This window comes from Streptomyces sp. NPDC029292, from assembly GCF_055569295.1.
The window spans coordinates 1-55758 of sequence record NZ_JBVHXR010000030.1; the positions used below are offsets into that span (position 1 = coordinate 1).

At 68.1% G+C, this 55758-nt stretch carries 50 protein-coding genes and 8 pseudogenes (1 of these 58 only partly in view); 25 read left to right on the forward strand and 33 right to left on the reverse strand.

Going from position 1 to position 55758, the window contains the following annotated elements; all coding sequences use genetic code 11:
* Positions 1-334 precede the first annotated feature (334 nt).
* Entirely contained in the window at positions 335-973 is a 639-nt protein-coding gene (locus ACZ4WS_RS42350; RefSeq protein ID WP_467988697.1) for a hypothetical protein, read from the forward strand.
* Between the two features lie 131 nt (positions 974-1104).
* Here ACZ4WS_RS42350 and ACZ4WS_RS42355 read toward each other — a convergent pair whose 3' ends face one another.
* Positions 1105-2211: an FAD-dependent oxidoreductase gene (locus ACZ4WS_RS42355; protein ID WP_467988699.1), complete on the reverse strand. Its 1107-nt coding sequence runs from the start codon at positions 2209-2211 to the stop codon at positions 1105-1107.
* A 346-nt stretch (positions 2212-2557) separates the two neighbouring features.
* Complete coding sequence (locus tag ACZ4WS_RS42360) at positions 2558-3529, reverse strand: Clp protease N-terminal domain-containing protein (protein ID WP_467988701.1); 972 nt, start codon at positions 3527-3529, stop codon at positions 2558-2560.
* Between the two features lie 68 nt (positions 3530-3597).
* Between ACZ4WS_RS42360 and ACZ4WS_RS42365 the strand changes: the two genes are divergently transcribed.
* Positions 3598-3957, forward strand: a complete 360-nt coding sequence (locus ACZ4WS_RS42365; RefSeq protein WP_261559483.1) for an excisionase — start codon at positions 3598-3600, stop codon at positions 3955-3957.
* A 183-nt stretch (positions 3958-4140) separates the two neighbouring features.
* On the opposite strand, the gene ACZ4WS_RS42370 is transcribed toward ACZ4WS_RS42365, so the two are convergent.
* The gene (locus ACZ4WS_RS42370) at positions 4141-4464 is read right to left on the reverse strand and encodes a DeoR/GlpR family DNA-binding transcription regulator (RefSeq protein WP_467988703.1); all 324 of its coding nucleotides are present in this window, start codon (positions 4462-4464) and stop codon (positions 4141-4143) included.
* A 1034-nt stretch (positions 4465-5498) separates the two neighbouring features.
* Between ACZ4WS_RS42370 and ACZ4WS_RS42375 the strand changes: the two genes are divergently transcribed.
* The gene (locus ACZ4WS_RS42375) at positions 5499-5717 is read left to right on the forward strand and encodes a hypothetical protein (RefSeq protein ID WP_467988705.1); all 219 of its coding nucleotides are present in this window, start codon (positions 5499-5501) and stop codon (positions 5715-5717) included.
* Between the two features lie 10 nt (positions 5718-5727).
* Here ACZ4WS_RS42375 and ACZ4WS_RS42380 read toward each other — a convergent pair whose 3' ends face one another.
* The 3 genes from ACZ4WS_RS42380 to ACZ4WS_RS42390 all read right to left on the reverse strand — a co-directional run bounded on the left by ACZ4WS_RS42380 (position 5728) and on the right by ACZ4WS_RS42390 (position 8666).
* Positions 5728-6153 (reverse strand): hypothetical protein, encoded by a 426-nt coding sequence (locus tag ACZ4WS_RS42380; RefSeq protein ID WP_467988707.1) that lies wholly within the window; start codon positions 6151-6153, stop codon positions 5728-5730.
* 511 nt (positions 6154-6664) lie between these two features.
* Positions 6665-7711, reverse strand: coding sequence for an SgcJ/EcaC family oxidoreductase (locus ACZ4WS_RS42385; protein WP_467988709.1), 1047 nt, complete (start codon positions 7709-7711; stop codon positions 6665-6667).
* A gap of 154 nt (positions 7712-7865) precedes the next feature.
* The gene (locus ACZ4WS_RS42390; protein WP_467988711.1) at positions 7866-8666 is read right to left on the reverse strand and encodes an alpha/beta fold hydrolase; all 801 of its coding nucleotides are present in this window, start codon (positions 8664-8666) and stop codon (positions 7866-7868) included.
* Between the two features lie 288 nt (positions 8667-8954).
* On the opposite strand from ACZ4WS_RS42390, the gene ACZ4WS_RS42395 reads away from it, so the two are divergent.
* A complete protein-coding gene (locus ACZ4WS_RS42395) occupies positions 8955-9902 on the forward strand; it encodes a GlxA family transcriptional regulator (RefSeq protein WP_467988713.1) in 948 nt (315 codons plus the stop codon).
* A gap of 468 nt (positions 9903-10370) precedes the next feature.
* A pseudogene (locus tag ACZ4WS_RS42400) lies at positions 10371-11046 on the forward strand (tyrosine-type recombinase/integrase); the annotation flags it as partial.
* On the opposite strand, the gene ACZ4WS_RS42405 reads toward ACZ4WS_RS42400, so the two are convergent.
* Entirely contained in the window at positions 11009-12250 is a 1242-nt protein-coding gene (locus tag ACZ4WS_RS42405; protein WP_467988715.1) for an MFS transporter, read from the reverse strand. The pseudogene ACZ4WS_RS42400 and the gene ACZ4WS_RS42405 sit on opposite strands and share 38 nt — an antisense overlap.
* A gap of 100 nt (positions 12251-12350) precedes the next feature.
* Between ACZ4WS_RS42405 and ACZ4WS_RS42410 the strand changes: the two genes are divergently transcribed.
* Positions 12351-13436, forward strand: coding sequence for a DUF5937 family protein (locus ACZ4WS_RS42410; protein ID WP_467988717.1), 1086 nt, complete (start codon positions 12351-12353; stop codon positions 13434-13436).
* 210 nt (positions 13437-13646) lie between these two features.
* Here the strand turns inward: ACZ4WS_RS42410 and ACZ4WS_RS42415 are convergent, their stop codons facing one another.
* Positions 13647-14183 (reverse strand): hypothetical protein, encoded by a 537-nt coding sequence (locus ACZ4WS_RS42415; RefSeq protein WP_467988867.1) that lies wholly within the window; start codon positions 14181-14183, stop codon positions 13647-13649.
* 205 nt (positions 14184-14388) lie between these two features.
* On the opposite strand from ACZ4WS_RS42415, the gene ACZ4WS_RS42420 reads away from it, so the two are divergent.
* Positions 14389-14802 (forward strand): hypothetical protein, encoded by a 414-nt coding sequence (locus ACZ4WS_RS42420; protein ID WP_467988719.1) that lies wholly within the window; start codon positions 14389-14391, stop codon positions 14800-14802.
* Positions 14803-14836: 34 nt separating this feature from the next.
* Here the strand turns inward: ACZ4WS_RS42420 and ACZ4WS_RS42425 are convergent.
* Positions 14837-15256: pseudogene (locus tag ACZ4WS_RS42425) on the reverse strand (ATP-binding protein); the annotation flags it as partial.
* A gap of 444 nt (positions 15257-15700) precedes the next feature.
* Here ACZ4WS_RS42425 and ACZ4WS_RS42430 point away from each other — a divergent pair.
* The 8 genes from ACZ4WS_RS42430 (at position 15701) to ACZ4WS_RS42465 (ending at position 22351) form a co-directional block, all read left to right on the forward strand.
* The gene (locus tag ACZ4WS_RS42430) at positions 15701-16138 is read left to right on the forward strand and encodes a helix-turn-helix domain-containing protein (RefSeq protein ID WP_467988721.1); all 438 of its coding nucleotides are present in this window, start codon (positions 15701-15703) and stop codon (positions 16136-16138) included.
* Between the two features lie 69 nt (positions 16139-16207).
* On the forward strand, positions 16208-16585 hold the full coding sequence (locus tag ACZ4WS_RS42435; RefSeq protein WP_467988723.1) for a GatB/YqeY domain-containing protein: 378 nt from the start codon (positions 16208-16210) through the stop codon (positions 16583-16585).
* 153 nt (positions 16586-16738) lie between these two features.
* Positions 16739-16948 (forward strand): hypothetical protein, encoded by a 210-nt coding sequence (locus ACZ4WS_RS42440; protein ID WP_467988725.1) that lies wholly within the window; start codon positions 16739-16741, stop codon positions 16946-16948.
* Positions 16938-17342, forward strand: coding sequence for a nuclear transport factor 2 family protein (locus ACZ4WS_RS42445; RefSeq protein ID WP_467988726.1), 405 nt, complete (start codon positions 16938-16940; stop codon positions 17340-17342). Before ACZ4WS_RS42440 ends, ACZ4WS_RS42445 begins: the two co-directional genes overlap by 11 nt.
* Before the next feature lie 248 nt (positions 17343-17590).
* The gene (locus tag ACZ4WS_RS42450) at positions 17591-18526 is read left to right on the forward strand and encodes an SLAC1 family transporter (protein ID WP_467988729.1); all 936 of its coding nucleotides are present in this window, start codon (positions 17591-17593) and stop codon (positions 18524-18526) included.
* A gap of 392 nt (positions 18527-18918) precedes the next feature.
* Positions 18919-20370, forward strand: a complete 1452-nt coding sequence (locus ACZ4WS_RS42455; RefSeq protein WP_467988731.1) for an amidase — start codon at positions 18919-18921, stop codon at positions 20368-20370.
* 685 nt (positions 20371-21055) lie between these two features.
* Positions 21056-22183: a transposase gene (locus tag ACZ4WS_RS42460; protein WP_467988733.1), complete on the forward strand. Its 1128-nt coding sequence runs from the start codon at positions 21056-21058 to the stop codon at positions 22181-22183.
* A 6-nt stretch (positions 22184-22189) separates the two neighbouring features.
* Positions 22190-22351 (forward strand): transposase, encoded by a 162-nt coding sequence (locus ACZ4WS_RS42465; RefSeq protein WP_467988735.1) that lies wholly within the window; start codon positions 22190-22192, stop codon positions 22349-22351.
* Between the two features lie 151 nt (positions 22352-22502).
* Here ACZ4WS_RS42465 and ACZ4WS_RS42470 read toward each other — a convergent pair whose 3' ends face one another.
* Positions 22503-26630 (reverse strand): hypothetical protein, encoded by a 4128-nt coding sequence (locus ACZ4WS_RS42470; protein WP_467988737.1) that lies wholly within the window; start codon positions 26628-26630, stop codon positions 22503-22505.
* Positions 26631-26767: 137 nt separating this feature from the next.
* Positions 26768-26976, reverse strand: a pseudogene (locus tag ACZ4WS_RS42475) (transposase family protein); the annotation flags it as partial.
* Between ACZ4WS_RS42475 and ACZ4WS_RS42480 the strand changes: the two are divergent.
* Positions 26974-27422, forward strand: a pseudogene (locus tag ACZ4WS_RS42480) (transposase); the annotation flags it as partial. The pseudogenes ACZ4WS_RS42475 and ACZ4WS_RS42480 sit on opposite strands and share 3 nt — an antisense overlap.
* A 49-nt stretch (positions 27423-27471) precedes the next feature.
* Here ACZ4WS_RS42480 and ACZ4WS_RS42485 read toward each other — a convergent pair.
* Entirely contained in the window at positions 27472-28155 is a 684-nt protein-coding gene (locus tag ACZ4WS_RS42485; RefSeq protein WP_467988739.1) for a GNAT family N-acetyltransferase, read from the reverse strand.
* A gap of 62 nt (positions 28156-28217) precedes the next feature.
* Here ACZ4WS_RS42485 and ACZ4WS_RS42490 point away from each other — a divergent pair.
* Positions 28218-28553, forward strand: a pseudogene (locus ACZ4WS_RS42490) (ATP-binding protein); the annotation flags it as partial.
* A 51-nt stretch (positions 28554-28604) separates the two neighbouring features.
* Here the strand turns inward: ACZ4WS_RS42490 and ACZ4WS_RS42495 are convergent.
* Both ACZ4WS_RS42495 and ACZ4WS_RS42500 read right to left on the reverse strand, forming a co-directional pair.
* Positions 28605-29150 carry a P-loop nucleotide/nucleoside kinase family protein gene (locus tag ACZ4WS_RS42495; protein WP_467988741.1) on the reverse strand — a complete coding sequence of 182 codons (546 nt, stop codon included), beginning with the start codon at positions 29148-29150 and terminating at the stop codon, positions 28605-28607.
* 950 nt (positions 29151-30100) lie between these two features.
* Positions 30101-30568, reverse strand: coding sequence for an NUDIX hydrolase (locus ACZ4WS_RS42500; protein WP_467988743.1), 468 nt, complete (start codon positions 30566-30568; stop codon positions 30101-30103).
* Positions 30569-31103: 535 nt separating this feature from the next.
* Between ACZ4WS_RS42500 and ACZ4WS_RS42505 the strand changes: the two genes are divergently transcribed.
* Positions 31104-31274, forward strand: coding sequence for a hypothetical protein (locus ACZ4WS_RS42505; RefSeq protein WP_467988869.1), 171 nt, complete (start codon positions 31104-31106; stop codon positions 31272-31274).
* Here ACZ4WS_RS42505 and ACZ4WS_RS42510 read toward each other — a convergent pair.
* The 4 genes and pseudogenes from ACZ4WS_RS42510 to ACZ4WS_RS42525 form a co-directional block, all read right to left on the reverse strand.
* Positions 31228-31507, reverse strand: a pseudogene (locus ACZ4WS_RS42510) (NF041680 family putative transposase); the annotation flags it as partial. The gene ACZ4WS_RS42505 and the pseudogene ACZ4WS_RS42510 sit on opposite strands and share 47 nt — an antisense overlap.
* Positions 31480-32148, reverse strand: a complete 669-nt coding sequence (locus ACZ4WS_RS42515) for a hypothetical protein (protein ID WP_467988745.1) — start codon at positions 32146-32148, stop codon at positions 31480-31482. The pseudogene ACZ4WS_RS42510 and the gene ACZ4WS_RS42515, both read right to left, overlap by 28 nt.
* A 134-nt stretch (positions 32149-32282) precedes the next feature.
* A pseudogene (locus ACZ4WS_RS42520) lies at positions 32283-32597 on the reverse strand (transposase); the annotation flags it as partial.
* Positions 32594-32887: a hypothetical protein gene (locus ACZ4WS_RS42525; protein ID WP_467988871.1), complete on the reverse strand. Its 294-nt coding sequence runs from the start codon at positions 32885-32887 to the stop codon at positions 32594-32596. The gene ACZ4WS_RS42525 and the pseudogene ACZ4WS_RS42520, both read right to left, overlap by 4 nt.
* A gap of 71 nt (positions 32888-32958) precedes the next feature.
* On the opposite strand from ACZ4WS_RS42525, the gene ACZ4WS_RS42530 reads away from it, so the two are divergent.
* A complete protein-coding gene (locus ACZ4WS_RS42530) occupies positions 32959-33519 on the forward strand; it encodes a hypothetical protein (protein ID WP_467988748.1) in 561 nt (186 codons plus the stop codon).
* Positions 33516-34439: a hypothetical protein gene (locus tag ACZ4WS_RS42535; RefSeq protein ID WP_467988750.1), complete on the forward strand. Its 924-nt coding sequence runs from the start codon at positions 33516-33518 to the stop codon at positions 34437-34439. Before ACZ4WS_RS42530 ends, ACZ4WS_RS42535 begins: the two co-directional genes overlap by 4 nt.
* Positions 34440-34452: 13 nt before the next feature.
* Here ACZ4WS_RS42535 and ACZ4WS_RS42540 read toward each other — a convergent pair whose 3' ends face one another.
* The 8 genes and pseudogenes from ACZ4WS_RS42540 to ACZ4WS_RS42575 form a co-directional block, all read right to left on the reverse strand.
* Complete coding sequence (locus ACZ4WS_RS42540; RefSeq protein WP_467988752.1) at positions 34453-38193, reverse strand: CHAT domain-containing protein; 3741 nt, start codon at positions 38191-38193, stop codon at positions 34453-34455.
* A gap of 1111 nt (positions 38194-39304) precedes the next feature.
* On the reverse strand, positions 39305-39499 hold the full coding sequence (locus ACZ4WS_RS42545; protein ID WP_467988755.1) for a helix-turn-helix domain-containing protein: 195 nt from the start codon (positions 39497-39499) through the stop codon (positions 39305-39307).
* Positions 39500-39741: 242 nt separating this feature from the next.
* Positions 39742-40665, reverse strand: coding sequence for a hypothetical protein (locus tag ACZ4WS_RS42550; RefSeq protein ID WP_467988757.1), 924 nt, complete (start codon positions 40663-40665; stop codon positions 39742-39744).
* Positions 40662-42077, reverse strand: coding sequence for a phenylacetate--CoA ligase family protein (locus ACZ4WS_RS42555; protein WP_467988759.1), 1416 nt, complete (start codon positions 42075-42077; stop codon positions 40662-40664). Before ACZ4WS_RS42555 ends, ACZ4WS_RS42550 begins: the two co-directional genes overlap by 4 nt.
* 467 nt (positions 42078-42544) lie before the next feature.
* A complete protein-coding gene (locus ACZ4WS_RS42560) occupies positions 42545-43393 on the reverse strand; it encodes a hypothetical protein (RefSeq protein WP_467988761.1) in 849 nt (282 codons plus the stop codon).
* Positions 43394-43467: 74 nt separating this feature from the next.
* The gene (locus tag ACZ4WS_RS42565) at positions 43468-43938 is read right to left on the reverse strand and encodes an NUDIX hydrolase (protein ID WP_467988763.1); all 471 of its coding nucleotides are present in this window, start codon (positions 43936-43938) and stop codon (positions 43468-43470) included.
* An 18-nt stretch (positions 43939-43956) separates the two neighbouring features.
* Positions 43957-44559 carry an NAD-dependent epimerase/dehydratase family protein gene (locus ACZ4WS_RS42570; protein ID WP_467988765.1) on the reverse strand — a complete coding sequence of 201 codons (603 nt, stop codon included), beginning with the start codon at positions 44557-44559 and terminating at the stop codon, positions 43957-43959.
* Positions 44540-45933: pseudogene (locus tag ACZ4WS_RS42575) on the reverse strand (IS30 family transposase). The gene ACZ4WS_RS42570 and the pseudogene ACZ4WS_RS42575 overlap by 20 nt, the downstream one beginning before the upstream one ends.
* Positions 45934-46320: 387 nt before the next feature.
* On the opposite strand from ACZ4WS_RS42575, the gene ACZ4WS_RS42580 reads away from it, so the two are divergent.
* The 4 genes from ACZ4WS_RS42580 to ACZ4WS_RS42595 all read left to right on the forward strand — a co-directional run bounded on the left by ACZ4WS_RS42580 (position 46321) and on the right by ACZ4WS_RS42595 (position 49318).
* Positions 46321-47592, forward strand: coding sequence for a hypothetical protein (locus ACZ4WS_RS42580; protein WP_467988767.1), 1272 nt, complete (start codon positions 46321-46323; stop codon positions 47590-47592).
* A 39-nt stretch (positions 47593-47631) separates the two neighbouring features.
* A complete protein-coding gene (locus ACZ4WS_RS42585; RefSeq protein WP_362554797.1) occupies positions 47632-47865 on the forward strand; it encodes a ferredoxin in 234 nt (77 codons plus the stop codon).
* Between the two features lie 62 nt (positions 47866-47927).
* Complete coding sequence (locus ACZ4WS_RS42590; protein WP_467988769.1) at positions 47928-48686, forward strand: iron-containing redox enzyme family protein; 759 nt, start codon at positions 47928-47930, stop codon at positions 48684-48686.
* A 338-nt stretch (positions 48687-49024) separates the two neighbouring features.
* Positions 49025-49318, forward strand: a complete 294-nt coding sequence (locus ACZ4WS_RS42595) for a helix-turn-helix domain-containing protein (RefSeq protein ID WP_467988771.1) — start codon at positions 49025-49027, stop codon at positions 49316-49318.
* A gap of 61 nt (positions 49319-49379) precedes the next feature.
* On the opposite strand, the gene ACZ4WS_RS42600 is transcribed toward ACZ4WS_RS42595, so the two are convergent.
* Both ACZ4WS_RS42600 and ACZ4WS_RS42605 read right to left on the reverse strand, forming a co-directional pair.
* A complete protein-coding gene (locus ACZ4WS_RS42600) occupies positions 49380-49703 on the reverse strand; it encodes an AzlD domain-containing protein (protein ID WP_467988773.1) in 324 nt (107 codons plus the stop codon).
* A complete protein-coding gene (locus tag ACZ4WS_RS42605) occupies positions 49700-50407 on the reverse strand; it encodes an AzlC family ABC transporter permease (RefSeq protein WP_467988775.1) in 708 nt (235 codons plus the stop codon). Before ACZ4WS_RS42605 ends, ACZ4WS_RS42600 begins: the two co-directional genes overlap by 4 nt.
* Before the next feature lie 48 nt (positions 50408-50455).
* Between ACZ4WS_RS42605 and ACZ4WS_RS42610 the strand changes: the two genes are divergently transcribed.
* Complete coding sequence (locus ACZ4WS_RS42610) at positions 50456-51034, forward strand: helix-turn-helix domain-containing protein (protein ID WP_467988776.1); 579 nt, start codon at positions 50456-50458, stop codon at positions 51032-51034.
* Between the two features lie 13 nt (positions 51035-51047).
* On the opposite strand, the gene fabG is transcribed toward ACZ4WS_RS42610, so the two are convergent.
* The 5 genes in view from fabG to ACZ4WS_RS42635 are tightly spaced (at most 45 nt apart) and all read right to left on the reverse strand, a layout consistent with a single transcriptional unit that may run on beyond the window.
* Positions 51048-51767 carry a 3-oxoacyl-[acyl-carrier-protein] reductase gene (gene fabG, locus ACZ4WS_RS42615; RefSeq protein WP_467988778.1) on the reverse strand — a complete coding sequence of 240 codons (720 nt, stop codon included), beginning with the start codon at positions 51765-51767 and terminating at the stop codon, positions 51048-51050.
* Between the two features lie 45 nt (positions 51768-51812).
* Entirely contained in the window at positions 51813-52895 is a 1083-nt protein-coding gene (locus ACZ4WS_RS42620; protein WP_467988780.1) for a branched-chain amino acid aminotransferase, read from the reverse strand.
* 31 nt (positions 52896-52926) lie between these two features.
* On the reverse strand, positions 52927-54519 hold the full coding sequence (locus ACZ4WS_RS42625; protein WP_467988782.1) for an acyl-CoA carboxylase subunit beta: 1593 nt from the start codon (positions 54517-54519) through the stop codon (positions 52927-52929).
* Between the two features lie 2 nt (positions 54520-54521).
* Positions 54522-55190, reverse strand: a complete 669-nt coding sequence (locus ACZ4WS_RS42630) for a 4'-phosphopantetheinyl transferase family protein (RefSeq protein WP_467988784.1) — start codon at positions 55188-55190, stop codon at positions 54522-54524.
* A protein-coding gene (locus ACZ4WS_RS42635; protein ID WP_467988786.1) for a fumarylacetoacetate hydrolase family protein crosses the window boundary here: on the reverse strand, positions 55187-55758 show its 3' portion. 331 nt of this gene lie beyond the right edge of the window; only the last 572 of its 903 coding nucleotides appear in the window; its start codon lies beyond the right edge, outside the window; its stop codon occupies positions 55187-55189. The genes ACZ4WS_RS42630 and ACZ4WS_RS42635 overlap by 4 nt, the downstream gene beginning before the upstream one ends.

Consider the following 55758-nt stretch of genomic DNA (forward strand, 5'->3'; position numbering starts at 1 on the left):
ACCACAGCAATCTCGTCCGGAGTCACACACTCTCAACGCCACACCGGACCCCCAGGACACGCACCACCACAACCGACCTGACCAAGCCCTACTAGCCATGAGCCAGTCACACGATCCTCCGGACAGGACCTAGCCGCGTCCCGGCGCGTACCTCCTCCTGCGTAGTGAACGTCCGAACCGGCTTGGCTGAGTTGGGCCGGGCAGCGACGCGGGCGGCGGGATGCGGGGTCCCATGGAGGCCCTCCTCGGCACCGGGCCTGACGGTAGATCAACGGGCCGTCGGTGGCGCATGATGAAGGCGCCCGTCCCGTCAGAAGCGAGGTGCCGCGTCTCGATGAACCGCAAGACCAGAATCCTCCTGGCGGGCCTGGCCTCCGTGGGCGGCGCCGTCGCAGGCGCGGGCCTGCTGCACAACCGCCAACCTGATCGCAGGGAACGCCTCCACATCACGGTCTTCAGCGAGCCCGGCTACATGGGCCGCAACGAGAGGCTGACCTGGACCGGCGGCGAGCGCGAGGTCGTCCCGCTCACCCGGGTACAGCTGCCGCGCATCGGCTCGATCAGGCTGGAGCGGCTCGTGTACCGCTTCCAGCCCGAGGTGCGGCTACCGAACATGTACGTCCTGTGGCACGCCCTCACCGAGCGCCGGGACCACACGGACCCCGAGGACGGCGTGGCCAGCTTCATCGCCATGCACCAGCTCGCCGGCATGTTCTCGGTGGGCTTGTGGGAGCCGGTCCCCGAGTCCGAGGCGCGGTCGGGCGTGCGGCTCTGGGCCGGGCGCCCCGGCTATCCGCTGCCCGCGCACGACGAGGGGGACCCTTCCGGTAAGGCGGCTCCCGGCAAGGCGGCCGCTCCCGGCGCCCAGCCCTGGCACGACGTCCTGGCCAACACGCCCGACCTCGGCTCCTGGAGCACCCGCACCCGCTACCTCGAACTCGGCTACCACGACGGGAGCGACCCCCGCAGCTGACCGGCCGCCTGCCCTGCCTGCTCCCCCCGGCGCCGCGTCAGTGGTCGGCGACGTGGGCGGTCAGACGGGGTGATGTGGTCCGCACGCTGATCCAAAAGAGAAGCCCCAATTAGTGATCGCTAATGGATTTGTCAGAAGAACGCGAGCAATTTCCGACTGGCGTCCGGCGACGCCAGGATTTCCTGGACGTGCGCGGACTGCCGACCGGCGGCGCTGGTGCGTTCGAACATCTCGCGTTCGTATTCTTTGACGGCGGCGGGAAAGTCGTCCGGGTGCGCGGCCAGCGCGAGGCCGAGCAGGGAGCCGTCGAGCAGCGCCATGTTGGCGCCCTGCCCCACCGGCGGCATCAGGTGCGCGGCATCGCCGAGCAGCGTGACGTCTGGCGTCGACGGCCACGTCAGGCCGACTGGGAGAGTGGTGATCGACCGCGGCAGGACTGTGTCGTCGCAGGCTGCGATCAGTGCGGTGAACCGTGAGTCCCAGCCGGTGAACAGGTCGATCAGCCGCACCCGGGCGACGGCTGGGTCGCCGAACGGGATCCCACTGGTCGCGAACCAGTCCTCGGCGCTGTTGTAGAAGCTGAGGTAGATGCGTACGCGGCCGTCGCCGTTCCGCTGCGCCGACAGGGATTGTCCGTTGCCGAGCACCCAGTAGTTGCCGCGCCCAACCATCGCCGCGAGGTCGGGGTGGGTGCGGTCGATGTCGGGAATACCGAGCTCAACGACGTTATGGCCGCTGTGCGCTGGTCGGGCGTCGGTGAGCAGCGCGCGGACCCGGGAGTCCGCGCCGTCGGCGCCGACCAGCAGGTCGTACGTCGCACTGCTGCCGTCGGCGAAGTACAGCAGGCCATTGTCGGCGGATTCGAACGCGTGCCCCCAGCGCACCGCGTGTTCGGGGAGAGAGTCCAGCAGCAGGTTGCGCAGATCGGCACGGTCGACCTCAGGTCGCTCGAGCGGGGCGTCGTCGGGCGTATCCTCCTGCAGCAGCAGGGTGCCGTCCGGCTCGAGAAGTCGCAGGTCCTGGCCTTCACGACGGGCAATCGCGTGGAACTGGTCGATCAGGCCGGCCTCGCGCAACGCCCGCTGCCCGGTCCCGGAGTGCAGATCAAGCATGCCGCCCTGACCGCGCGCGCCGCGCGACGATTCCCGTTCGTACACGACGGCGTCGATGCCGTTCACGTGCAGCACACGGGCAAGGGCCAGGCCACCCAAGCCGGCTCCAACGATGGTGATGGTCATGTTTGCCTCCGATTCACCGTATTGCCTGCTCGCGGGAGATCGACCCGTGGTGCGCGCGGGCCACCACCGGCGGGGCGCCGAACGCGATCCCGGACTCGCCGATCACCTCGGCCGGGAACGTGGTCAGCTGGCCGGCCTCGGCCGGCTCGGCGAGGCGCGACTACCAGCGCGTGCTGGCCGGCGGCGACGGCCTGCCAGGCGCCGCGCTGCGCCTCGGTGGGCGCGGCGAACGCGCCTGTGAACGACGCCCTGGTCGCCGGCGAGAATGGCGCCAGCGCATCGGCGCTCACCACGCCCCCGTCCTCGCCTGTCCCAACGACAGGTTCCGGCCCGCTGATCAGCCGGTTCACCGGCGGAGCCGGGGCGCGAGGACCGTGCGCACGACCTTGGCCACGTTGCTCGCGGCGGATCCGTCCTCTTCTCCGGGTTCCGGTTCCAGCACACGCTGGATCTGCAGCAGCAGCTGGTTGGTCGACCGCCAGAGCGGGACGAACATGCCGGCCACCGGCCCGACGCCCTGGATCGGGCCGTTGGACAGCTCGGTGACCTTCTTGGCGATCGTGACCGTTGTCGGGTCCCGCAGGATCAGGTGCACCTCATCGTCGACCAGCCGGATTTCCATCTTGCGCGCGGCGGCCTCCTCCGGGTTCGCGTCCGTGGTCGTCTCCGGATCCAGTTCGTCGATCTTGGCGGCGACCGCGTCCGGGTCGACCCCGAGTTCGTGCAGCACCTTGGCCGCCATGCTGTTCTCCGCCCGCAGCATCGCCTCAAGCAGGTGATGGCTGCCGACCGGTGCGCCACCGGCCAGCGCGCTGGCGGCGGACACGGTGTCCTCGGTGGCAGATGTGCCGGCCGGCCATGGGCTGGCCGCGACGTCCTGCGATCCCTCCGATGACGCCAGCACCGCGGCACGGATCTTGCTGATCGGATTGATCCGCTCGGCAAGTACCTTCGCGCCGACACCCTCACCTTCCCTGACCAGGGCGAGCAGGATGTGTTCCGTACCGATGTAGGTGTGGTGCAGCTGCAGCGCCTCGCGCAGGGCGAGGTCCAGCGTCTTCTTCGCGCGCGGCGCGAACGGGATATGGCCGCTCAGCTCCTGCGTGCCGGGCTTGACCACCGCGGCAATGTCGACCTGCGCCGTCTCCTTGTTGTACCCGAGCTGGTGGAGAACTTTCGCCGCCATGCTGTCCGGCGCGTCGAGCAGCCCCAACAGGATGTGCTCCGTGCCGATGTAGTTGTGCTTGAGCAGCCTCGCCTCCTCCTGAGCCGTGACGACCACCTTGCGGGCTTCCACCGTGAACCTTTCAAATGGCATGGCTCCATGGTCGCAACCATGTCAATACACTGTTATTGATAGGGTCACCATGCTGAAGGGAGGGTGTGATGGAGACACCGTCGGACTGGGAGGACCGGCTCGCGCGCTGGCAGAATGAGCTGGAGCTGTTCGAGCAGCTGGACGAGACACCCTGGGTCACGCTGGCCAAGGCGGAAGCCGAGACCGGCGTTTCCCGCTCGGCCCTGCGGTCCTGGTACCGCAATGGCGAGATCCAGTCCCGGCTGGCGGACGGCCCGAACGGGCCGCAGCGCCTGGTCCAGCTGGACGCGGTGATCGAGCGCGCCGCCGCGTCACCGCGCATTCAGCGCAGGGCGGAACGGGAAGTCAGCCTGGAAGCCCAGGTCACCCTGCTACGGCACCGGGTTGACCAGCTTGAGCTGCGGCTGGCCGCGCTGGAACGGAAGTGACCGGCGCGAGCAGCACCATGCCATCGGCCCGGAACGGTGCCACCGTCGCCGGATCCGCCTGCTCATCCACGACCAGGATGTACGACCGGTTCAGCGGCGCCCAGCAGGGGAACGGGCCGGCACCGAGCTTGGAGTGCTCGGCCAGCACCACCGCGGTCCGTGCCGCGTACAGCATCACGTGTTTCAGCTGCGCCTGCTCCAGCAGACGGCCGCACGAAGGCCACGCCCGGCGACCAGCCCGTCCGCGCCGAGGAAAACCACACCCGGCGTGATGGACCGCAACTGCTCCTCGGCGGCGCTGCCCACGATCGCCTCGTTCGGGTACCGGGTACCGCAGCCCCCCCCGCCGAGCACGATCACCTCCACCTCCGGCGAATCGGCCAGCGCCACCAGTGCGGACAACCCGTTGGTCACCGCGGTCAGCACGGACCGGTTCGCCAGCCTCGCGACAAGGCGGCCGACCGTGGTACCAGAATCGAGCAACACCACGTCACTGTCCTGTCTCACTGAAGGTTGACCGTTCTCACCGAACTTTGACCGGCCTCGTCGCTGGTCAGCGGGCTCCGCCCACCCAGCGTGGTCAAACTTTGCTGAGACGCCGGTCAAGGTTCAGTGTGAACCGTTCCGGGTTTGATCGAGACTCTAGGTCGTGACTGTGACCTGGGGTTTCGTGGTTGCGCGGTAGTGATTGGTCTCGTATTCGACGGGTGGGATGTGCCCGATCTCACCGTGCAGTCGGCGGTGGCAGTACCAGTCGACGCACGGCCATTGTCGGCCACCGCGAAGCGCCGTGCGGAACGAGCAGAACCTGCGTGACCTTGCCGGCATGTACACCGAGGTAGGTCGGGGGCACGATGCCAATGGTGCTGCTGTACACGCGTCACTGGCCCGGGTTCCCGAGATGCGGGAAGCACTCGGCCTGGCCCGTCCGGTCCCGGAACCTTAGGTTCGTACAGGGCACAAGTGAGGACCCTCACGGGCACTGGCGACTGCTCGTGTAGGCCCTCGGGATGTGGCTGGACCGTCACCAGGCCCGGGCGCATCCGTCGAAGCTGGAGAGCACCTCGGGCCGTGCCGTCTGCGCCACGCAGGACGACTCCGCTGTCCTGTCTCACTGAACCTTGACCGGCGTCTCAGCAAAGTTTGACCACGCTGGGTGGGCGGAGCCCGCTGACCAGCGACGAGGCCGGTCAAAGTTCGGTGACGGTCAACCTTCAGTGAGACAGGACACCTCCTCCCCTGGCGTGACGGGAGGCAGCGTACAGCCGTAAAATCGAACATGTGAACGATAGCTCCGCCTCCCGCCTCGATCAGCTCCTCTTCCTCAAAAGGGTCCAAGAGCAAGACCTTGAGCGCACCCGGCGGTGGATCGCGGCAGAGGAGCGGCGACGGGGTATCGAGGCACGGCCGCCTGCCCCGGACTGGCTCATCGAGCGCGGCCTCGACGGGCACTCCCCTGCCGTGTACGGACAGCGAGCTCGGGTACCTGGAGTGACCAGCGCAGACGTGTATCCGGACTGCCCGAGTGAGAGACTGGAACCGTGCCCGAGAGTGTGCCTGTGGTGGTGCACCCGCCGCAGCCGGATGGCGGCAGGCGGGTGACGATCCGCGGCGAGCCAGTCGGCACGGCCTACCACCTGCTGGACCTGGTCGAGCTCCTACGCCTCGCAGACCTACCCGAGGCGGATACGACGATCGACGACCCCGAGCTGATCGAGTGGCGCGAAGGCGGGCCCGACGTGTGGATGGCGCCAGGGTGATCTGCCGCCCTTAGGCGCTGCACGGCTTCCGGGCCGCCTTCTTGGTCGACTTCTTCGCCGCGGTCTTCTTGGCGGTCGTCTTCTTCGTCGCCTTCTTGGCCGCGGTCTTCTTCTTCGGCATCTCGTGGACGGTGGCGTCCTCGCCGCGGCCAGCCCGCGCCTTCGCCACGGACTCCTTGAGCGCAACCATCAGGTCAACGACCTGGCCCGCCGGGGCCCCCTGCTCGGGCGTCTCCGCCAGCGCGTGACCTTCGCGCTTTGCCTTGATGACCGCGCCGACCAAGTCGGTGTAGTGGTCCTCGAACTCCGGCCCGTCGAGGTCGTCGCGGGACAGGCCGTCGATGAGCAGCTGCGCCTCGGCGACCTCGTCGTCGGTGAGCTCGACCGCCTTCGGTGCCAGCTCGGACGAGTCTCGGATCTCGTCCGGCCAGCGCATGGCGTGCAGCTTATGGAGAGGGTTCGGTCTCCGTTGTCCAGTTCGGAGCGCATGCTCGCTTCTGCGGTCGGTGGCACCCGCCAGACATGGCTCAAACTGAGGAGCGGACAGGCTTCGTTCCGCACGTGGTGACTATTGGTGACGGTGAGAAAACGACACGGCGGCCCGCGCGAGATCCCGGACATCGGCTTTGCTCCCGCGGTCGGCACACCGGCCAGCGTTGAGATCATGTCTCTGGCGGAGCTGCGGGAGCGGGCCGCAGTCCGCGTGGGCAGGGCAGGGCAGGGCTGAGGGCACCGCAACGGCCGGCGTTCCACCACCTGATCACCCTCTCCAATGGCTCTTGGACTCCTCAACAGGCATGGGGGGCTGGGCCGCCGGGCGATGAGGCGGGGACGCGGTCGGCCCGCAACGGACATCCCTCACAGCATCCTGAACATTGATCAGATGCCCGCCAAGCCCTGGGAGGGGCGGGCGGCCTGTGCGTCCGTGCCCAGGCCGCCCGACGCGGTCAGCTGAAGAACGGGTCGTCCACGACGTGAACCCAGCCGCCGTCCGGCTGGCGTCGGAGGATCTCGGTGGTGGTGGAGACCACCGGCTCCGGTCCGACCCCGGTGAGGGTGGCGTTGTTCGACACCAGGGCGACGTCGTCGACCTGTCGGATCTCGCGCGGTTCGAGCTTGAGGCGGGCACCGCTGTCGATCATCTGCTGCATGGCCTTGCGGATGGCGTCCGTGCCCACCAGGTGGGTTCCGGGAGTGGGGACGAAGTGGGCGTCCGGCTCGTACAGCGACACCAAACCCTCGATGTCACCGGCCTCCAGGTACTCCATGAACAAGGTCCCCACCTGCTGGGGCGTCTCGGCACGGCGCCGGGCGGTGACGCCGACCGGCTTGTCGCCCCAGCCGGCCGCGGCGATCAGGTCGTACCAGCTGGGATGGGCGCCGTAGGGCAGGTGGCGACGCAGCAGGTCGCCCGGGAAGGTCAGCGGGGACGCCTTGTGGGGCTTGGTCTTGGCCTGGGTGATGATGGCGTCGCTGAGCCCGTAGGCCAGGTCCTGACGCGGTAGCAGGGTGTGCACTTCGTCGGCGAGGCCGGGCGGAAGGGTCTCACGCTGGGCTCCGAGGATGTCAGTGGCGATGCCCGCCTGGGCCAGCGCCACCTCCGTGCCCTTCCGCGAGGCGATGCCGTCCGAGGTGTGCAGAGCGATGGCGTCCCAGGCGACGGCGATACGGCGTTCCTCGACACCGCGCTCGCGGAGGAATGCCGCTGCGATGTCGGCGCCGTCGACTTCGAAACGCTGGTCGCCGTTGCCCTCCTCGCTCAGTCCGATGTCGTGCAGGACGCAGCTGACGAACAGCAGCTCGTCGTCGTAGTCGGTACCGGCGCGCAGACCCTGGTTCTGGGCATGGGCGCGGGCGAAGACGTAGCTGCGGACGCTGTGATGGTGAACGAAGGCAGGCGTGGCCTGTGCCGCATAGGCGTATGTGTCCCGGGCGAGGCTCGTGTCGGGGAGGTCGAGCTGCTCGAAGGCGGACAGGTGTGCGTCGGTGGTCATGATGTGTCTCCTTCATTTGGGCCCCGGTCCGGGGCAGATTCGGCACGGTGGGCGGGCGGCGCGCTCACGCGTGCCGGGTATGGGGGGCGGCTGCACGGCACGTGGAGCGACAGCCGATCGCCCCACGGGGGGATGTGCGACTGGAGTGCTGTCCTTACAGCTGGGCGACGAACGCGCCGATGTGCGCGGCCACCTGGTCGGGCACCTCAAGGGGCGAGAGGTGGCCGGTGTCCTTCAGGACGGTCAGCGTGGCGGTCGGGATCAGCGGCAGCAGGTGGTCGGCGAGCACGGTCGGCGGGTCGACCTTGTCGTGGCTGCCCGCGAGAACCAGCACCGGCACCTCGATGGCTGAGACGCCGGCCGACACGTCCTGGACCAGGCCCTGGCGCGGCCACTCGAGACGGGCCTCGTCGCCGCCGCGCAGACTGTCCTCGACCACCTGCCGGCGCAGCTCGGGAGTCAGCCCGCCGTGGGTCAGCATCACGTCGATGCTCTGAAGAACCGCCTCCTCGTTGTCGTAGGCGTGGGAAACCGTCTCCTGCACCTGCTCGGTCACCCCGATCGGCGCGGGCGGCGCGGGCGCCACGAGGACGACTCCCCTCAGACCGGCGGGCTTGCGTGCGGCCAGCATCTGGGCCACCTTGCCGCCCATGGAATGCCCGACCAGCACATAGCGGGAGTACCCGAGCGTGTCGACGACCCGCTGCGCGTCGTCCGCGAGCTGCTCCAGGTCGTAAGGTCCCGGCACGCTCGTGGAGTTGCCCCATCCACGCTGGTCGTAGGCCACGAAGCCCTGCCCGGGATCCAGACGCTGCAGCACCGGGATCCAGGTACGCCGTGAGCCTCCCCAGTAGTGCAGGAAGATCAGCGCTGGGCCGTCACCCTCGCGGACGTGGGCGTACACCTGGCCGCCCTGCACGTCGAAGAAGCGGCCCACCACATTCTGCGAAGTCATTGCCAGCTCCTCGTCCACGGCCGGGGCTCTCGGACCGCTCCACCGGTGTGTGGAGTCGGCTGCCCTGCGCTCGCCGTTCGATCCTGCTCCGGAACCTCCCTTCCAGGCCACGGCTCATCTGCCAGCATGCGCATCTTTTGGGCCAGAACAATGCGGGTGGGTCATTGCCTTCCGATCACACGATCAGCGGCTTGATCAGGCGATTAATCCCGGGAACATCCCTGGGTCAGGGCATGGCGGCTCCCTGGCCCTCCCTGCGACATGAGTGTCGGACGTAATATTGCGGCCATGAACAAGCACCGGGTCATGGTCCTGGCGGTCGACGGCGTACTGCCCATGGATCTGGGGATCCCCACGCAGATCTTCAACGCCCGTCCGAACACCCCCTACGAGCTCACCGTGTGCGGCGACACCGAGGAGGCCGTGACCACGAGCGCCGGTTTCACCCTCGGGCTGACCGCGGGTCTCGAGGCGCTCGCCGAAGCGGACACGATCATCGTCCCGGGCTTCGAAGACTTCCGGCGCCCTCCGCACCCACGGGTGAGGGCCGCTCTCAAGCTCGCCGGCCGCGCCGGGATACGCATCGCTTCCATCTGCACCGGCGCCTTCGCCGTCGCCTCAGCCGGACTGCTCGACGGCCGCACCGTCACCACCCATTGGGCCAGCGCGGATGACCTCGAAGAGCTCTACCCCCGGCTGCGCGTCGACCGCAACGTCCTCTACATCGACAACGACACCATCCTGACCTCCGCGGGCGTCACGGCCGGCATCGACCTGTGTCTGCACCTGGTCCGCAAAGACCTCGGCGCAGCCGTCGCGAACGACATCGCCAGGGACATCGTCGCCGCCCCACACCGCGACGGCGGACAGGCCCAATACATCAACAGGAGCCTCCCCACCCCCCAGGCCACCACGCTCGCCGACACCCGTGAATGGGCCCTGCTCCACCTCGAAGAAGACCTCACCATCCCCCACCTCGCCGACCATGCCGGCGTCTCCCCACGCACCCTGACCCGCCTATGGCGCCAGGAAACCGGCGTCAGCCCCCACCAATGGCTCCTGACCGCCCGCATCAACCGCGCGCGAGAACTCCTGGAGACCACCGACCTCCAGGTGGAACAGACCGCCATCCGGTGCGGCCTCGGCAGCGGCGCCAACATGCGCGCCCGATTCCGTGACGCCATCGGCATCACGCCCACGGCCTATCGCCGCACCTTCCAGCGCCAGGCCGCCTGACGGCGCAGGCCAGACTGCGCGGTCACAGAGTCCGTCGGCCCAGGCGCGCGTCCGCCCCGGCAGTCCAGGGCAGAAAGATCGCCTCACGGTAGGGCGTCGAGGCCGTCCGGCCGATCCAGGACGCCATCGAACAACGGGAGCGCGGCCTGCTCGCCGAACTCGGCATCCGCGTGACCGCAGCGCGGGGCACGGTCAGGCCACGAGGCTCATGCCGTCCGGTGAATCGACGCCAAAAGTGACCATGGGCGTGCTGTTGCGCCGTCACGCCTCGGTGTGCTGTGCCGGGGGGTTGAGGAACATCCGGACGAAAACCGGCGCTAAGGATCAGTCGGCCCTGGTGGGCGGCTGACGGAGCGTCGGCGGGCGGACCCGTCTGAAGTCGTCCCACGGATAACACCCCAATATCTGCGGTAACTTGGTCCGTCACCTGCGGTGACGTTCTCCGGCCGCTACGTGAAACAGCCCTGCCCGGTCTGGGCGAAGCGACTGGCGGTTCCGGACTCCGAGACCCCGGCGCACTCCAAGATGGCGATCGACCGGCTCTTCGCCCGTCGGGAGGTGCACCTGCGGAAGAAGACCCTGTGGCGGATGCTCTACGAGACCGCCGGACGGGCGGAGGAGATCCTCGGCGTCAACATCGAGGACCTGGACTTCGCCAGCCGTCGCTGTCTGGTCAAGGCCAAGGGCGCCCGCACGAAGAACCGCCGCCGCGGTCAGGTGCGTGGGGACTACGTGCTGGAGACCGTGTACTGGCATGCCGGTACTGCCCGGCTGCTGCCGCGGCTGCTCAAGGGCCGCACCCGCGGCCCGGTGTTCGTCACCCACCGCCGCCCGGGGCCCGGCAAGGTCGTCAGCCCCCGCGACGTATGCCCGGACACCGGGCTGGCCCGGCTCTCCTACGGCCAGGCACGCGCCCTGCTCGACGAGCACACCGCCCTGCGCGGACCGGGCACAGGCGGGGACCTGCACGATTGCCGCCACTCCGCCCTGACCCATCTCGGCGAACAGGGCGCCTCGCTGTTGATGCTGATGGCGAAGTCCCGGCACAAGAAGCCGGAGAGCGTCCCCCGCTACTTCAAGCCGTCCCCCCGAGGCGATCGCCGAACTCACGAGCCTGCTCGCGCCCGGCGGCAGCAACCGCTGAGCCGCGTTCTTTGATCCTTCTCGGTGGAAACGGCGGAGGCGGAGAGAAGCGTCGCAGCGGCGACGCTGCCCCAGAGGGCGACCGAGCCGTGGGGTGCGAGAGCGGTGATGACCGCGGGGGAGACGGCGAGGCCGAAGCCCGTGGAGAGCTGGAAGCGCGCGAGGGCGCGTCCCAGGACATGGGCCGGGGCGAGGGCGGTGACGAGCGCGGTGGCGCTGCCGGCATAGATGATCTCGCCGATGGTGCAGACCACGGACACCGTGGCGACGGCCGGGGCACCCCAGCGGTGTCCCAGCGACGTGGCCACCAGGAAGCCGAGGTAGGACGCGGCGAGTACCACGCCGGCGAGAGCCAGCACGGTCCGCCGGGAGAAGTGGGACATCAGGACGGTGACCGGAACCTGCAGGGTGACCACCAGCACCGTGTTGGCCACGAAGATGGCTGCCGACCACACCGGGGATGCGTGCAACTGGGTCACCAGGACCAGAGGGAGCGCGATTTCGGGGACGTTGAGGCAGAAGGCGTAGACCACGTTGGCGGCCAGCAGCGCGCGCATGCGGGGTGCGGGCCCGTCGTCCCTGTCCTTGGCCGGGGTAGCGGCCGGATGGGCGTGCAGGTGGACCGACCACGCCAAGGTCGCCGCAGCGAGATAGGCGAGCCCGGTGACGGCTGCCAGCGCCTGCAATGCAGTGGTGCCGCCCGCCAGGCATGCGGTGGCGAGGAGCGCGCCCGCGCCCAGGCCGGCGTTGCGCAGAGCGCGGCCTGCCGCGAGAGCGGTGTCGCGTTCCCGGCCGTGGGCGACCGTGGCCACGAGAGCTGCGTGGGCGGCCGGCCATGCCTGGTTGCCGATGCCGAGGAAGAGCGCCGCCGTCGCGAACAGCCAGACGTGCCCCGCCGGGGTGGCCAGCAGCAGCGCCACGCCCAGCACCCGCACCAGCATCGACGCTGCCACGACCGTGCTGCGCGCGCCCCGGTCCAGCCATCGGCCGACCGCTGGCATGCACAGCAGACCCACGACGACGCCGACCGTCATGGCGATGCCGGTGACCGGCGCGGACAGCCTCAGCACCGTCACCCCGTAGAGCAGCAGAAAGGGCCGCAGCAGGCCGGTGCCGAGCGCGTCCACGGCCAGGGCGACGGCATAGCGGGGGCCTCCGGAGGCACGGACGAGTGCGCGAGGCTGGATCTTGGTGGTGGTTGCCATGGCGTCAACGGTGCGTTCGGCCGCCCGGGCTGGGTACGTCGGTTGACGGACACCGTCAACCGACGCCGTCGCCGGCCATCCGGTCAGTGATGATGAGGGGGTGACGTTGAGGATCGACATCAGCGGCCTGCCGTCCGAGCGACTGCGGTTCGCCGCCTCCCCGTTGGCCGAGCTGACCGCGATGCTGCACGTGCTGGCCGAACCCGGGCATCATCCGCGACTCGCCGGCTGGGCCGGGGATGTCTGGGCCGGGCTGCGGCCGGAGTTGGCCGAGCGGTTGCGGGAGGCTGAGTTCCTCTGGCGTTCCTCACGAGCCGACTTCCTGGTCCCCGCCCGGCCTCGGCCGACCCTCGCCGAGGAGTTGGACGACGTGGACCGGATCGATGACGAAACGTATGTGACCGCCGCGCTCGTCACGACGTGCGGCAGCAACCGGGTCCGCTTCGCCGCGCCGTCGCCGCTCACCGACGCGACTGCGCGCGAGCGGGCCCTGGACCTGGCCCAGGCCCGCGGCCCGCTGCAAGAGGCCTTCGCGGAACGGCTGCTCGCGGACCCGACCGCTGTGCGGGCGCGGGTGCGCCACACCCTCGAACAGTGCGCCGATGCCTTCTTCGACGCCGCCTGGACGAGCGTCGCCGTGCAGCTCGCCACCGACCTGCGCCTGAAGAACGACCTGCTGAAGCGCCAGGGCAGCGGGACGGCACTCGCATCGGTCTCCGACGCGGTCACCCTGGCACCGGACGGCGACAGCATCATCGTGGACAAGCTGCAGGACAAGGCGACTGCCGCCCACGGCACCGGGGTCACCTTCATCCCCAGTGTCTTCGGCAACCCGCACCTGGTGGTGGTCCACGCGCGCGGGTGGCAGCCGGTGGTGCAGTACCCCGTGGCCGAGCCGAGTCCAGCAGAGCTGGTATCGCTGGAAACGGTCACGCAACGGCTGGAGGCACTCGCACATCCGGTACGGCTGCGGCTGCTGCGCACCCTGGCCCGCGGCCCGCACACCACCGGTGAGCTGGCCCACGCCTGGGAACTTTCACCCCCGGAGGTTTCCCGCCACCTCGCTGTCCTGCGCCGCGCGGGCCTGCTCACCGCCCGGCGGCACGGTCGTTACGTCCATTACACCCTCAAGCTGCCCGATCTGACGGCGCTGGGTGCCGACCTGCTGGCGGCCGTACTGCGCTGAGTGGCTTCGGTGCTGAGTGGCTTCGGTCTACCGGAACGCGGGCGACCGCCGCCTTCGCAGCATCGTCCGACTCGACAGGCGCCGCCGAGCAGTACCGGCGCGAACGCCTGCTGCCCTCGGGCAGCAGGGCAGCGCGCTGGCTGCACCGCCGGACACTCCTCCTGGCCATACCCCGGGGTCATCCTGTCCGGCCGGGCGGGCCAATGCCTGTCACTCCTCGTCGGTCGCGTCCTTGTCGCGAAGCGGACGCAGGCTGCCGGGCAGATCGGGGAGCTGGAAGGAGTAGCGGCCGAGCATGAGGATGTCGGCGCGTGTCAACTGGGCTTCCAGTAAGACGAGTTGGTCGCGCCAAGCCGCCGTGTTCGCCTCGGTGAAGGCGGCGTTGTTGCAGGCCAGGGGTCTGCACTCGGGCAGGGACGGGGCATCTGTGGCGTCGGCCGGTGGCCGGCACAAGCGCCGGTCGGGGTTGTCGTTGCAGGTGACGAACATGCCGGGGTAGATCCGCGGGTCGTTGCGGGTCATGAGTTTGCGCATTTGGGCTTCGTCGGGGGTCTTGCCCATGAAGCGGATCCGGTCGCCGAACTGCTCCAGCCGTGTGGCCGCCTCGGCGGCGGCGGGGCCGTGCAGCCGGTGGTGTTCGTGGCCGTCGACCATGGCAGCGAGCCGTTCGCCGCGGGCGAGGGGCTGTTCCTTCTGGGCTTCGGCCCGGAACCCGGAGCGTGAGGTGCCGGCGTACCCCTCGAACATCTGGATGTGGCTTCGTTCACTTTCAGCGACAGCGTTTGTCGATGGGTTTCAGCAGCAGTTGACCATCCACCTGTCGGGGAATGTTCACGAGAAGTGACGGCAGTGCTGTGTCGCCCAGACGGACGGGGCGATCGACGTCCGTGACGGGACTCTGCCGCCCGAGTCCAGAGACTCGCGATCCGGACGAAGGTGCGAAGATGCGCTCGTGGTGACAGATGCCGAATGGGCTCGGATTCGGAGGGGGCTGCGCTTCGGGCAGGTTTTCGAGGGCACCGTCGTGAAGGTTCCTCGGCCCGGTGCGATCGGGATCTTCGTGGACATCGGCTTGAGCGTCGGAGGCTTCGTCGACGTCCTGTTGCTGCCGGAACAGAGTGAGGACTGGCCGGCGGAAGGCACGGTTGCCGATTTCGAGATCTGGTGGGCCGACAGCCGTCAGCAGATCCGGCTGAAGCCTTCCGATTCTCAATATCTGCGGCACGACTTCACAGACTTCGTTGGACGTTTCCGTCCCAATTGGTCATCCGACGTCGGCCAGCCCGTTCGTGATCCCGGGCCAGCGACCCTCGATGAGGTGCGGGCCGCGCTTCGATCTGATGGGCCGCCGGCCAACTCCCCGTGAGGTCTGGTGAGGTGGCCGACCGTCGTGGCGGGAGCTAGCTGGCCTCGGCTGTGGCTCGGGCTCGTGTGCTGGCGAGTCGGTAGGAGTCGGTGCCGGTCTCGATGATGGTGCCGTTGAAGGTGAGACGGTCGACGATGGCCGCGCAGAGGCGGGGGTCGGTGAAGGTCTTGGTCCAGCCGCCGAAGGATTCGTTGGAGGCGATGGCGACGCTGTTCTTCTCCTCGCGTTCGGTCAGGACCTGGAAGAGGAGTTCGGCGCCGTGGCGGTCGAGTTCCATGTAGCCGAGTTCATCGATGCAGAGCAGGTCGACGCGTCCGTAGCGGGCGATGGACTTGTTCAGTTGCTTCTCGTCGGCGGCCTCGACCAGTTCGTTGACCAGCTTCGTGGCGAGGGTGTAGCGGACGCGGTAGCCCTTCATCGCGGCCTCGGTGCCCAGGGCGATGAGCATGTGGGACGTGTCGCGAAAGACCTGGCCACGGCACCTCGTTCAGGGTCGTGGCCATCGTCAACAGTTCCTCCACGCGTTGCTACTTGATCATGTGGAGCCAATACCTCTATGCCGCCCAGCGTGGTGGCCGGGAGGGCACCCTCACCATTGTTCTTCGACCACCAGCGGATCGCGTGACCTGACGGTCAACGCCACTCATGCCGGTGCGGCGCCCCCGGATGGCGGCCAGCCGTCTGGAGTGGCGGGCCGTCGTACCTCTACCCGGCAGTGACCAGGAGCGAGAGCGGATTCTGCCCCTGCTCGACCGCCAGGAGAAGGGTGTCCATGCAGCGTCCGCCGCCTCCTTGTGTCGGCACCGCTCCCCCACACTCAGCCGCCACGCTCCTTATCCTTCCGTATAGTGTTGTATCCTTCCAAGACACAAGGATGTTTAAGGAATATTGAGGAGTCATGTCCGCGCCAGCGCTGTACTCAACCGAGGAGGTCGCCGAGATGCTCGGCCTCCACGTCCGCACGGTTCGCGGTTACGTGCGGGACGGCAGATTGCCGGCTGTGCGGATCGGCAAGCAGTACCGGATCGCCGCCGCGGACGTTGACGAGCTCACCAGGGGCCGCACTCCAGCGGCACCCCTTTCGATGCCCGTGCCACCGCGAGTCGAGGTGACGGCCATCGTGCAGGTCGAAGGGCTCGACCGGGCGACGATGACGCGCCTGAGCACGTTGGTGACAAGCGCGGCAGCGAGCCGGCCCAGGGGCGTTGCCCGCCTGCACGTCGAGACCGTCTACGACGAGCAGCGCCAGGCCGTGAAGTTCGTGGCGATCGGCAGCCCTGAGGACACAGCGACGCTGGTCAGCCTCATCGGAACCTTTGCGGAGTCGGAGTTGTGAACCACATCTACCGCTCAGAAGGTGCCCGCCACGCGGCGCAGGTGCCAGGAATACACGGGAGTCCCTGACATGCAGCAGACCGAAGACGCGCAGGTTCTGCGCTCCTCGCTTCGCACTGATCTCGTCGGCGCGATGAAGGCACGCCAGCCCGAAGCCATCGCGGTGCTGCGCTCGGCCATCGCGGTCATCGACAACGCGGAGGCGGTGGAAGCCCCCGATCGGGCTGCACAAGCGGCGAGCGAACACATCGTCGGCGCCCGGACCGGGGTCGGCTCCACAGAAGCGGAACGCCGCGTTCTGTCCCTCGGTGAAGTCCGCGCTCTCTTGCAAGCACAGGTCGACGATCGCACCGCCGAAGCTGATCGATACGACGCTTACGGCCGGCACGAGGCTGCACGTCGACTCCGCCGCGAGGCGGATGTACTCAGGCACTACCTGGAGGCCTGACCACCAGGTGCAGGGATTCGACCGGCCTCAGGGCGCGTCCGCCTGGCATCTGGCCATCCATCTGGGAGGCGCCCCCTCTTCCTGGGCCCAGGCTGCGCGCCTGGGAAAGGTCGTCGATGTTGCCGCTGCCGCGAAGCGCCACACACAATCGGTATGTACGGGGTCGCCACCCACGAACTGGGGCGTACGACCGGGACGTCATGGATGACCACGCTGGGTCGCGGGGAAATCTGGGTCGCCGCCGCGGTCTGGGCGGTGGTGATCGCTGCCATGGTGGTCGCCGCGGTCCACCCCCACGCCAGGACCGAGCGTCAGGGCGGTGCCTCCGCCCGTCTCCAGAAGGGGCAAAGCGATGGATCCTGATATCCGGACCCGGGCCGCACTTGAGGAACACTGGCGGGTATCGGAACGCGGGGATTCCGAAGCCGAGCACGCCATTTACGCCGCTGACGCGATCCTCGACTACCCCCAGTCAGGCGAGCGATTCCGAGGGCGCGCGACGATTCGTGCGCAACGCGGCGCGCACCCCGCCAGTCGGCACTTCACCGTCCTCCGGATTGTTGGCGGCGGAGATCTGTGGACGAGTGAGTGTGTGATCACCTATGACGGTGTGCCCACCTACTCGGTGAGCATCATGGAATTCGCCCACGGGCATGTGGTGCATGAGACGCAGTACTTCGCGGACGCCTTCGGTGCCCCTGAGTGGCGGACAGCACTCGCGGAGTCGATGCCAGGCAGGTCCATCGCCAAGATCTGACCGCCCTGCGCCTCCGGTCGGCAGCCCCAAGTCCCGCTCGCCCACAAGGCAGTTGGCCCAGATGCAAGCGCGAGATGCCCAGCCCGGTACTGGCCTGGCCAAGCCCAAGCTGGCGAATGAACGATTCCCCCCAGTGCTGACCCTTTGGCGCCCACGGCAACAAGGACGAGCCGTCCGCTCCTCGGCCCCAGTTGGTTCGCGGCCGTGATGGGTACCGGCATCGGCGCCAACGCAGCGGGCACCCTGCCATGGAGCTTTCCGGGCTGCGGGCTGCCGGCCTGGTGGTCTGGCTGGGTGCCGCGCTCCTGCTGTTCCTGCTGGCAGTCAGTTACCTCCGGCAGCGGGCGCTGCGCTTGCACGCCGGTGATCCGGTGATGGCCCAGTTCTTCGGCGCGCCGCCGATGGCCCTGCTCACCCTGGGCGCCGGGACACTGCTGCTCGGACGCCGGCTGATCGGGCTTGAGGCGGCGCTTGGCGTGGACTGGGTGCTGTGGTCGCTCGGTACCGTTCTCGGTCTTGTCACGGCCTGCACGGTGCCTTATCTGGTGATCACCCGGCACCGCTTCGCGCCGGACGCGGCGTTCGGGGGATGGCTGATGCCGGTGGTGCCGCCGATGGTGTCGGCCGCGACGGGCGCGCTGCTCGTCCCCCATACACCGGCGGGGCAGTTGCGTCTCACCATGCTGCTGGGTTGCTACGCGATGCTCGGGCTCGGGCTGATCGCGGCTCTGCTCGTCCTGGCCATGATCTACGGCCGCTTGGTGCACCACGAGGCACCCACCGGAACGGTCGTCCCCACGGTGTGGATCGGTGTGGGGGCGTTGAGCCAGGCAGTGACGGCGCTCGGCGCGCTGGCCGCGGTGGCGCCGAGCGCGCTACCCGCCCTCTACGCGCGGGGCACCACGGTGTTCGCGCTCCTGGGCGGGATCGTGGTGTGGGGTTTCGCCATGCTGTGGCTGACGCTCGCCACCGGACTGACCGCACGGACGATCCGGTCCGGGCTGCCTTTCGCGCCAACGTGGTGGTCCTTCATCTTCCCGTTCGGCGCCTGCGTGACGGCCACCGGCACCCTCGCGACGCTGACCGGTTCGGACATGTTCATCTGGATGGCCGTGGCGTTGTACGGGCTTCTGGTCATCGCGTGGGTGGTGGTGTCCGGCCACTCCGTACGCCATGCCGCCTGACACATGGGCCGCCGGTCCCTCGCCGGGCGCGCTCGTCGGCTGCCCGTCGAGACGGAGGTGCGGCTCGGTGGGGCGATCGCGCTCAGGGGCACCGTTCGCACCACTGCTGGCGGGCGCCCGATCTCCGAGGCCCGTGTGTCCCTCCTCGACCCGGGGGGCGACGTCGTCGGCATGACACTGACCGCCGAGGACGGCTCCTGTGCCAGCGTCAGATCGAAGGCGTCCTTGCCGGTGCCATCGAGGGCGAGCGGCGCCGCTTGAGCCGGGTATCCCGCAGCTACGACGGCGCCAATGGTCGGGCGATTCGTCTGCGGCCGGAGAGAAGCATCATGAAACCCGTTGTGCGAAGCGGCATTTCATGACCTCTTCCAGAGGCAGATACGGTCGGATTCATGGAGTGGAATTTTCCGACAGCCGAAGAACTCGCGGCTGCCTTGCGTGCCGGTGAAGTGACCTCGGCGGAACTGACCGACGAGGCGATCGCCCGTATTGAGCGGGACGACGATGCGATCAACGCGATCTGTGTGCCGGACTTCGACCGTGCACGGGCCGCCGCGCGCGGTGCCGACCAGGCGCGTGCCCGCGGTGAGGACCGGCCCCTGCTGGGCATTCCGGTGACGGTCAAGGAGTCGTACGACATCGCCGGGCTGCCCACGACCTGGGGTATGCCGCCGCACCGGAACTTCGTGCCGGCCGAGGACGCGGTGCAGGTGTCGCGGCTCAAGGCCGCGGGCGCGGTGGTGCTCGGCAAGACCAATGTGCCCGTGGGGCTGCAGGACGTGCAGACCTTCAACGAGATCTACGGCACCACCAACAACCCGTGGGACCACCGTCGTACGTCGGGCGGATCCTCCGGCGGCTCGGCGGCGGCCCTGGCGTCCGGATTCGGCGCGCTGTCCATCGGCTCCGACCTCGCCGGTTCGTTGCGCACCCCCGCGCATTTCTGCGGCATTTACGCGCACAAGCCGACACTCGGGCTGGCGGCGAGCCGCGGCATGGTCCCGCCGCCCGGGCCGGCCCTGCCGGTCGAGCACGACCTCGCCGTCGTCGGTCCGATGGCGCGCACCGCTCGCGACCTCACGCTCCTGCTCGATGTCATGGCCGGACCGGACCCGCTGACGCTCGGTGTGGCGTACCACCTGACGCTGCCGCCCGCGCGCCACGAGCGGCTCTGCGACTTCCGGGTCCTGGTCCTCGACGAGCATCCGCTCATTCCGACCGGGTCCGCTGTGCGGGCGGGCGTGGGCCGGGTGGCCGACGCGCTTGTCGACGGCGGTGCCCGCGTCGAGCGGGACAGTCCGCTGCTGCCCGATCTGACCGAAGCCGCGGTGCTCTACACGCAGTTCCTGTTTTCGGGCTCCGTTGCCCGTTTTCCCGTCGAAGCGTACGAGCAGCTGCAGGCCCGCGCCGCCGGACTGAGCGCAGACGACCAGAGTCTCGATGCGGCGCGGCTGCGCGGCATGGTGTTCAGCCACCGCGACTGGATCGAGGCGAACAGCTTTCGCGAGCTCCACCGCCATGGCTGGCGGCAGTTCTTCGCCGAGTTCGACGCCGTGGTGTGTCCCATCACGCCCACTCCCGCGTTCCCGCACGACCACAACCCCGACCTGATGAAACGTCGGATCGACATCGACGGCGTCGAGTATCCGTACTTCGACCAGCTCGTCTGGGCCGGTCTGGCCACTATGCCCGGTCTACCCGCCACCGCTATACCAGCGGGCCGGTCCCCCGAGGGTCTGCCGGTGGGAGTGCAGCTCATCGGTCCGATGTTCGAGGACCGCACCCCGCTGCGGCTGGCCGAATTGCTTGAGCAGAAGATCGGCGGCTTCCAGGCACCGAAGTAGGGCGTACTACCTGGGTGTCCGTCGAGGACGAGGTGCGGATTGGAACGGGGCTCCACTCGCGACGAACGTCCATGGCTTCGCGCCCTCGCGCATGCGCTCGGCATCAGCCTTGATGAGGACCGTGACCCCCTGCTCGGCCAGCGCCTCCATAACGCGCAGCACATCCACTGAAACTCCCCCTTGCGCCCCTAATCGAACAGTCAGCAAAGCTACACAGGCATCCCGGCCGCCCACTTGACGGCTTGGGGCCGTGAGGCGTCTAACCCCGCGCTCCTCCAGGGTCGGTGCGGCTCGCCGACCGGCGGGCGCACCGACTGACCCGGAGGCCTTCCGATGCCGTCCTCGCCCACACCGCCGCCCACCGACCGGACCGCCCTCGCCGTCGCCGAGTTCGGCTCCGCCCTCGCCGTGGTGGCGCCGTGCAGGCGCCCGCCCTCGTCCCCGCCCTCGGCGTCGGCCTGGCCGTGTGGGCGGCAGTGTACCTGTTCCTGCGGCTGTGATCCGGATAGCCGCGGGCCCCGGCTGGGCTCCGGCTCGGCCGGGGCCCGCGGCGTCTTTCGTCAAGTCGCTGTCCCGGGCGGCGGCCGGGCTCCATGCTCCTGACGCGGCATCACTCCGGCGCAAGCGCGAGGCCCCCCGGCGCCGCTACACACCGAACCTCTGGCCCGTCTGGATCGTGGCACCCGTGGCGCTGATAGCCGCCGCTGCCCTCGGCTGGGTCATCTACCACTACGCCTACGACCACTTCGCGCAGGCGGCCGCCGACCAGAAGCCGCCCAAGCCGGTCAACATCAATGACGTCCTCAAAGCCACCGTCACCGCACTGACCCTGATCGGTGCCGTCCTCGCCGGTCTCTACGCCTACCGCAAACAGCTCCTCGCCGAGGGCGACGCACACCGCGCCGACGCAAGCCAGCTCGCCGACCGCTACACCACCGCCGCCGAACAACTCGGCCACGGCCAGGCCGCCGTCCGCCTCACCGGCGTGTACGCCCTCGCCCGCCTCGCTGACGACTGGGCAGAACAACGCCAGGTCTGCATCGACGTCCTGTGCGCCTACCTCCGCATGCCCTACGAACCCGACCCGACAGCCCCCGAGCACAAGGCCGGTGAGAGGGAAGTCCGGCAGACCATCATCCGCGTCATCCGCGACCACCTCCAGCAACCGGACGCACCCACCGCCTGGTGCCAGCACAACTTCGACTTCACCGGCGCCGTACCCGTTACTCGACGGATCTGTCTGATCCGGAGTGGGAGAACCTCTGTCCGCTGGTTCCGGCGGTCAAGTCCGGTGGACGGCCCGCGAAGCACGCGCGGCGGGAGCTCCTCAACGCGTTGGCGTATTGGCTGCGGGCCGGCTGTGGCGTGGAGACTCTTGCCGCATGACTTACCGCCGTGGCAGACGGTTTACCACTACTGGCGGCGCTGGCCGAAGGACGGCGTGTGGAAGCGGATGCTGACGGAGCTGCGCGAGTGCGAGCGGGTGCAGCTGGGCCGGGATCCCACTCCCAGTGCCGCCGTTGTGGACAGCCAGAGTGTCCGGGCCAGTGACCGCGGTGGCCTGCACGGCTACGACGGCGGCAAGAAGGTCAGCGGCATCAAGCGGCACCTGCTCGTCGACACCCGCGGCACCGTCCTGGTTACGCACGTGAGCCCGGCCAGTGTGGGTGACCGCGATGGCGCCGTGGTGCTGTGCGCCCGGGCTGCCGATGCCTTCCCGCACCTGCGGCACGTATGGGCGGACCAGGGCTACCGCGGCGCCGATTTCCACGCCTGGGCCCGGGTGGGGGCACCGCCTCCAGCAGTGCCCTAGTTCGCAGTGGTCCCGCGGCGTTGGGTGGTAGAGCGGACATTCGCCTGGCTGGGACGGTGTCGCCGCCTGCCGAAGGACTACGAGTACCTGCGCGTCTGCTCGGAGAACGCCATCTACCTCGCCATGGCCATGCTTCTGGTACATCGCCTCGCAAGACCAGCCCGCTGACAGGCCTTTCAGACGCCCTCTAGCTCCGCAACCCTTGCCCCGCAGTGGCGGCCGGTGCCGGTCAGCCCTCGGGGGCGCTGTTCGCGCCGTCAAGGAAGTCCACCGCCGACCGCCCGTCGCCCCCGCCCCCCTACGCCCGTGCGCGTCTCGGTCATGGCCACCAGCGGCCGACGACGAGGATCGAATCGCTGATGTGCCGTATCGCGTCCGGACCGACGAGTCGGCCGAGCACGGGGGCGGCGCTGCGCAGGGTGAAGAGGTGATCGCTGCGGGAGAGTCGCTGTGTGGCCGCGCGCAGGAACGCGACATAAGACGTCGGTGAACTGTCCGCGATGGTCTCTCCGGCCCGCTCGACGAGCATCGACGCAAAGCGGGGGTCGTTGTGGGTGGCGACCAAGGCCAGCGTGGGGGCCAGGAGATGGCCTGGCACGTGGCGGATCAGCCTTGCGAGCAGCCTATTCTGCTCGCGCTCGTCGGCGACGGCGGCGGTCGCCTCCCACGCCTCCTCGGCCACCGTGATCCGGCGCTTTGCGGGAAGCTGTTCGAGCAGAGAGATCAGTCCCTCGGCACGCTCTTTCGAAGGACGAAACCTGCGGAGCGTCTCCAAGTGCCGCTCGGCGGCCTCTGCCACGGGACCGGGGATGTCCTCAGGTACGGCACGGCGTTCCAGGACCCGTGATCTGTATGGGTCGACTCGCGGTGGTGCCTTGTCCAGCTTTACCCAATACGACGCAGAGATTACTTCTTGCTTCATCTTGAAGCGATCCTCCGTTATGAGGAGTGCGTCTGTCTCCTCGAGAGCCCGCTCCAGGATGGCCCGACGCCTCCCCTGGGAGAGGTACGGCACGAGAGCCGCGCGGATCCGGGCGCGTTGTCCTTTGGCAGCCCGTTTGGCGCGACGGTCTCCTGCTTTCGCTGTCGATGCCCGTTGTCCCGAGTCCTGGTTTCTCGTCATGGGTTTGTCGATGGCCCAGGGAACGATCAGTGGCAGAGCTGGAGTGTGCTCGTCGGTGATCGCGTCCAGTGCATGCTCAGCCAGGGCGTTTCCGCGTTCCTTTGGGACATGCGCGAGCAGGGGGGCGAGAGCTTCGGCGCGCTCGTACGCGTCGCTGAGGGCGAGTGCGTCCTGTAGCGTCCGTTCCAGAATTACTCGCGTGCGCTCGGCGGGGAGGTGGTCGAACAGCTCAGCCAGTGCCCGGGCGCGCACGCCTACGGCGGTGACGGCGTCGAGCATGTCGAGGGTCCGGTCGAGCAGTGTCAGCCGCTGTTCCTCGGGCAGGCGGCACGCTATTTCGATCAACGCTCGAGTGCGGGGCGGTTGGGTGATGCTCTCCACGATGTCCAGGGATAGTTCGGCCACGCTCCGCTGGTGTTCGGGCGCCACTCTCTCGAGGAGATCTCTCAGCGCCACGACTTGGTCGTATCCCCACTCGATGGCAGCCACCCCTGCCAAAGCCTGTCTGGCCAGGGCCAGTTGATACTGAGGGGCGGTGTATTCGATGAGATCCCTCACCGTCGCGTGGTCGAGGTTCTGCCGGCCGATGGAACTGGTCTCGGTGAGAATCTGCCGCGATACCGCACGACGACGTTCCGCGGGCCAGTAGTCGAGGAGCTCGAGCAGCATCTTTTCACGCTCGTAGGGCGGATCCGAGACATCGAGGATTTCCAGTATCTGATCCAGCACGGGTGGCAGGTGCTCGGCAGGCAGGTGCCTTAGCACATCCGTCCGATGGAATAGAAGCGTGAAAGTGCTGGTGACGGCTGCGGCCGCGTCCCGCAGTGCGGCGTTCATCGCCGTCTCCCGCTCCCGAGGAGGCAGGCTCGGGGCCAGGTCGGCCAGTTCCCGGACCCGGTCAAGCCGTCCACTGATACCCATCGCCTCGGTCAACGCCCGCTCCAGCACCGCCCGTTGCTGTTCGGCGGGGAGGTGACGGGCCAGGATCCTGAGAACTCGGACACGGGGGAAGCCGCTTTCGGACAGGGCGGCCCACAACACGTACTCCGCCATGTCCGACCAGTTGGCGTCAGGGGGTTCAAGCCCCCAGACCATGGCGTGTGTCCGGTGGCCGTATCCGTCGTTAAGTATTGTCGCGGCCCGCGAGATAGCGTGCGGCGGGAGGTCACTGTGCAGCCACTCGATCAACCCGGATAGCGCGCGTTTACGCGCAGAGGAATCTGAATTCCCATAATCCCTGATCTTCGATGCCGCCAGATATGCCTGTCGGACCACCTCCGGACGGTTCGCGGGGGGCACATGCTTGATCAGGTGGGTGAGCGTCCATGCACCCGCTTGCGGGTTCTCGAAGTCGACGGCGATGTGCAGGGCGTCTTGAGCCACGGCGCTCGCGTGGCTCTCGGGCATGTATGCCATCACCCTGACCAGTGCCTCGCCACGGTCCCAGTCATTGTTGACCGCTGACACGGCTTGCAGCGCCTCGTCGAGGACCCCCCTTTGCTGTTCGGCGGGCAGGAGCGGTACCAGGGAGCCGAGTGCGTGTGCCCGCGCCTTGGGCGATGTCATCCTGCGGGCGTAGGCCAGGGCGCGGGGAAGTCTCCAGATGTGCTGGGCGACCAGGTGGTGGAGCAGACCAGCGGGCACCTTGTCGATGAGGCTCGTGAGGGAGGACGCGATAAGCGTGTAATGGATCTCCTCAGCCAGGGCCGGAGCGGGCGGGTGCTCGGCCAGGGCACGGTCGGTGCGCTGTCGGCACTCGTCGCGGGCCTGGGTGATGTCGTCCAGATAGGCGTCCAGGGTGTCGGCGTAGTCGTGGGCGGCGAACCACACGTTCACGTGCTGCCGCTGCCCGACGGGCCGTTCGGCGCGCAGCATCCGGTGCAGGTCTGCCCAGCGCCCGGCGCGGGCGAGGTGTCTTGCCAGATGCCGCAACGCGTACCCGTCGTCGGCTTCAGCGAGCGCCGGTTCTTCGGCCAGGGCTTGCAGTTCGCCGTCCAGTCCGCCGAAGAGCTCCAGGTACCGCTCGGCCACGCGCGTGTGTGCCGCGCGGGTGGCGGGCTCCAGCACCTCGGGCCACGCCAGTTGCTCGTCCGGCCGGTTGGCCGCGAGGGCGGGGGTGGCACCGGTGAGGATCTCGCGGAGGCTGGCGTGGTAGATCTCGAACCGCCGGGGTGTGGTCGATGTGGCGGTCAGAAAGGGCCGCAACCGGTACTGGCACCAGTCCCGCGTCAGGTCCTCGGGCGCCCCGGCCAGTGCCGCCAGTGTTGCCGCGGGCAACGGTTCACCAGCCGCCGCGAGCGTTGCCAGTACTGGAAGCAGGCCGTCGCGCCAGTGCTCGTCGCCGCGCCAGTCCCGCAGACGAGCGGCGTAGTAGGACCACAGGCCCTGGGGAAGGTCGTCCAGCGCACTGGACGAGGGCCGGCCCAGCCGCATCGCTTCGAGTACGTACCGCACATAGACCCACACCCCGCCGCTGCGCGCGGCGACCCGGGAGGTGAACTCCTCGGCGGTGACGCCCGCTTCGGCCAACCAGGCCTTCAGCCAGCCTTCCTGGGCCTGCGCACGCAGGTACGCGATCTGGTCGCTCTGGTTGCGCTCGTCATCTGCGTCGATCCGCAGCACGGCGGAGGAAGGGTCGCTGTTCTCCGGGGGGTTTCCCGTCCGGTAGGTGCCGATCACGAACACGCCGTGCGGCAGCAGCCGGGGCAACCCCCATGGCAGAGCGCCCGGCTGGCGCTCCGCCTCGTCCGCCCCGTCCACGACCAGCACGACACAACCGTGTTCCTCGCGGGCCTGCTGGGCTTTGGCCGCCGGCTCGAGTACGGCCACGAACCCCTCCGGAGTAAATAGCCGTTCCGGCAGCTGACCTTCGGGGGCAAGATCCTGCAAGTCGTAGTGCTTGATCAGCTGTCCGGCCAGGTTCTGCAGTGCGACCCGGACCGCTTCTCCCCTGGTGTAGTGGGCGAAATGGCCGAACCAACCGCGCTCACGCACCAAATGAACGGCCAGCGCGGACTTCCCCATGCCTGCGTCCGCCTCGATCCACAGATAGCCGGACGGCCGCCTGTCGAGGAAGTCATCGATCTCGTCGATCACCCATTGGCGGCCGGTGAATCCGCCGTCCAGCACCTTGTCGAACACCGTCCTCGGGTCAGGGACGGCCTGGTCGATCGGTACCGCGGCCGCACCCGGGCCGAAATTGTTCACCTGGTGGTGGACGTACGTGGCGCTGCTGTGGTCTCCGGTCACGGCGGCGTACACATCGCGGCCGGCTCCGACCGCGCCGTCACCGGACGCCTCCACCCGTTTCGGCTCGCTCCCCATGTCAGGACGGTAACGGTGCACACCCCGCTTACGTGCACTGCTTCACGTATATCTCCTCGATCACGCCCAGCGTCCTCACTGACTCCACCTGTCGCGGACCAGGCAACGCGCAGGACACGTGGATCACTGAGGCCTTTTCATCCTGCGTCTGAACTGGCCTGATGGAGGGTGAGGACGGCTTGAACGAGCGCGGTGATGCGGGTGGTGGAGCATCGCGGCTTTCGGAGGAGCCGCCAGGTCTTGAGGGTGGCCATGGCTGCTCAACAAGCGCCCGGATCTTGGCCTGGGACCGGTTCACGGCCTGCTGTCCCGCGGACAGGGTCTCCCACCGGCCGCGATAGGGAAGCGCTCAGTCGCCTCCGACGCCTGCGGTGTTCCCTCGGGATCGTCTCCGCCGGAGCCAACCGGCACGACTCACCCCTGCTCGGGCCCACCCGGGAAGCGGCGAAGGCGCAGGTCGGCCCGCTGCCGGAAACGGTCAACGTCAACCTCGACCGCGGATACGACAGCGCCAAGTCCCGTGCACTTATGGCCGAGTTGGGATTCACGGCCGAAATCGCGCGTAAGGGAGTGCCAGCCCCGATTCAGGCCGGCAAGCGCTGGGTCGTCGAGCGCACGCACTCGTGGATGAACGACTACGGCAAGCTCCGGCGCTGCACAGAGAAGAGCGGCAGCGTCGTGGACTTCTACCTCTACCTCGCCGCCGCTCTCGTCACGCTCCGCGTGCTGATCCGCCGGGCAACGAGCCGCTACCGCTGGGACGGCCGCCCTACGTGCCGACGCCTCAAGTGAGTCATTTTCCGGTCGGTCATACATAGGCCTCCGTACAAGGAGACACGTCCTACCAGGTGGAGGGAACCACCGGCCCTCGGGCGATCAGGACGTCGGCTTCGTGGTGCCAGCCGAGGGAGGAGTAGAGGCGCTTGCCTTCCTCGCTGGCGATGAGAAGACCAGTACGGGCGCCCTGGGACACGGCGGCCTCCGCCAGAGCGCTCATCATGGCGCGGCCCAGGCCGCGTCGGCGGTGCGCCGCGTCCGTCTCGATGCGATCGGCGATCGCGTCGCCGCCGATCACGGCAATGGCGCCGCGCGCTGCCACCTCTCCGGAGGGGCCATGGATGGAGACGACCGTGACTGGTCCCTCCGTGCGCACTTCGCGCTCGTACGGCGCGGCGGGCGGGTGCTGCGGGTGCTCTGCCAGATCGGTCGTCATGAACCACTCGGACCGGTGGAGCAAATCCAGTCCGGCGGCGCCGACGACGGCTTCGACTGTGCTTGGGCGCAGCGTAGGTACCGTGAGCCAGGTGATCTGCCGCGCGGCGGCGACGGCTGCCGCCAGCCGTGCCAAGGACTCGGGCTCCTCGTCCGCACGCAGCGCGAACACCTCGACCTCGCGGCCGGGTTGGTCGCACTTGGACCGCAGGCCGTCCCCGGCGGGCTCGACCGGCTCGGCCTCGGACAGGGAGCGGGCGACAGTCCAGCCGTCCAGCCAACGTCGTATTAGCTCTGGTTCGATCTTCGTCATCCGGCGATTAGAGCATGCCGCCACCGGCGGGCCGGCGAACAACCGTCCCCCATTGTCCGCCGCTCGCCGCCAAACTCGTCAACGAACTCGTCGAGGCCGCCGACGACCGTCAGCTGACCAAGACCATCGCCCGCTACGGCCGCGTGGACCTCCTCGCGATCGACGAACTCGGCTACATGGAACTCGACCGCCGCCGTGCTGAACTGCTCTTCCAGGTATTGACCGAACGGGAGGAAAAGGCCTCCGTGGCCATCGCCTCGAACGAATCGTTCGGTGGCTGGACCAAGACCTTCACCGATCCCAGGCTCTGCGCGGCCATCGTCGACCGGCTGACCTTCGGCGGCAACATCATCGAGACCGGCACAGACTCCTACCGCCTCGCCCACGCCAAGACCCAGCAGGGAAGCGGCCGACCTGCAGACCCGGCGAGCTGTCACGCGCCGGGCGGATTACCCGTTCAGGCCCGCACTGACGCGGGCAAGCACGCTGTCGGCCAGTTCCTGCGGGGTCAGCTCGCCGTCCAGGAACACGGTGTCGCCGGGCAAGGTGTCGGCCGCGGCCGTGCACGGCTCGATCCTGTCCTTGCACCACTGCCGGACCTGCTCATCCTTGGCGGGATCATCGGGGGTGAAGCTCCGTCCGTCGATCCGCTTCACCAAGACCTCCGGCGAGACTTTGAGGAAGAAGTGGTGGGCGACGATGCCCGCATCCTTCAGCACACCGAAGATCTCGCCGACATACCCGGGATTGACCAGCGTCATGGGGACCAGGACGGGGCGTTGATACTCCTGGACCAGACCCACGGCCAGGTCCGCGACCTGCCGCCGCCACAATCGCAGATCCTGGAAATCGCCGGTCGGCACCTCGACGATCTCGCGCAGCACATACCCGACCATCTCCGGGTCATAGACCAGCGCCTCGGGCCAACGTGGACGCAGTTCATCCACCAGCGTGCTCTTCCCGCTGCCGAACGCACCGTTCACCCAGACGATCACACGCTTCTCCCACCTCATCGTCAGCGACCCGCGTCCTGGGCACGGCCGTATCCACGACACCCCGCGACGCCCGGGTGGGGCCAATTCACACTGCCAGATCATGCCCGAACGATCGCCAACCGGGGCCGAAACCCACTGCTTGGGTTCTATAGGTCGTTGCAACACCAGTCCTGAGGGATGTTGCGATGACCAAGCCGCGTCGGACCCATAAGAAGCGTGGACCTGCCCCGTTGGCGGAGAAGCGTGATCAATAACTTCGGCTCATGGCGCAGGGAATGAGCAACTCGTCCCCCGTGCATACGCAGCACGTACGACGTCATGCCCGGGTCTTCGAAATACTCCGTGATGTCGAGGCTCTTTGCCGTCCAGCGGGCCGCAGTGCTCAGGCGTTCCTCCGGGAGCACGTTACCGAGGGCAACTCCGAGGCCCACTCGGGCGCGGGCGAGCAGGTGCAGTACCTCGCGCTCGGTGTGTCCGTCCTCGATACGGGCTTCGAGGCAGGCGACGAGCGGCCAGAGTTCGGAGACGGCTTCGGAGGCGTGGCCGGACTGGCGGGGCGACCACGGCGAGCCGGACGGTGGACTCGCCGAACTGCAGTATCGCCCGGTGGTCCGTGCCTGCGGCGTCGGTGATGCCAAGGACGTGCGGTGGCAGACAGAGCCGGTCACAGACCCGTCGCCGGGAACCCACATCGTCGAGCGTGCGCTTTCCCAGTTCCAGGGCGGAGATGTACGTCTTGTCGTAGCCGAGGAGTTCACCGAGCCCGGTCTGGTTCATACCGTGCACACCCAGCGGTAGAACCGCAGGATGCTCGACAAGTCGCCGGTAGCGAGGCCTTGTTGGGCTTCTCCGGTCGCCAAGTGCCACTGAGCATGGCGGGCCGAGGACCGCGCGACTGGGAGCCGCCTGCCGTCCGCTCGCTTCACCATCTCTCCCCCGCCCATGGTCGACTACATCCGCTCGTACTCGCCCGCACCGACAGCGCCCCGGCCGTACCAAGCCGCGATGGCCTGCTTGTATCCGTCCGGCATGTTCAGCGCGGGCACCTCAGCGGCGGTGAACATCCCGAGCTGCTTGTGCTCGTGACTGATGACCGGCGGCTGGTCAGGGGTGAGCACGGTGCAGCCGTACGTGACGATCAGGACGTTGCGGCCGGGGATCGGCTGGTAGATCCACACGCCGCCGTCGATGAGCGGGCCGGCCTTGACCTCCCAGCCGGTCTCCTCCTGAATTTCCCGCTCCACCGCGGACTCAGGGCTCGCGTCCATTGGTACAGCGCCATCCGCACTGCCGATCTCCAGACGGCCGCCGGGCAGCTCCCACTCCTCACGCTCGTTCTTCAACAACAGCACGCGATCCTGCGAGTCGAGAGCGACGCCCTTCACAGAGACGGGCCAAAGGGGCCGCGTGTACGTCATGACGGTCCTCGTCCTGCGGTGTGCGACCCGGGCTTTCGGAACGTAGCACGCCTCGTGCAACAAGCCTCCGAGCTGAGCGAATTGCCCGAGTCGACAATCAGTCGCTTTACCCCGGTCAGCACGCCCGACCAACCTGGCCCCACCGACCTCGACCGAAGGAGTACGGCGATGCACGATGCCGCAGCACGGTCTGTGACGCTGTTCGCGGCGCACTACGTCGACGTTCGTGCCCGGCAGTCCGACGAGGTGATCGCCACCCAACTCCGCGAGACCCGGGCCTCCAGCCGGAGCACCTCACGCGCGGCCCGCCGCTCAACAGTCAGGCCCCCACCCTCCGCGTACCGCATAACACCGGCATACCGCAGGGATCACCACCGTCACCCTCCGAGGCCAATCCGAAAAGGTCAGTAACGCTTCGCCCGCGCCCTCACCGACGAACCCCTCAAGCACATCATCGATCTACGGGAGCGCGGACGTCCTACCAGGCGCGACCGCTGTCCTGATCACCCTCGATGCCCATGGCGTCTGGCAGACCGTGGTGACCGGCAACGCTCGTGCCGTCGCCGAGATCAAGCTCCAGGTGTTCGCCCTCGACAACCGCATCCTCTGGGACTTGGGTGCTGCCGCGGTCACACCGTTCTTGAGCTTGAGCCCGATCTTTATCTTCGAGACGCGTGAAGTTCTGCGAGGGTCTCGGCACGTGTGACGGTCTTACCGACGTCGTAGCGGGGTGCCGGGCGGCCGACCGGGGCCAGTGCCACGAGGTTTGGGAACCCGGGCCGGACTGGCCAGGTACGCGCGGATGTTCCTGAACCCCCGGCGGACCCGGGCCGGAGTCAGCCGGTCGGGAGCCGTGGGCTTCTCCCAGGGCCGGCGGAGCTCGGCGGTCCGGGTCCGAGTGCAAACGACCTCTAACAAAGGAGAGCCGCGATCCTCCGCGCACCGTCCGACGAAGTCGTCGTCAGCCTGGCCCACGACCCATCCCGGAAGGAGATCTTGAAGTCGGACTCGGCCATGCTGAATCGCTTGATCTCCGCGCCGACGATTTCCTTCCGAGGCAATGACCAGAGGACGGCCTCGGATCCCGGAACCTTCTCGCCACCGCCCCATGAGACGAACCAACTGCCCCGCGCCGTGTCCTCGTACGACGTAATGCGCACGAGCCCATCAGACTCGGCCAGTTCGATCTCGGTCACCATTCGCCAGGACCTCCGGGAGGGATCGAGCTGCCAGGGCAGCGTACGAGCCGTCTCGCCCACGCCCGCCCACATGACGGGGAAGTCGTCGACTTCGTTCTCACGCTCCTCCAGCTTCCCCCGCTTGTCGGGCGACGCGGGACTGCCGAGGGCGCTGGCGATGATGTACAGCGGCAACATCAAGAGCCCGGTAACGACAGTATGGACGTGTCGGCCGAGCTTGCCGAAGAACCCCCGCACCGCGAAGGCCTGTCCAGGGGGCCAGCCGGGCAGGTCGGGTTCTATATCGTTGCGCTCGTGGTCGCGGAAGGAGCGCCGCTTCTCCACCGAGGCGGCAGTACCACTCGCGAACTCGACCCGGTAACGCTCCGGTTCCTCGTCCATGACCCTTCCTTCCCTGCCGCTTTGGCGGGGTCAACTATGCCAAGTGAGGGCACAGCACCCGCACCCGGACCTGACTGGCACCACCAGAGCCGTCTTGCGCGGATGTGAGCCGTGCACGGTGAGCTCGATCTTCATCTTCGAGACGCCTGATAGCCACGGCTGTCCTTGCCGACGGTCTCCGCCGCCTTCACGCTCTGGGAGTCGATCACGATGGCGACCGCCCGAAGTCCTTTGCCCATCTCCTGGCGGATCCGTCCGGCAAGCTGGTCGCGAATCTGCCCGACGATCCCGGCGACCGCCCAGCGGGCCATGAACCCCCAGACCGTGCGCCAGGGCGGGAAGTCCGCGGGCAGGGCTCGCCATTTGCAGCCAGTGTCGACGGCGTAGCGGATGGCGTCGACGGTGATGGAGTGTCCCCTGGCGCCGGACCCCCGCGGCAGGGGCGTCAGCGGGAGCGAAGACGGCTTATCACCGCCAGCGCGGTGGTCGTCGTGGCGAGCGCGTCCTGTCCGGCGCGCCCCTGTGCCCGGGCCTGCGCGAGTGTAGCGGTGCCGGCGCCGGTGGTGACCGGCAGCGCCGTCGCGAGCACGGCGTCGAGGCATGTGATGCCCACGGCCACGGTCGTGACGACGGCCGGTGCGAAGGAAGCGTCGACGCCGCCGAGTTCGTACTTCAGGCTGCGCAGGGGGCCAGGCAGTCGGCGACGGTCGCCACGCCTGCGCCAGCTTTCGAAGTTCACCGACAGGTGGCCTGCTGCTGTGGCTTGGGCCCTACCGGTGAGATGCTCGACGGGGAGAAACGGGGGAAACCGTGGATGAAGCCGAGGCCCAGGCGGTGGCTCCGAGTCGTTTTCAAGACATGCCGCTGGTCCGTGGGGCGGTGCGCAAGCCGTACGAGGCGGACCTCGGTGGCAGCGAGGCGTGGTGTGTCATCGTCGATGATTCGTACGCGGTGGTCGATGCACGGCCCCGTGGGACGCCATCCGCCGCGTCGGCGACGCTGAGCGCCGGCTGCAAGGAATACCGTCTTATCGTCGCGCATCCTGAGAGCATCGTGGTACACGCGCTGACAACGTGGGCGTTTCAGCAAGTCGAGGAGGACGGCGGGCCCGTGGCCGTGATCGTCGCCGATGCTGATGGTGTGCGGGGAGTCTGGGCAGTAGAGCATCTGCAGGAGGTCCTGGCTTTCGGGGTCCCTTTGTCGGCCTATCCGACCCTGTCGGGAGATCTGCACATTCCACAGATCATTCGACGGTGTGGCTACCGCGAGGCCGGCCGGCACTGCCGAGTCATGCAGCGGTTCTCGTCCTATCCGCCTCGCATGCCGCCTTGCGCATCCTCGCAGTTGGCAGCGCACACCTTCGTGTGGTGACGCCGATGGTCACAGGTCTGACGCAGCGAGTGTCCGGCTGGCTGTCGGTGCGAGAGTTCTTCGCACTCGTCGTGCCCTGCCTGCTGTTCTGGGCAATTGTCGCGCTGTTGCTGTTGCATCGGTTCGGGGCCTTTGTGGCGCGTGACTGGTGGACGGTGCAGGACCCGTCGGTACGGCTCGCCGTAGGCGCAGCCGTGGTGAGCACGGTGACGGTCTCGACGGTGATCCTCTCTCAGCTACTCACGGAGCTGACCCGACTGTTTTGCGGGTACGGATGGAATGTCTGGGGAGCGGGGTGGTTGGCGCAGAGGGCGAGACAGCGCCAGAAATCGCGGTGGGATCGGATCAGCGCGATACATGCGTCAGATGCGGACCATGACCTACTCTACCGGCGTTTCCCCGTGTCGGAGCATGAACTCCAGCCCACCCGGCTGGGCAATGTGCTAGCCGCCGCTGAGTCCTATGTGCGCGACGAGCGCCGCTACGGAATCGATCCGGTCTTCTTTTGGCCTCGCCTGTATCCGCTACTCTCCGATGTCCTGCGCGCAGAGTTGGGGGCAAGCCGGTCCGCCATGGACGCAATGCTGGTGACGTCTGTGCTGGCGGGCGTCCTCGGCGTGGGCGTCGCCGTGGCCGGAGAGGCGGTCTGCCTCTCTTGGACCGCGCAACTCATGACCGCATCGGCGGCGCTGGCAGTCAGCAGGCTGTGTTATCTGGCAGCCGTGCGGACCGGGCTTGGGTATGCCGAGTTGGTGCGTGCGTCCTTCGACATTCACCGGCGTGATCTGCTGAAAGCCCTGGGGCTGACGCTTCCCGGCACGCTGGATGCCGAGCGGGCGCTGTGGAAAGCCCTCGGCCAGCAGTTGTACCGGCGGGGAGCCGACGAGGAGCACCTGCTGATCTTCGACAGCGGATCCTGATGGAAGCCCGCGTTCACCTTCCGATGTGGACGAAGGGGGCCCATAGGTAGGGCCGGTTGGGGTGGCGCTGGCGCAGTAGGTGGACCGTCTGGTGAAGTGCCTCAGCGGATCGGTCGGTGTCGCTTGCGTACGTGCCGGTCAACGCGTCGTAGAACAGGTCGGCCGCGCCGCCTGCCACCCGGTGAGAGGCCGCCCACAGGCTTGCGATGACATGGCGGCAGCCGTTCGCCTGGAGTTCCGCGCCCAGGTGTTCGGCCTCGTCGGGAAGAGTGGCGATGGAACTGGCCGTGTGACACGCGGACAGGTAGGCCAGTTCACTGCCGGGCTGCGCCTCCCAGGACAGGCGGTCGATGCTCAAAGAGCCGTCGCTGAGGAAGAGCCGCGCCGATGTCGTGGTAGTGCCCGGCAGGCCGTGGGCTGCGATATGCAGCCAGTCGCTGGTGGCGCAGGCCTGTAGTGCCGAATTCACGCGCGCCTGGTCATCGAGCAGGAGCGTGCTGTCCACCGGCAGCCGTTCGCGCAGATCGGTGAGGTGGCGCGCAAGACCGGGGATGTCGGCTAGTCCCGTGGTGGTTGACATGCCCAACAGCAGCATCCGCTTCGGGTTCGCTGTGCGCGGTGGGGCCAAGGACAGCAACTCGGCCAGGGCCGTGAGGGTACTGGTGTAGGAGGAGACGACACGGTCGAGGACGGATACTCCGGCCGCTTCGTGGTGCAAGTCGGCGGCTGCGTGGAGGGGCAGGACGGCCAGCGAGCCGGTGGGGCACCACCACACCCGCGGCCGCGGTGTGCCCTGGGGCGGGGTACTGCGATGGCCCAGGGCATCCAGCACCGGTGCCGCCACGGTGTCCCACAGCCACTGGCGCATCTGTTGGGTGACGTGCTGGAGTTCTCCCAACAGCTCAGGAGAGCGGATGCCGAGGTCCAGTTGGAGCAGGCACGCGTAGAACTCGCGTGTGTAGCGGACGGTGGCCTTCTCGGTGAGCTTGGGCAGCGGCAGGGCACGCAGGCCGTGCCGGGTGATAATCAGTGCGTCGCATCCGGCGCTACTGACGTTGATGACGACTGCCGCCTGGCCCTCGGTGAGGTGCCTGCGCAGCAAGGCGGTCGGTTCGGTGGGGTTCGGGCTCGACCGTGCCGTGTCCCTCATCTCGTCCATGAGGGTGTGCCATTGCGTCACCATCGACCGCCGCAGCGCCTGTCCATGCTTGATGTGCTCGTCACTGCGATTCGTGGTCATGCGCTCTGCGACCTCAGCGCCGTCGGACGACAGGAGCCCATAAGGCTCGTCCTCCAGGACATCACGCCACCAACTGGTCCCCTCGAAGGAGATCAGCGCGCTCTCTCCTCCCAGATAGTCGGACAGGCGCTCTGCCAGGCCCATCCGGTCAAACCCGATCAGCGCCTCGTGCACCACCTTCATCCGTTCGGCGAGTTCTGGCCGATCTGCTGCGACCGCGGCAATGCACGCCAGACGCCGACGCACGGTTCTGCGCAGAACGGTGCGCCCTTCTTCCACGAACCGCAACGCCATGGGCAACCGTCCAGCACGGATGGCACACGCGGCGCCGACCCGGGGAACCCAGATGCGGCGGATGAGGCTTTCCCGACGTTCCTCCAGAGTTGCGGCATGCCAACGCCCGTCAGTGATCAGCTCCATGAGCAGCCACCAGGCCTCGCACGCCGAGTCGTAGTCGCCCATCGCCGTGGCTTCAGCACCCCAGGCATGCGCGCCGTCCCGGCGGATATTCACCTCTGCTTCCACGGTTTGGGCCGCTTGGCGGAAAGCGCGTACGGACTCAGCGCGCGCATCCGGATCGTCGCAGCCGGTCTGTTCCCGCCACTGAGCCAACGCCGCTGCGAGCCACACGGCGAAAACCGCCTTCCTGGCTGCTGACGGCGTCGCGCCCAGGGCACGACGCGCTGTCGTGGCCGCACGCTGAAGGTCATCGGGTAAGCCGCGATGGCGCAGAGCGTTGACCAATGCGCCCAGTGATTCTGCCGGGTTCTCCCCCAGGCGGGCTGCTTCCGCTACCGACTCTTCGGCCATGGCCACCGCACGGTCGATGTCCACAGCTTCACCCGTCATGCCGTATCGCTCGACCAGGGCGTTGGTCAGGTTGAGCAGACGCCCCCAGCGCGGCACCTCCTGCCCCTCGCCCTCCAACTGCGCGGCCATCTCCAACAGTTCAACGATCGTGTCCAAGGCCTCTTCGTTCAATGGGATCCGTGCGGCCAACGCGGCTGCGCCCATGTTGCTGAGAGTGGTCGCGTCCGGCACTCCGTGCCGTCGGGTGAGATCCATCAGGGCCGACACCGCGTCACGCCAGTCCGCGGGGTCGCCGATCAACTCGGCGCGCCGGTAAAGCATCTCCCACAACAGTTCCCGCTCATGCGGCATAGGGCGATCTGAGTCGAACGCGAGGGCCCTGCGCATGGTCTCGATGGCATGATCCAGGTCTGTCGGATTCTGGAAGGCCTGCCACCCCTCGTACAGCACTGTCGCGAGATGGGCCCTGCGGCGCGGATAGCGGGGATCAGCCAAGGACAGGCAGCGCAACGCACGGTGGCCGGCCTCAACGGCCGGAACGAACGCCTCCTGGGTGCCCTCCTGGCGAAAACTTGCGCGCGACAGCATCGCCTGCCACCACGACAGGTCGGCACGTGGCTGTGTGCCTTCTCGACAGCAGCGCTCGACCATCGCCTGGGCGATTTCCAGAGGCGCTGAACTGCCGCCGTCGGGCGTGCCCAGCGCGATCTCCACCAGGCAAGCGACCAGTTGAGCAGTTACCGGCTCCCGCACACCCACCGCGAGGATCGTCTCGGCCAGCATGCGAGCTCCATCCAGGGTGTCCTGCTCACTGCCGTTGAGATACGCCCGCAGAAACAACGCCTGGCCAGCAGCACTCACCAGCGCGACCAGCGTCTGCACCGGCAGCCTGCCCGGGCGGCGGTACTCGGCAAGTGCCACCTCCAGTGCTTCGTCAAGGTCTTCACTCCACCCCAACAGTCCGAAGCGGTACACCAAAGCCATCCCGAGATCCGCCGCGGCCAACGCCCTCTGGTCACGATCGGTGCCGGCCAGGCTCAGCCAGCGGCGGGCATGAACAACTGAGCAGGAACAGGACCTCAGGGCCTCGCTGTCGGGGTCGATTGATGCCATCCAGCGCAGCGGATGATCAAAGTCCGCAGCCCGGCGTGCCCCCATCGCCTGCAGGTGTTCGGCGACCGGCGCCGGCGCGGGGAAGGCGCACTCGCTGGCAGTTGCCGTCTCAAAGGCCTGCAGAGCCAAGGCGAGGTGTCCCCTGCCGTCCTGCGGCGGGGTGCGCAGGTAGGTGACCCATCGCGCCCACCCCAGCACCACCGCGGACTCGCCCCGCAACTCCGCTGGCAGCCGAACATCGTCCAACAGCACTGTCAGGCAACGGACGTTGAATTGCCAGGAGGCCGAATGGGTCGGCACGTCACCAAGCGACGCGCCCACCTCGTTGGCGAGGTACACCGTGAGGTCTGCGACCAGGTCGGGTTGCAGCGCCGACATTTCTTCAGCGTCGACGAGCATGGTGAGGGCATGCAGGACCCGAGCGCGTTCACCGATCTCCGCAGCGCCGGTCATGATCTGCGAACGGTTCCAGCAGGTGCGCACGATGAGCGGCCAGGCCTGTGCCAAGAGGCTTGGTGCGGCATTCCACGGCGGAGTGGCAAGGAAGACCTCAAGTCGTGCCAGGGACTCCTCCACCGCCTGCTCCAGCACAGCGGCCGCCTCACCCCGCGCGAACCGTGCACACGCCCCCTCGAGCGCCCCCACCCAGGCCCCGTACATGCGAACGGCCCCCTCCGCACAGCAGGTCCACCCCGTCAGCCGCCTGCGGACACAGGCAATGCCCCATGCCCCAGGCATGACGTCGGCCCGGTCGAGATCTGGCGGCCCCGCTTACGATAGACATGTTCCTCCCCCGTAGCGTGAAGACCGTGACTGCAGGGGATGTTGTGCGGGCCTGCTTCAGAACAGCACTCGGCCTCGTCTCCGTGGCACAGCCGCCAAACCTCACCGAACAGCCCCGCCTGGACCGCCCCCGTCGTATGGAGCTCAGATGGCAAGCGATCCGAGACAGGCCACCATGACGCCCGCCGCATCGGTCACAACTTCCCCGTGCTGGCAATGCCCTACCGCTCCGAGGCACTGATCCGGCTGCCGGCCAGGAGGGTCCGTGCGTAGGCGGAATGAGCTCGTAGGAGCGTGACAACCCTGTCGGTGCCACCGAGCCGATCCCTCACACCCCTCACCCGCCGCACGCACCCGGCACACTGAGTCCCATCCAACCGTCCCGGAATCCGGTGAACTTGACCATGCAGCCCGTGATCCAACTCCTCAGCACCACGCGCAGATTGTCCTCAATGGGGTTTACACCGTGTCGACGACCAGTCGCTCCGCCGTAAGCGGCGGGTATTCGATACGTGCTCCCAGCCGACTTCATGCCACCCTGGGATGCGCCATCCCAAGACGGCACGGGCGGCCCCCGCTCGCGGCCCTCCAGACGGGAGCGGTAGACCTTGAGGTCTGCGCAGACGCACTCGATGAGGGAGAACCGCGCGCCGTGGCCGGCAGCGACAGCGCGCCACCCGGCGACGACGGAGTCGTTCAACAAGCAGTCATTAATAACTGACTTGCGCACCATCAGCTGCCGGGCGACCAGGGTTTTCAGTAGGTCGTAGTACATCGCGAGACGCGTCGGTAGATCGAGGACGGCGCGCCCGTTCCCACGCTGCCGCGTCGGCGGTGCTGGCGCGGTAGGCCTCGCGGCCGCCGTTGCCTGCGATCTCTCTCGAGATCGACGACGGCGACCGGTCGCGGCGGGCATCAGTCACCGCCAGTCCGGCGGCCCCTCCAGTGTCTTCGACAGCACGGCCGCACTCGGATACCGAGCGCCCTTCCGCCGGGCCTGCTCACGGGCGGCGACCGCGTCGTTGTACACCACCCGCGCACACCCGAACGCCCGGGCCAGCGCACTGCGCCGGCCCGGATTCGGGTCGAGGCGGAAGGCATACCGAAGCTGCATGATCCGGACGCTAACCCCCACCACCGACACTCCGTGTCGGGTCGGTCGAACCCGGATCTGCCGTAACGATCCGCCGGCCCGGGTGGAGCGTTTCCCGGCTCCGCCGGGACGTTTCCGCGGTGCTCCGCACCGCAACCACCTGATGCGCTTCACCATCGGCCTCAAGGCCGATGCACTGCGGATGAATCCCGGTAGCCGGATTCAGCCTCAGGCCGGGCTCGGCCCCGAGGGTCCTTGACGGCTCACGCGCGATTGCGGGGGCTCGCGGCCTCCGGCTGTCCATGGGCTGTCGCGAGCCGCGCGGGCGGCCGGACATCGGCCATGCGTCGCTCCGGGCCGCGCCGCCGCAGCACGACGTACCCGAAGAAAGCGGCCGGACCGAAGAAGATCTGCGCGGGCACGACCTCTGGAAGGTGTCCGGTGAGCGCCTCGACCGTGATGGGTGTCAGCGTCGGCGCCAGCGCGCCGAACACGGCGACCAGCCCAAGAGCCAAGGTCAGCCCCGAACGTCCGTACGCCTTGTAGGCCACGGTGGTGAAGAGGGCGTACACAAGGAGGTCGCCCATGCCCAGGACGGCACCGAACTCGCCAATGCGCAGCCCGGCCGACGGTGCGAAGGCGTAGCCCTGCACAGCTCCGAACAGCTTCTGGGTGAGCGGCACGACAGTGGCGAAGAAGAGGTCATACACGGCGAGCGCCAACGCGAAGCGGGAGACGTGCCGCAGCTTCAAGCCGCCCTGCGCGTTGAGGTTGGCGGCGCCGACCGCCATCATCATGATGACCACGCTGTTGACCAGCCAGTACGGCAGGGTGTGAGTGGGATCGTCCTCAGCGGTGCGCGCGGCCAGCCAGTCGGCGGCCAGCAGACCGACGATGAGCGACCAGCGAACCAGTCCCCGCCGGACAACGGGCCCGTAACCGACCGCGAGACCACCGGCCAGCGTCAGCCCCAGCACGGGCGGCAGCAGCCAGCCCGGAAGGGAGAGATAGAGGAAAGGCAGTGCGACGACGAAGCCCATCATGATGACCATGTCATTGCCGTTGAAGGCACCGACGGCCGGGCGGGGCAGCGTGACCCGTCGGAAGTAGGCGACTGAGGCGAGCGAGACACCCAGGGCGACGGCGAGCGTCACGAGGACGAAGAACACGCTCTGTGCGGCGGTCACGAGGCCCGCCCGGCGAAGGCGAAGCTGTTCTCGACCAGATCGCAGCGGTAGCGCCGCAGCTCAGGTCCTTCCACCGGTACGACGTCGACGGTGGCGGCGATGCCCGCCTCGGCGAAATGCTGCGCGATGCCGCTCGTCTCCGGCACCGAGGAAGCGGCCACCTCCACATGCAGCCGACCGTCCACCACGTCGGCGCGATAGCGCATTGGCCAGCGCGCGCCGGGCAGCGCGTCGAGGACCTCGATGATCTCGCGCGGAGTCACCGGGCCATCCTGGGTGCGCAGCACATGGTCCGCCTTGCCGAGGATGTGCGAGGTCGCCGGCACGTTCGCCATCTCGCAGGTGAGCGGCGCGTCGGGCAGTTGCCGCACCAGGTCCCGGGTGTCGTAGCGGAAGAGCGGCATGCACTCCCGGTAGGGGAAGAAAGGAGTGGCGACAATCGTGCCGAGCGCTTCGGGCGCGGCTTTCCTTCCGGTGTCGAGGTCGCACACCTCCACCAGGCCGATGCCCGCGTCGATGTGGAGATGCCGCTGCCGGCAGATCGCGCCCGCCACCGGCGTCACCTCGGTCATACCGTAGCCGTCGTGGACGGTGGCGCCGAAGGTCTCCTCGGCGGCGGCCGAGAGGGCGGGTGAGAGCACTTCGCTGCCGACATTGATGCGGCGCAGCCGGAAGTCCGCGGGGCCGAGTCCACGTTCGCGAGCCAGTCGGATCAGCTGCCCCAGATAGCTGGGGTAGGTGACCATCAGGGTCGGCGCCGATTCGTCGGTGCCCGCCGTGAGATCCAGAGTCTCCGCAGGCGGCACCAGGCCCACCATCCGGATCGCCGCTCCCGCCAAGCGGGCGACCTGCATCTCCGCGTACGCCGTGCCGGTCGCACGGGAGCTGACGTTGAACTGGACCAGGTCGGTGGTGCGGACGCTGCCGCGCAGCACCTGGGAGAGGGCGACGAGTGCGGGCCACAGGCGCTCCTCGTAGCGGGAGTACCAGACCTCGGTGGGCCGGCCTGTCGTCCCGGTGGTCCGGGACGCAAGGAAGGGCTCGCCGCAGAGGAAGTCGCGGGACCGCTTGACCAGGTCGGTCTTGGTGGTGACGGGCACTGCGCCGATGTTCTCGGTGGTCAGTGCGCCCGGGTCGACACCCGCTGCCGCGAAGTGGTCGGCATAGAAGGGCGACTTCGCCGCGAGGCGTTTCGCGGTGCGGCGCAGGGCCTTGTTGGTGAGGTCGGTGCGCATCTGCGGGTCGGCAGCGGCGCCGCGCAGCAACTGTTCGACGTCCTCGCCGGGCGAGCCGAACTCGGCGAGTGTTGCCAGCGCGTCCTCGACGAGCCGTTCGGCGGAACGCACATTGATCGGACGGCCGAGCACCATGGCCAACGCCATCCGGAACTGCCGTATCCCCGCGTCGAACATGGATCCTTCCCCCGCCCTCGCCCCCGGCCCCGTCAACGTGGTGGGGTGGGCGGCCGTGGCCGTCCACCCCACCCTCGCGTCAGCTGGGGCAGTTCGTGAAGAGCACCGCCGCCAGAGAACCCATGACGTACTTCGTGTGCTTGAGCGTGGAAACGATCGCGGACATTCGAAAACCCCCTGCCTCGTTCATAACTGAGCCCCCACCGGTCAGGAGAGGCACGACGATACTCAATGGCGAAATATTCTCCTGTCAAGGAGTTACCAGGCGATCGGCCTTCCGTCGCTAAACATGCAATCGGCCCGTTTTTACTGAGAGTTCCCGCCACATGGAGCGCACCCAGCCTCCCCCTTCGACCGGCTTGCCCGGGCCGCGGACGGAATTGCCCCCATCAGGAGCGCAGCCACCGCCCTGGCCCTCCCAAAACAGCACCTGCCGACACCGGCACCCATCGGCAGTGGGCTCGTCGCTACAGCTCCACATAGATCGCCGAAGCATCGTCATGCGTCTTGCCGCGGCGATGTTCACGCCCCAGCGGGTCGGCCGACTCCGCCGCCCTCACCTGGTCGACAAGCTCCTGCGGGCCTTCTTTGCGCAGCAGGCTGAGTAAGGCCTCCCAGTCGCCGAGCCCGAAGACCTCCGTCCAACGAGTCGCGCCGTCGGTGAGTGCCGCCAGCGTCGCAACCTCGGCGCGCGACGTGCTCCCGGTCACTGCGCGCTGGGCGACGTCGGGGTCGGCCGCGGCGGTGAAGAACCCGCCCTCGACGTTGCGCAGTTCCTCCACCGCCCGCCCGTACTCCCGCCTCGCCGTCTCCTGCTCCGGCGAACCGGGCGGCAGCTCCTGTACCCGATCGCGCAGCGCCCGCAGCAGCGGCGGCAGTTCGAGCACGGGCCGGTCGAACACCACGCGCAGCGGCCCGCCGGGCGCCTTGAGCAGCAGCGTCGAGTCGGAGAGGACCAGGTGCTCCACTCGATCCTGGTCCCAGCGCACGGCGACGACGGTGGTCTGCGGGGTGTGTACGTGTGTGAGGTCACAGCTCGTACGGTGCGCGTCCGCGGTCCGCTCGATCGCCTCGGCCAGGCACTCGGCCAGGGTGATCTCACGCCGCACCCCCACCAGCCCGTGCAGCGCGGCGCCGAAGCGGGCCGTGAACCAGGGCACCGAGTGCACGCACCCTGTGTCACCGTCGGCCGGCGGGGTCACGCCGTCCAACACGACAAGTGAGCCGCCGCCACCGGAGGAGGGGAGAGAGACGGCGGCCAAGTCTTCGTTGGGGACATCCGACTCCCCGGGCACGCAGACCAGTTCGATGCGCATGGCTCCACTCCTTCCTGGCGGCGATGGGTGCCTGTCGGGCGCAAAGTCCCCGCGTCGAAACCCAGCGAGACGTATCAATGATCGACAATTTCAGCTGCCGAGGAGGGGAAGAGGCGAGCAAGGATGCGGCGTTCCTGGATGAACATGTCCTTCGGCAGGGCGTCGACGGCGAAGAAGGCCGCCTCCTTGACCTCTGTGGCATCGAGAGCAAGGGCGCCTGGAGGACACGGTGCCGAGTACACCATGGTGACCTTGTAGATCTCGTCACCGTTCGGATAGCAGTAGTAGAACTCCGGGCCGGAGAAGATGCCTAGAAGGGTGAGGTTCTCCACGACGAGTCCGATCTCCTCCCGGACTTCACGGCGGGCCGTGTCCGTGATGGTCTCCCCGGGCTCCATGTGGCCTCCGGGCAGGCTCCATTCGCCGGTGTCCGTGCGCCGGGTGAGCATGATCTTTCCTGCGTCGTCGATGAGGACGACCAGCGCTCCGGGCAGCAGGAGCGGGCGGGTTCCGACGTATCCGCGCAATTCCTTGATGTAGTCCATACCAGCTTCCATTGACGGTCAAGCCGTGGTGCTCAAAGTGAGGTGGGGCCAGGTTCGGTCGGTACGACATTCACTGGCCGGATCCTCGCAGTGCAGGGATTCCGCCAGCGCCAAGAGATCGCTGTAGCGGGCGTCCGCGTATTCCTTGAACTCCCCCGCGTCGAGCCGACTCTTGATCTCCCGGATTCCGTCCACCACCCGCAGGTCGGCGGAGAAACCGAGGTCGCGATGGATGCGGCTGAAGTCGACTCGGTAGTCACGGTTGTCGGCCACGGTGTCCTGCACGACCAGCTCGGTTCCGGGGACCTCCGCAGCAATCAGGCGCGCGACATCGATGATCTGGTGGCCGTCCGCGAGCGGCCCGCAGTTGTAGACCTGCGGGGTGATGGCCGTGCGATCCGCCGCCAGTGCCAGATGTATGGCCTTCGCCGCGTCCTGAACATGCAGGAATGGCCGCCATTGACGACCCCCGTTCACAGTCACCCTGCCCTTGTGTACAGCGTCGCCAGTCATGACGTTGACAGCCAAGTCGAAACGCATCCTCGGCGCCAGCCCGTAGAGCGTGGCGAAGCGCAGAATGAACGGGGTGAAATGCTCAGGTTCAAGGAGTCGTCGCAACACTTCCGCTTTGTGTTGATAGTAGGTGACTGCCGAGAGTTTCGGCGGGTGTCCTCCAGCCAAGGGTCTTGCGGGGTCTGCTGTTGAGGGCCGCGGCGACGGCAGCGAGGTCCTCGCGGGTATGCCTGCTGAGGTCGGTGCCCTTCGGAAAGTACTGCCGGAGCAGGCCATTGGTGTTCTCGTTCGTTCCCCGCTGCCAGGGACTGTGCGGGTCGGCGAAGTAGATCTCCAGACCGGTGTCGATACGGAGCTGGGCGTGTTGCGCCAGCTCCGAACCCTGGTCCCAGGTCAGGGACTTGCGGAGCTGGGCGGGCAGGTCGGTGATCGCCTCCGCGAGAGCTTCCCGTACGGCCCCGGCTCCGTGACCGGCCAGCGCGGGACCGTTCTTGGCCCGTGGGCCGCCATGGCCGGGCATGGGCGGCAGGTGCAGCAGCATCGTGAACCTGCTGGTGCGTTCCACCAGGGTGCCGATAGCGGAGCTGTTCAGGCCGATGATGAGGTCGCCCTCCCAGTGCCCGGGAACCGCTCGGTCTTCTGCCTCGGCGGGCCGCTGGCTGATCAGCACCTCCTCGGTCACGAACTTCTTCCCCCGGCCGGCGGTCCGGGCCTGGGCACCCGTAGTGCCCGGCCGGTGCGCAGGCAGGCGACGAGCTCACGTTTCAGCGCTCCGCGGCCCTGGATGTAGAGGGCCTGGTAGATCGCCTCGTGCGAGATGCGCATGGACTCATCATCAGGGAAGTCGGCCGTCAGCCGGTGGGAGATCTGCTGCGGGCTCCACGAGGTGGCCCAACGGCGGTCCTGACGCCTGGGCTTGTTCCGCCCCTTCCACCGCGGTGCCGTGGGTCCCGCCACCGGTGTGCCGTCCGGGTGACGGAGCTCTCCAGCAAGGCGGTCCTGAACGTACTCGCGCAGCCGCTCATTGCCGGCCAGCTTGGACGTCTTCGGCCGCTGAGCGGCCAGTTCGGCCTTCCACTGTGCGACCGAGGCTCGGTAGGTGAACTGCCCGCAGCGCGTGGCGGCGTTGCGCCGCAGTTCCCGCGAGATCGTCGACGGGTCCCTGCCCAGCCGGCGGGCGATCTCCCGGACCCCGGCATCCTGGGCCTTCAGCAGCGCGATGTCCTCGCGCTCCTCGAAGGAGAGATATCTGCCCGAGACCGGGTCAAGCTGGATCGACGGCATTCCGCCACGTTCCCTGAACCAGCGTGAGCCGACCGGCCCCGACACACCGCACGCAACCGCCGCGTCCTCGCTGGTCAGCCCTTCGGCGATCTTCTTCCAGAAGGCGCGTTCCGCATCCCTGCGGACCGGTGGCTTGCCTGGAGAGCGCATCGCCGGACGTCCCGTAACCGCCGTCGTCCACCCTGCCGGACGCCCCATCGGACACCTCCATGATCAAGGTGTTGCGACGAGCGGTTGAATCCGCCGCTTGAGGGCTACGAATGCAAGCCGACCGGTGAAGTGATGGGATCTTCGTTGCCCACCCAGCGCACGGCCGGCCCGGCTCTGCATGGCCGTCACCAGGTCTGCCCCGCCGGCGCACTTCGCTTCCCGTGAAGAACGACGTCACGTCACACATCTTCAACAAGCCAGACGAACATGGCGAGTGACGATGCGCGAGGCAGGTTTCCGCATCCGAACACCAGGCCGTGGACCACGCGACGCCGGCGCGCAGGGTCCCCGTGGACTCCGCCGCCCGATGCCCCGGACGAACCGCCCTCCTGCTTACCACGACTGCTGTCACGTCAAGAACCAAGAGGGGAAGCAATGCCCGTGCCTGTGTCCTCGTCGAATGCCCACCTTGCCGGTATCGATACGGCGGCGGCGTTCCGCACCGCTGTGGGTGCGTCACCGGACCCGAACTGTTTGGCCGGCGTCCTCGCCGCGTGCCTCCGGCCGCTCATCTACAGCCGCCACCACTGGCTGGTGTACCGGGGCGAGTACCGCGTGCGCGCCGACCTGCGCTCGGCCCTGGAGTCTCTGAGCGAGCGTGCCCCTGAGGAATGGGACGACAAGGAGGCGGACCTCGCCCTGACCCTGTTCACGCTGAACGCCGCCGCCATCGGACTCGACGAGCTCGAGGACCGGGCGGACTCGGCGGCAGTGCGCACTGCATTGCTTGCGCGCCACGCGCTGTACGCGTCTGTCGTCGCCCCGGACGAGGCCGCACCCCAGGCCCTGCTCGACCTGGCGTTCCGGGTGGCGCGCATGCGCGCACTGGTCGAGGAGACTCATGAGCTGTACTCGATCATCGACGGGCGCGCCTGGTTCCGTACCGAGGGAGTGTTCCCGCGCGGGGACGTCGATCGAAGCGTGCTCCCGATGCCGGCCGAGGAAGCGCTGGCCACCCTGCCCGGCTCTGGCGACGGCACCTCCACGGCCGATCAGCTGGCCGCCGTGACGCGCAAGGCCATCGCCCAAGACGCTCAGAGTGCATCCGTACTCCGCGCGATCATGGCGGCGGCTCTCAAGGACCCCGTGCTGCGTGCGGATCACGTGACGCTCACCTGCCCGATGGGTAACATGCTGGACCGGCCGCACGAGATGACGACGAGTCAGGCGTTCTTCACCGAGACGCAGTTGCGCGACGGGATCGAACTGGCCGACTACGCCGAGCGGTTGGGGCACGACTCCGACGACCAACTCCAACGCACCATCCGCGCCCGCATGCTGAAGCTGAAGCGCGGGGCCATCCGCAGCTTGTACGGCCCCGGCTGCATGCAGGGCCAGTTCGTGGAGAAGCACGGCGGACACATGCTGTTCCGCAACGAGGACGCCCATTACCGAGGCCACCAGAGCATAGGTTGCTCCAGCGGCGGCCGGGCTTCGTTCGCCCTGGGCTACCGCCTGGCCGAAGGCACCGAGAAGGTGCTGACACCCATGGTCGGCGACTTCCGAGTCGTACGGATGAGCCATGACGAAAGCGACGAGTTCACCGTCGACGAACTCAAGCACACCATCCGCTACGCCGAGTGGATCCGGGTCGTGGTGGAGGAGACCTACCGGGCCGGCGCGGTCATCCGCAGGGACGACGCGTAGGCATCGGCGAAGCCACCGTCAGAAGGGAAGTGAGACGTCATGCGCATGTGGATCGACCAGTCCCAGTGCCAGAACAGCGGCCTTTGCGAAGAGGAGGCACCGGAGTTGTTCGCCATCGGGGACGGCTTCCTGGCGTACGTGCGCCAGGACGGCGAAGTCCTCGACCAGCCTGGAGGCGAGGGCAGCCAGGCCGAGGTACCCGAGCACCAGGTGGCGCTCGCGGAGCAGTGCGCCAAGGCATGCCCTGCCTTGTGCATCCACCTCGTGGACTGACTGACCCAGAGCCCACCGCACCACTCAAGGAACGCAGAAGCCCGCAACGTAACGGAGCAGATGTGACCGTCATTTCGGATCAGCCGTCGCAGCTCACGCTGGAGGAGGCGTACGACCGCATCCACGCCCTGGCACGCGGGTGCGCCGAGCACCCCGCGGTGAACAACGCCTTCTATGACATGTGGATCGCCGAAGAGCTCACCGTCGACGAGGTGGAACTCGTCGCCAAGAACTTTTACGAGCGTGTGCGACGTACCCCGATCCGTATCGCACTGGCCTTCCTGCACATGAAGGACCTCACAGCACGTGCTGAAACGGTGGAGAACCTCTACGACGAGATGGGTCACGGAGACCCCGCCAAGGCGCACTCGGTGATCCTGCGCGACTTCCTCGAGAGTCTGCTGAGCCGGATGCGCGGCCACGACGTCGACCTGGACACGGTGAAGGCCCCGGTGCTGCCTTCGACACTGCGCCTCATCGAGGAGAGCGAGAAGGTGTTCAGCAGCCCGTATCCGCAGGAGGTCTGCGGCGCCCTGCTTGCCCAGGAGTGGCACGCGTATCCGCAGCTGGTCAGCCTGTACGAGGGCGTGCGCAACTACCGCCGCCACTACGGGTTCGAAGAGTTCCACGAGCAGTGCGAGTTCTTCTACCTGCACATAGGGGCCACCGAGAAGGAACACAAGGTCCACTCCCTGTCGACCGCCGCCAAGGCCTGCAGCTCGCTCGAGGACATCAAGCAACTGGAATGGGGCTTCACGGCCTACCTCGACCTGCTCGCCGAGAACTGGGCCGAGATCTATCGCACGCTCAGGCCCAGCTGACCCACGGCCGACGGCCCGACACCGAACACCCTTGCACCCCGGAGAACCGGCTGCGGGACGCAGGGGTGTTCGGTCCCCGCGATCCACTTGCCGGCGGTATTGAGGCAAACCTCGTGAACGGGGGCGCGGCGCTTGGGGCACACATGGGCGAACAGCGCGCTCTCAGCCGGGCCGGCAGCCACGAACGTGACCGCTCCGGCGTCGGCATGCCCCATAGAGCGCCGGCCTCGGCCGCCCCGGCTCACTCACACGACAGGAACCCCGTAATCGCCACTCAAGCTGCCCCGATCCCTACGCACAGCACCCGCCGAAGGCCTTACGCCGCTGAGCCCGATCATATGTGGGGGACCTTATTCGACAAGGTCTCGGCCCTGTCGCAACGCGAGTTCGAAGTCTTCTGTCTGCTGGCCGAGGGTGCTTCGAACCGTTCGATCTCCACGTTCCTGAAAGTCACCGAACGGACGGTGAAGGCGCACGTGGCACAGGTGCTGGCCAAGCTCAACGTGGAGTCTCGCCTGCAGGCGGGGATCGTCGCCTTCGCCTGGGCGGTGCACATCAGCAACCGCACCTCACCCGTGCTCCCCTCGCCTCCCTGCTCCACGCCTCTCGTGCACGCCCGCGGACACGGCTGACCAGACGGATTCCCGCCCCGTCCATGCACCGGACGGCCGCGGGGCCGGCCACCGTACGCGCTCAGGAGACGCCCACCAGCCGCAGCAGGGCCGTGCATACGGCGGCCCCCAGGACCACCACGACGAACGGCGCCTTGCGCCACGCGAGGAGACCTCCTACCAGCACTCCGACCGGGCGGGCCACCCCCGCCCACTCATGAGCCTCGAACAGTGCGGTGGTGGCAACCAGGGCGGCGAGCAACACCACCGCGGAGCGCTCCATGAGCTTCTCCACCGCGGGCGGGAAATCGACCCTGGAGCGCAACGCCGGGCCCGCCAGACGGAAGGCATACGTTCCGATGGCCAGCACGAGCATCGCCCCGACCAGCAACGGAGTGTTCGTCATCGCGCGCCTTCATCCTCTCGTACACGCTCGGTCGCCAAGATGAGACCGACCAACGCCAGCAGGACGGGCAGCCCGACCGGCAGGAACGGTGTCGCGACCAGAGCGAGCGCGGAGCCGACAAGGGCCGCGGTCCGGGTCTTCCGGTCACGCAGGGCCGGCAGGATCAGCGCCAGGATGACCGCCGGGAACATGGCGTCCAAGCCGAGGGCATCCGTGTCCTTGATCACCGCACCGGCCATGCCGCCCAAGAGGGCGCCAAGCGGCCAGCACACCAAGATGCCGAGTCCGCACAGCCGGTACGCGGCGCGCTTGGCGGGCAGATCCTTCTGCGCCAGGGCGAAGACAACGGTCTCGTCATTCATCAGGTGTGTGCCGAGGAACCGACGCCAGCCGCGGCCGATCACCTCCGGAATGGCCAGCCCGAAGGGCAGGTGCCGGGCGTTGACCAGCAGCCCCGCCAGCACGGCTGCAATCGGGCTGCCGCCCGCGGCGATAATCCCGATGAACAGGAACTCCGAGGACGCGGCGACGACGAGCACTCCCAGCAGTACCGGCACCCACAGAGGGAACCCTGATGCCACCGCGATCGCGCCGTAGGACAGGCCGATGACACCAACCGCCAGACACACCAATGCCACGTCACGGAGCACTTCGCGCTCTAGAGTTCTCCATATCGAACGCATGGAGTACATGATGAACGCCACGAAGTTCGTTCGTCAAGACGAACAGTCGACCGGTGGAGCGAACGCCCTATGAAGACACCCCCGACAGCAACCGACTCCACGAAGCCCCCGCTGGAGGCCATCGCCGCCGCTCTACGCCGAGAACGCAACCGCGCCGGCCTGAGCCTCAGCGAGGTCGCGCAGCGGGCGGGGATCGCCAAATCCACTCTCTCCCAACTGGAATCGGGCTCGGGAAACCCCAGCCTGGAGACTCTCTGGGCGCTCTGTGTCGCACTGGATACGCCGTTCGCCCGGTTGGTCGAACCCCGTCAGCCCCGGGTCCAGGTGATCAGGGTCGGGGAAGGGGCTGCCGTCTCCTCCGCCCAGGCCGACTACCACGCCGTCCTGCTCTCGGCCTGCCCGCCCGGCGCGCGACGCGACATCTACCGCATCACCGCCGAGCCGGGGCACCAGCGCACGTCGGACCCGCACATGCCGGGAGTCGTGGAGCACGTGGTGCTGGGCTCCGGCCGGGCGCTGGTGGGGCTGGCCGACGATGCTGTGGAACTGGGCCCTGGTGACGCCATCACTTACCCGGCCGATCTGCCCCATGTGTTCCGCGCACTGGAGCCGGGCACCTGGGCCGTGCTGGTCAGCGAGCACGTGTAAGGGCTCGGAGGGTTCAGTGCCCCATCCCCATGCCGCCGTCCACGGGGATGACGGCACCGGTGATGTATGAGGCGCCGTCCGACGCGAGGAACCGTACCGTCGCCGCGATCTCCTCCGGAGTGGCCAGACGCGCCAGCGGGACCTTCGCGAGCGCGGCGGCGCGCTGTCTCTCGTTCAGAGCCCGGGTCATGTCGGTGTCGACGAAGCCTGGGGCGACAACGTTGCAGGTGACGCCGCGTGGGCCCATCTCGCGGGCGTAGGAGCGAGCCAGGCCCACCAACCCTGCTTTGGAGGCAGCGTAGTTGGTCTGCCCGGCAGAGCCGTGCAGACCAACTACGGACGAGACCAGGACGACACGCCCCTTGCAGGCCTGCAGCATGCCGGCCGTGGCCCGTTTGAGGACACGGAAGGCTCCGACAAGGTTCGTTTCGAGCACCGCACTGAGGTCGTCCTCCGGCATGCGCAGCAGCAGGTTGTCCCGCGTGATACCGGCATTGGCGACCAGCACCTCGACGGGGCCGTGCCGTGCCTGGATGTCCTTGAACGCCATCTCCACCTGCTCGGTGTTCGTGACATCGCAGCGCACGGCGAGACAGCCCGCGTCCACGAGGTCACGAGGCGGCTCGCCGGACCGGTACGTGATCGCGACCTGCTCGCCGGCGTCCGCGAAGGCTCGCGCGACTGCGTGGCCTATGCCCCGATTGCCTCCGGTGATGAGAACGGATCGGCTCACCGAATTCCTCCTTTCGATCGTGCCCGCGTACGGTACGGGCGGTGCTCAGGCAAGCTTGTGGACCCAGCCGTACGGGTCGGGACGCTCGCCGGCCTGGATGCCCATGAGCTCTTCCCGCAGCCGCACCGTGACGGGCCCGACGCCGCCACCGCCCACCGTCCACTGTCCATCGACGCTCTTGATCCGGCTCACGGGCGTGATCATCGACGAAGTACCGCACGAGAACACCTCCGTGAGCGCTCCGGCCTCCGCGTCCGCACGCCACTGATCGACGCTGATCCGCCCCTCCTCCGCCGTGTAACCGAGGTCCCCGGCCAGTGTCAGCAGCGAGTCCCTGGTGATGCCCGGCAGCAGGGTGCCCGTCAACTCCGGTGTGACCAGCCGCGATCCGTAGACGAAGAACAGGTTGCTGGTGCCCATCTCCTCCACCCAACGACGCTCCACCGCGTCCAGCCACACCACCTGGTCGCAGCCCTGCCGCCGGGCCTCCTCCATGGCCAACAGCGTCCCTGCGTAGTTGCCACCGCACTTCGCGGCGCCCGTGCCACCCGGCGCTGCCCGCACGTGCTCGCTCGGCACCCACACGGAGACGGGCTGGGGCCCGGCCTTGAAGTAGGCAGCCGCAGGCGATGCGATCACCACGAACAGGTACTCGGTGGACGGCTGGTAGAAGCCGATGGACCGTTGCGTCGCGATCATGAAGGGCCGCAGGTACAGGCTGTGTCCCGGCTGGCGGGGAACCCACTTCTGGTCGGCGGCGACCAACCGCTCCAAGGCTTCGACGTAGGTGTCCTCGGGGAGAGGCGGCATCGCCATCCGCTGGCAGGAGGAGTTCAGCCGCGCGGCATTCGCGTACGGCCGGAAGGTCGCCACCGACGCGTCCGGGCGGCGATACGCCTTCATGCCCTCGAAGATCTCCTGCCCGTAGTGGAAGACCTGGGCGGAGGGTTCGAGAGCGATCGGGCCGTACGGCTCGACCCGAGCGTCGTACCAGCCGCGCTCCTCGGCCCACTTGATCGTCACCATGTGGTCGGTGAACACCTCACCGAAGGCGGGGTCGGACATCAAACGCTCCCGCTCGGGGTCCAGGGTGGGGACGGCGGGCTGGTGGGCGAACTCGACCGGCATGAGGCTCCTCCGGGATGGTGTGGACTGGGGGTCAGACGGGCGGATTGCCGTGCTTGCGCGCCGGTTGCTCACCGCGCTTGGTGCACAGCATCGTCAGCGCGCGGACCAGGACGTCGCGGGTGTCGGCGGGGTCGATGACATCGTCGACGAGCCCGCGCTCCGCCGCGTAGTACGGGTGCATGAGTTCCGCCTTGTATTCCTTGACGACCTGCTCGCGCACCGCCTCGGGGTTCTCCGCCTCGGCGATCCGCCGGCGGAAGACGACGTTCGCGGCGCCTTCCGCGCCCATCACGGCGATCTCGTTGGTCGGCCAGGCGAAGGCCAGGTCGGCTCCGATGGAGCGGGAGTCCATCACGATGTATGCCCCTCCGTAAGCCTTGCGCAAGATCAGTTGGATGCGGGGCACGGTGGCGGTGCAGTACGCGTAGAGCAGTTTGGCACCGTGCCGGATGATGCCGTCGTGCTCCTGAGCGACACCGGGCAGGAAGCCCGGTACGTCGAGCAACGTGATGAGCGGGATGTTGAAGGCATCACACATCTGCACGAAGCGCGCGGCCTTTTCCGAGGCCTTGATGTCCAACACGCCGGCCAGGCGCTGTGGTTGGCTGGCGACGACCCCGACCGGCCGGCCGCCGACGCGCGCCAGACAGCAGATCACGTTGGTGGCCCAGCGCTCGTGGACCTCGAGGCATTCACCGTCGTCGACGAACCCTTCGATGACCTCCATCATGTCGTACGGCACCTTGCCGTCGGTCGGCACGATGCGCAGCAGGTCGTCGCAGCGACGGTCAGGAGGGTCGGTCGTCGGACAAACGGGAGGCATCTCACGGTTGTTGGAAGGCAGTAGCGACAACAGGTAGCGCACCTCGGCGATGCAGGTCACCTCGTCGTCGTACGCGAAGTGCGCGACGCCCGACGTCCCGGCGTGCACGTCCGCGCCGCCGAGCCCGTTCTGCGTGATCTCCTCGCCGGTGACCGCCCGGACCACGTCGGGCCCGGTGATGAACATCTGCGACGTGTCGCGAACCATGAACACGAAGTCCGTCAGGGCCGGGGCATACGCGGCTCCTCCGGCGCACGGGCCCAGGATCACCGAGATCTGCGGGATGACGCCCGAGGCCTGGGCGTTGCGGCGGAAGATGCCGCCGTAGCCTGCGAGCGCGCTGACGCCCTCCTGGATGCGGGCGCCCGCGCCGTCGTTGAGGGAGACGAGTGGCGCTCCGGCCGCCATGGCCATGTCCATGATCTTGTGTATCTTCTCGGCGTGGGCCTCGCCCAGGGCACCGCCGAAGATGCGGAAGTCGTGGGCGTACACGAAGACCGTCCGGCCCTCCACGGAGCCCCAGCCCGTGACCACGCCATCCGTGTGCGGCCTCTTCGTCTCCAGGCCGAAGCCCGTGGCCCGGTGGCGGCGCAGGGTCTCCACCTCGGTGAACGAACCCGGGTCCAGCAGCAGTTCGATCCGCTCCCGCGCCGTGAGTTTGCCCTTGGCGTGCTGGGCCGCGGTGGCGCGCTCGCTCGGTCCCCGGCGCGCCACCCGCTTGATCTCACGCAGTTCGGCCAGGCGGCTCAAGGCGTCACCGGGTACCGCTGGATCGTCACACGTCTGCGTCTGAGGGGGCATTCCTAGCTCTCTCCTTCTGTGACCGACAGCGTGATCGCAGTGAGCAGCAGGCCATTGCGGCTCGTCCAGCGGCCGTGCACCTTCTCGGGAAGGTGCTGGTGCCGCCCGCCGCGAGGGCGCAGCCGTACGTCGAACGCCGCCGTGTCGGCTGCGAAGTCGACCTCGGCCTCCCGAAAGCCGAGGAACCGCCCGGTCAGCGGGTGCCAGACCTTGTAGACGCTTTCCTTGACGCTGAAGAGCAAGCGGTCCCAGCACACCTCGCGACGACTGGCGATCAGCTCCCGCACGTGGCGGCGCTCTTGAGGTGTCGAGATGAACTCCATTACGTCCTCGGGGACTTCGCGGTTCGGCTCGGCATCGATACCGACCGCCCTGGCGTGGGCCCGACTGGCGACCGCGGCCGCGCGATAGCCGTCGCAGTGCGTGATGCTCCCGACCACCGAAGCAGGCCAGTGCGGAGCGCCGCCGGGCGACCTCAGGATCGCCCCGACGGGTTCTCCCAAGTCCCCCAAGGCCTGGTGGGCGCAGTGTCTCCCGGTCGTGAACGCCGCCCGCCGCGGAGTCGCGAAGTGGCGTGCGACGGCTTCCTCCTCCGGGTGCAGGGTGATGCCCTCCGAGTCGCCGTACGCCTCGCGTCCCGCGACGCGCCTCGGGACGACCTCCTCGATCATCGGACCCCCGTGGATCCGGGGGCGGTGACGACCTCTTCCCCGCTCTCGAAGGCGCGGCACCGCTGGCGTTGTGCGCCGAGCCCGCCCACCTCCACCTCGAGCAGGTCTCCGGGGCGCAGGAAGTCCACGTCGGGCCGGGCCAGGGAGATGCCTGCGGGGGAACCGGTCAGCACGACGTCTCCCGGCTGCAACACCAGGAACTGGCTGAGGTACCAGACGACGTGGGCGACATCGAAGACCATGTCGCCGGTGTGGCCGTCCTGCATCTGACGGCCGTTCACATGGCAGGTCAGCCTCAGCGACTGCAGATCACCCACCTCGTCCGGGGTCACCAGGTGCGGCCCCAGCGGGGTGAAGGTCTCGAACGACTTGCCCTTGATCCACTGACCGCCCCGCTCCAGCAGCCAGCCGCGCTCCGAGACGTCGTCGGCCGTGCAGAAGCCCGCGACGTGGTCGAGAGCATGTTGCCGGTCGGCCAGGTACTGGGCACGACGCCCGATGATCACGGCCAGTTCCACCTCCCAGTCCGTCTTGCGGCTGCCGGGCGGAATGACGAGGTCGTCGAAGG

What these genes read in the sequence shown, in the direction of transcription:
- ACZ4WS_RS42350 (WP_467988697.1), top strand. Translation starts at nt 335, where the DNA reads ATGAACCGCAAGACCAGAATCCTCCTGGCGGGCCTGGCCTCCGTGGGC.
- ACZ4WS_RS42355 (WP_467988699.1), bottom strand. Translation starts at nt 2,211, where the DNA reads ATGACCATCACCATCGTTGGAGCCGGCTTGGGTGGCCTGGCCCTTGCC.
- ACZ4WS_RS42360 (WP_467988701.1), bottom strand. Translation starts at nt 3,529, where the DNA reads ATGCCATTTGAAAGGTTCACGGTGGAAGCCCGCAAGGTGGTCGTCACG.
- ACZ4WS_RS42365 (WP_261559483.1), top strand. Translation starts at nt 3,598, where the DNA reads ATGGAGACACCGTCGGACTGGGAGGACCGGCTCGCGCGCTGGCAGAAT.
- ACZ4WS_RS42380 (WP_467988707.1), bottom strand. Translation starts at nt 6,153, where the DNA reads ATGCGCTGGCCGGACGAGATCCGAGACTCGTCCGAGCTGGCACCGAAG.
- ACZ4WS_RS42385 (WP_467988709.1), bottom strand. Translation starts at nt 7,711, where the DNA reads ATGACCACCGACGCACACCTGTCCGCCTTCGAGCAGCTCGACCTCCCC.
- ACZ4WS_RS42390 (WP_467988711.1), bottom strand. Translation starts at nt 8,666, where the DNA reads ATGACTTCGCAGAATGTGGTGGGCCGCTTCTTCGACGTGCAGGGCGGC.
- ACZ4WS_RS42395 (WP_467988713.1), top strand. Translation starts at nt 8,955, where the DNA reads ATGAACAAGCACCGGGTCATGGTCCTGGCGGTCGACGGCGTACTGCCC.
- ACZ4WS_RS42405 (WP_467988715.1), bottom strand. Translation starts at nt 12,250, where the DNA reads ATGGCAACCACCACCAAGATCCAGCCTCGCGCACTCGTCCGTGCCTCC.
- ACZ4WS_RS42415 (WP_467988867.1), bottom strand. Translation starts at nt 14,183, where the DNA reads ATGTTCGAGGGGTACGCCGGCACCTCACGCTCCGGGTTCCGGGCCGAA.
- ACZ4WS_RS42430 (WP_467988721.1), top strand. Translation starts at nt 15,701, where the DNA reads ATGTCCGCGCCAGCGCTGTACTCAACCGAGGAGGTCGCCGAGATGCTC.
- ACZ4WS_RS42435 (WP_467988723.1), top strand. Translation starts at nt 16,208, where the DNA reads ATGCAGCAGACCGAAGACGCGCAGGTTCTGCGCTCCTCGCTTCGCACT.
- ACZ4WS_RS42440 (WP_467988725.1), top strand. Translation starts at nt 16,739, where the DNA reads ATGTACGGGGTCGCCACCCACGAACTGGGGCGTACGACCGGGACGTCA.
- ACZ4WS_RS42445 (WP_467988726.1), top strand. Translation starts at nt 16,938, where the DNA reads ATGGATCCTGATATCCGGACCCGGGCCGCACTTGAGGAACACTGGCGG.
- ACZ4WS_RS42450 (WP_467988729.1), top strand. Translation starts at nt 17,591, where the DNA reads ATGGAGCTTTCCGGGCTGCGGGCTGCCGGCCTGGTGGTCTGGCTGGGT.
- ACZ4WS_RS42455 (WP_467988731.1), top strand. Translation starts at nt 18,919, where the DNA reads ATGGAGTGGAATTTTCCGACAGCCGAAGAACTCGCGGCTGCCTTGCGT.
- ACZ4WS_RS42470 (WP_467988737.1), bottom strand. Translation starts at nt 26,630, where the DNA reads ATGGGGAGCGAGCCGAAACGGGTGGAGGCGTCCGGTGACGGCGCGGTC.
- ACZ4WS_RS42485 (WP_467988739.1), bottom strand. Translation starts at nt 28,155, where the DNA reads ATGACGAAGATCGAACCAGAGCTAATACGACGTTGGCTGGACGGCTGG.
- ACZ4WS_RS42500 (WP_467988743.1), bottom strand. Translation starts at nt 30,568, where the DNA reads ATGACGTACACGCGGCCCCTTTGGCCCGTCTCTGTGAAGGGCGTCGCT.
- ACZ4WS_RS42515 (WP_467988745.1), bottom strand. Translation starts at nt 32,148, where the DNA reads ATGGACGAGGAACCGGAGCGTTACCGGGTCGAGTTCGCGAGTGGTACT.
- ACZ4WS_RS42545 (WP_467988755.1), bottom strand. Translation starts at nt 39,499, where the DNA reads ATGCAGCTTCGGTATGCCTTCCGCCTCGACCCGAATCCGGGCCGGCGC.
- ACZ4WS_RS42555 (WP_467988759.1), bottom strand. Translation starts at nt 42,077, where the DNA reads ATGTTCGACGCGGGGATACGGCAGTTCCGGATGGCGTTGGCCATGGTG.
- ACZ4WS_RS42560 (WP_467988761.1), bottom strand. Translation starts at nt 43,393, where the DNA reads ATGCGCATCGAACTGGTCTGCGTGCCCGGGGAGTCGGATGTCCCCAAC.
- ACZ4WS_RS42565 (WP_467988763.1), bottom strand. Translation starts at nt 43,938, where the DNA reads ATGGACTACATCAAGGAATTGCGCGGATACGTCGGAACCCGCCCGCTC.
- ACZ4WS_RS42580 (WP_467988767.1), top strand. Translation starts at nt 46,321, where the DNA reads ATGCCCGTGCCTGTGTCCTCGTCGAATGCCCACCTTGCCGGTATCGAT.
- ACZ4WS_RS42585 (WP_362554797.1), top strand. Translation starts at nt 47,632, where the DNA reads ATGCGCATGTGGATCGACCAGTCCCAGTGCCAGAACAGCGGCCTTTGC.
- ACZ4WS_RS42595 (WP_467988771.1), top strand. Translation starts at nt 49,025, where the DNA reads ATGTGGGGGACCTTATTCGACAAGGTCTCGGCCCTGTCGCAACGCGAG.
- ACZ4WS_RS42600 (WP_467988773.1), bottom strand. Translation starts at nt 49,703, where the DNA reads ATGACGAACACTCCGTTGCTGGTCGGGGCGATGCTCGTGCTGGCCATC.
- ACZ4WS_RS42610 (WP_467988776.1), top strand. Translation starts at nt 50,456, where the DNA reads ATGAAGACACCCCCGACAGCAACCGACTCCACGAAGCCCCCGCTGGAG.
- ACZ4WS_RS42620 (WP_467988780.1), bottom strand. Translation starts at nt 52,895, where the DNA reads ATGCCGGTCGAGTTCGCCCACCAGCCCGCCGTCCCCACCCTGGACCCC.
- ACZ4WS_RS42625 (WP_467988782.1), bottom strand. Translation starts at nt 54,519, where the DNA reads ATGCCCCCTCAGACGCAGACGTGTGACGATCCAGCGGTACCCGGTGAC.
- ACZ4WS_RS42630 (WP_467988784.1), bottom strand. Translation starts at nt 55,190, where the DNA reads ATGATCGAGGAGGTCGTCCCGAGGCGCGTCGCGGGACGCGAGGCGTAC.